This window comes from Oerskovia sp. USHLN155, assembly GCF_037145535.1.
Classification (GTDB): domain Bacteria; phylum Actinomycetota; class Actinomycetes; order Actinomycetales; family Cellulomonadaceae; genus Oerskovia; species Oerskovia rustica.
Genome location: NZ_JBBCXG010000002.1, coordinates 113,196 through 170,083, shown reverse-complemented (window position 1 = coordinate 170,083; position 56,888 = coordinate 113,196). Strand labels below are relative to the sequence as shown.

At 72.0% G+C, this 56,888-nt stretch carries 53 protein-coding genes and 3 tRNA genes (1 of these 56 only partly in view); 29 read left to right on the top strand and 27 right to left on the bottom strand.

From position 1 onward, the window contains the following. The 6 genes from WFH32_RS03705 to WFH32_RS03680 all read left to right on the top strand — a co-directional run. On the top strand, positions 1-408 hold the end of the coding sequence (locus tag WFH32_RS03705; RefSeq protein WP_336706260.1) for an outer membrane protein assembly factor BamB family protein. Its footprint begins 1,233 nt before the window's first position; 408 of the gene's 1,641 nt are visible here — the last part of the coding sequence; its start codon lies off the left edge, out of view; it ends in the stop codon at positions 406-408. 87 nt (positions 409-495) lie between these two features. Beyond that, positions 496-2,625, top strand: coding sequence for a DUF7937 domain-containing protein (locus tag WFH32_RS03700; RefSeq protein WP_336706259.1), 2,130 nt, complete (start codon positions 496-498; stop codon positions 2,623-2,625). Between the two features lie 111 nt (positions 2,626-2,736). Then, complete coding sequence (gene leuA, locus WFH32_RS03695; RefSeq protein WP_191795391.1) at positions 2,737-4,512, top strand: 2-isopropylmalate synthase; 1,776 nt, start codon at positions 2,737-2,739, stop codon at positions 4,510-4,512. A gap of 145 nt (positions 4,513-4,657) precedes the next feature. Further along, complete coding sequence (recO, locus tag WFH32_RS03690; protein ID WP_138824114.1) at positions 4,658-5,422, top strand: DNA repair protein RecO; 765 nt, start codon at positions 4,658-4,660, stop codon at positions 5,420-5,422. Continuing rightward, complete coding sequence (locus tag WFH32_RS03685) at positions 5,422-6,219, top strand: isoprenyl transferase (protein ID WP_138824115.1); 798 nt, start codon at positions 5,422-5,424, stop codon at positions 6,217-6,219. Before recO ends, WFH32_RS03685 begins: the two co-directional genes overlap by 1 nt. A 127-nt stretch (positions 6,220-6,346) precedes the next feature. Continuing rightward, positions 6,347-6,724 (top strand): VOC family protein, encoded by a 378-nt coding sequence (locus tag WFH32_RS03680; protein WP_336706258.1) that lies wholly within the window; start codon positions 6,347-6,349, stop codon positions 6,722-6,724. Between the two features lie 5 nt (positions 6,725-6,729). Here the strand turns inward: WFH32_RS03680 and WFH32_RS03675 are convergent, their stop codons facing one another. From WFH32_RS03675 to WFH32_RS03655, 5 genes are read right to left on the bottom strand one after another with little or no spacing between them, the layout of a single operon-like run. Then, positions 6,730-7,512 (bottom strand): DedA family protein, encoded by a 783-nt coding sequence (locus WFH32_RS03675; protein WP_336706257.1) that lies wholly within the window; start codon positions 7,510-7,512, stop codon positions 6,730-6,732. Beyond that, positions 7,509-7,904, bottom strand: a complete 396-nt coding sequence (locus tag WFH32_RS03670) for a Fur family transcriptional regulator (protein ID WP_191795393.1) — start codon at positions 7,902-7,904, stop codon at positions 7,509-7,511. The genes WFH32_RS03675 and WFH32_RS03670 overlap by 4 nt, the downstream gene beginning before the upstream one ends. Continuing rightward, positions 7,892-8,797 carry a metal ABC transporter permease gene (locus WFH32_RS03665; protein WP_191795464.1) on the bottom strand — a complete coding sequence of 302 codons (906 nt, stop codon included), beginning with the start codon at positions 8,795-8,797 and terminating at the stop codon, positions 7,892-7,894. The genes WFH32_RS03670 and WFH32_RS03665 overlap by 13 nt, the downstream gene beginning before the upstream one ends. A 23-nt stretch (positions 8,798-8,820) precedes the next feature. Continuing rightward, complete coding sequence (locus tag WFH32_RS03660) at positions 8,821-9,702, bottom strand: metal ABC transporter ATP-binding protein (RefSeq protein ID WP_191795394.1); 882 nt, start codon at positions 9,700-9,702, stop codon at positions 8,821-8,823. Continuing rightward, positions 9,699-10,709 (bottom strand): metal ABC transporter substrate-binding protein, encoded by a 1,011-nt coding sequence (locus WFH32_RS03655; protein WP_336706256.1) that lies wholly within the window; start codon positions 10,707-10,709, stop codon positions 9,699-9,701. Before WFH32_RS03655 ends, WFH32_RS03660 begins: the two co-directional genes overlap by 4 nt. A 289-nt stretch (positions 10,710-10,998) precedes the next feature. On the opposite strand from WFH32_RS03655, the gene WFH32_RS03650 reads away from it, so the two are divergent. Both WFH32_RS03650 and dusB read left to right on the top strand, forming a co-directional pair. Then, on the top strand, positions 10,999-12,387 hold the full coding sequence (locus tag WFH32_RS03650; protein WP_191795396.1) for a glycine--tRNA ligase: 1,389 nt from the start codon (positions 10,999-11,001) through the stop codon (positions 12,385-12,387). 93 nt (positions 12,388-12,480) lie between these two features. After that, positions 12,481-13,692, top strand: a complete 1,212-nt coding sequence (gene dusB / locus WFH32_RS03645) for a tRNA dihydrouridine synthase DusB (protein WP_404822001.1) — start codon at positions 12,481-12,483, stop codon at positions 13,690-13,692. 96 nt (positions 13,693-13,788) lie between these two features. On the opposite strand, the gene WFH32_RS03640 is transcribed toward dusB, so the two are convergent. Next, positions 13,789-15,594 carry a glycoside hydrolase family 13 protein gene (locus tag WFH32_RS03640; RefSeq protein WP_191795397.1) on the bottom strand — a complete coding sequence of 602 codons (1,806 nt, stop codon included), beginning with the start codon at positions 15,592-15,594 and terminating at the stop codon, positions 13,789-13,791. Positions 15,595-15,793: 199 nt separating this feature from the next. Continuing rightward, entirely contained in the window at positions 15,794-16,831 is a 1,038-nt protein-coding gene (locus tag WFH32_RS03635; RefSeq protein ID WP_336706255.1) for a LacI family DNA-binding transcriptional regulator, read from the bottom strand. A 238-nt stretch (positions 16,832-17,069) separates the two neighbouring features. On the opposite strand from WFH32_RS03635, the gene WFH32_RS03630 reads away from it, so the two are divergent. The 5 genes from WFH32_RS03630 (at position 17,070) to WFH32_RS03610 (ending at position 24,245) form a co-directional block, all read left to right on the top strand. Then, positions 17,070-18,290 carry a sugar ABC transporter substrate-binding protein gene (locus WFH32_RS03630; RefSeq protein WP_191795399.1) on the top strand — a complete coding sequence of 407 codons (1,221 nt, stop codon included), beginning with the start codon at positions 17,070-17,072 and terminating at the stop codon, positions 18,288-18,290. Between the two features lie 132 nt (positions 18,291-18,422). Continuing rightward, complete coding sequence (locus tag WFH32_RS03625) at positions 18,423-20,075, top strand: ABC transporter permease subunit (RefSeq protein ID WP_191795400.1); 1,653 nt, start codon at positions 18,423-18,425, stop codon at positions 20,073-20,075. Between the two features lies 1 nt (position 20,076). Then, complete coding sequence (locus tag WFH32_RS03620; protein ID WP_191795401.1) at positions 20,077-21,009, top strand: sugar ABC transporter permease; 933 nt, start codon at positions 20,077-20,079, stop codon at positions 21,007-21,009. A gap of 63 nt (positions 21,010-21,072) precedes the next feature. Further along, on the top strand, positions 21,073-22,905 hold the full coding sequence (locus WFH32_RS03615; protein ID WP_336706365.1) for a glycoside hydrolase family 13 protein: 1,833 nt from the start codon (positions 21,073-21,075) through the stop codon (positions 22,903-22,905). Between the two features lie 74 nt (positions 22,906-22,979). Continuing rightward, positions 22,980-24,245, top strand: a complete 1,266-nt coding sequence (locus tag WFH32_RS03610; protein ID WP_336706364.1) for a deoxyguanosinetriphosphate triphosphohydrolase — start codon at positions 22,980-22,982, stop codon at positions 24,243-24,245. Between the two features lie 86 nt (positions 24,246-24,331). On the opposite strand, the gene WFH32_RS03605 is transcribed toward WFH32_RS03610, so the two are convergent. The 3 genes from WFH32_RS03605 to WFH32_RS03595 all read right to left on the bottom strand — a co-directional run bounded on the left by WFH32_RS03605 (position 24,332) and on the right by WFH32_RS03595 (position 26,905). Further along, complete coding sequence (locus tag WFH32_RS03605) at positions 24,332-25,390, bottom strand: iron-siderophore ABC transporter substrate-binding protein (RefSeq protein ID WP_336706254.1); 1,059 nt, start codon at positions 25,388-25,390, stop codon at positions 24,332-24,334. A 143-nt stretch (positions 25,391-25,533) separates the two neighbouring features. After that, entirely contained in the window at positions 25,534-26,382 is an 849-nt protein-coding gene (locus WFH32_RS03600; protein ID WP_191795403.1) for a helix-turn-helix domain-containing protein, read from the bottom strand. Positions 26,383-26,443: 61 nt separating this feature from the next. Further along, on the bottom strand, positions 26,444-26,905 hold the full coding sequence (locus WFH32_RS03595; protein WP_336706253.1) for a VOC family protein: 462 nt from the start codon (positions 26,903-26,905) through the stop codon (positions 26,444-26,446). 82 nt (positions 26,906-26,987) lie between these two features. Between WFH32_RS03595 and WFH32_RS03590 the strand changes: the two genes are divergently transcribed. The 3 genes from WFH32_RS03590 (at position 26,988) to WFH32_RS03580 (ending at position 30,503) form a co-directional block, all read left to right on the top strand. Continuing rightward, entirely contained in the window at positions 26,988-27,869 is an 882-nt protein-coding gene (locus tag WFH32_RS03590) for an AraC family transcriptional regulator (RefSeq protein ID WP_191795405.1), read from the top strand. 79 nt (positions 27,870-27,948) lie between these two features. Next, the gene (dnaG, locus tag WFH32_RS03585; RefSeq protein ID WP_336706252.1) at positions 27,949-29,886 is read left to right on the top strand and encodes a DNA primase; all 1,938 of its coding nucleotides are present in this window, start codon (positions 27,949-27,951) and stop codon (positions 29,884-29,886) included. A gap of 233 nt (positions 29,887-30,119) precedes the next feature. After that, a complete protein-coding gene (locus WFH32_RS03580) occupies positions 30,120-30,503 on the top strand; it encodes a hypothetical protein (protein ID WP_191795406.1) in 384 nt (127 codons plus the stop codon). 102 nt (positions 30,504-30,605) lie between these two features. Here the strand turns inward: WFH32_RS03580 and WFH32_RS03575 are convergent. After that, positions 30,606-30,678, bottom strand: a tRNA-Asn gene (locus tag WFH32_RS03575). A 54-nt stretch (positions 30,679-30,732) separates the two neighbouring features. Further along, positions 30,733-31,239 (bottom strand): hypothetical protein, encoded by a 507-nt coding sequence (locus tag WFH32_RS03570; RefSeq protein ID WP_191795412.1) that lies wholly within the window; start codon positions 31,237-31,239, stop codon positions 30,733-30,735. Between the two features lie 63 nt (positions 31,240-31,302). On the opposite strand from WFH32_RS03570, the gene WFH32_RS03565 reads away from it, so the two are divergent. Further along, a tRNA-Ile gene (locus WFH32_RS03565) sits at positions 31,303-31,376 on the top strand. A 299-nt stretch (positions 31,377-31,675) separates the two neighbouring features. Here the strand turns inward: WFH32_RS03565 and WFH32_RS03560 are convergent. From WFH32_RS03560 to WFH32_RS03535, 7 genes are all read right to left on the bottom strand, one after another. Continuing rightward, a complete protein-coding gene (locus WFH32_RS03560; RefSeq protein WP_336706251.1) occupies positions 31,676-32,029 on the bottom strand; it encodes a hypothetical protein in 354 nt (117 codons plus the stop codon). Further along, positions 32,029-32,817: a peptidoglycan recognition protein family protein gene (locus WFH32_RS03555; RefSeq protein WP_191795414.1), complete on the bottom strand. Its 789-nt coding sequence runs from the start codon at positions 32,815-32,817 to the stop codon at positions 32,029-32,031. The genes WFH32_RS03560 and WFH32_RS03555 overlap by 1 nt, the downstream gene beginning before the upstream one ends. A gap of 86 nt (positions 32,818-32,903) precedes the next feature. Next, positions 32,904-33,218 carry a hypothetical protein gene (locus WFH32_RS03550; protein WP_191795415.1) on the bottom strand — a complete coding sequence of 105 codons (315 nt, stop codon included), beginning with the start codon at positions 33,216-33,218 and terminating at the stop codon, positions 32,904-32,906. 303 nt (positions 33,219-33,521) lie between these two features. Beyond that, entirely contained in the window at positions 33,522-33,824 is a 303-nt protein-coding gene (locus tag WFH32_RS03545) for a hypothetical protein (protein WP_191795416.1), read from the bottom strand. Then, positions 33,724-34,284, bottom strand: a complete 561-nt coding sequence (locus WFH32_RS19265; protein ID WP_442946297.1) for a WhiB family transcriptional regulator — start codon at positions 34,282-34,284, stop codon at positions 33,724-33,726. Before WFH32_RS19265 ends, WFH32_RS03545 begins: the two co-directional genes overlap by 101 nt. Beyond that, on the bottom strand, positions 34,281-34,565 hold the full coding sequence (locus WFH32_RS03540) for a hypothetical protein (protein WP_336706250.1): 285 nt from the start codon (positions 34,563-34,565) through the stop codon (positions 34,281-34,283). Before WFH32_RS03540 ends, WFH32_RS19265 begins: the two co-directional genes overlap by 4 nt. Before the next feature lie 62 nt (positions 34,566-34,627). Beyond that, a complete protein-coding gene (locus WFH32_RS03535) occupies positions 34,628-34,864 on the bottom strand; it encodes a hypothetical protein (RefSeq protein ID WP_191795419.1) in 237 nt (78 codons plus the stop codon). 96 nt (positions 34,865-34,960) lie between these two features. Between WFH32_RS03535 and WFH32_RS03530 the strand changes: the two genes are divergently transcribed. From WFH32_RS03530 to WFH32_RS03505, 6 genes are all read left to right on the top strand, one after another. Beyond that, entirely contained in the window at positions 34,961-35,350 is a 390-nt protein-coding gene (locus tag WFH32_RS03530; protein WP_191795420.1) for a helix-turn-helix domain-containing protein, read from the top strand. A 10-nt stretch (positions 35,351-35,360) separates the two neighbouring features. After that, a complete protein-coding gene (locus tag WFH32_RS03525; RefSeq protein ID WP_191795421.1) occupies positions 35,361-35,768 on the top strand; it encodes an ImmA/IrrE family metallo-endopeptidase in 408 nt (135 codons plus the stop codon). 52 nt (positions 35,769-35,820) lie between these two features. Then, positions 35,821-36,336, top strand: coding sequence for a DUF488 domain-containing protein (locus tag WFH32_RS03520; protein WP_336706249.1), 516 nt, complete (start codon positions 35,821-35,823; stop codon positions 36,334-36,336). 193 nt (positions 36,337-36,529) lie between these two features. Then, a complete protein-coding gene (locus WFH32_RS03515; RefSeq protein ID WP_318244002.1) occupies positions 36,530-37,345 on the top strand; it encodes a DUF1206 domain-containing protein in 816 nt (271 codons plus the stop codon). A 33-nt stretch (positions 37,346-37,378) separates the two neighbouring features. After that, positions 37,379-37,864, top strand: a complete 486-nt coding sequence (gene def, locus WFH32_RS03510; RefSeq protein WP_030151681.1) for a peptide deformylase — start codon at positions 37,379-37,381, stop codon at positions 37,862-37,864. 304 nt (positions 37,865-38,168) lie between these two features. Continuing rightward, positions 38,169-38,669: a DUF3145 domain-containing protein gene (locus WFH32_RS03505; protein ID WP_138824133.1), complete on the top strand. Its 501-nt coding sequence runs from the start codon at positions 38,169-38,171 to the stop codon at positions 38,667-38,669. A 62-nt stretch (positions 38,670-38,731) separates the two neighbouring features. Here the strand turns inward: WFH32_RS03505 and WFH32_RS03500 are convergent, their stop codons facing one another. The 7 genes from WFH32_RS03500 to WFH32_RS03470 form a co-directional block, all read right to left on the bottom strand. Beyond that, positions 38,732-39,922, bottom strand: a complete 1,191-nt coding sequence (locus tag WFH32_RS03500) for an HTTM domain-containing protein (RefSeq protein WP_191795423.1) — start codon at positions 39,920-39,922, stop codon at positions 38,732-38,734. Next, a complete protein-coding gene (locus WFH32_RS03495; protein ID WP_336706248.1) occupies positions 39,919-40,677 on the bottom strand; it encodes a DUF5819 family protein in 759 nt (252 codons plus the stop codon). The genes WFH32_RS03500 and WFH32_RS03495 overlap by 4 nt, the downstream gene beginning before the upstream one ends. Before the next feature lie 218 nt (positions 40,678-40,895). Next, entirely contained in the window at positions 40,896-42,140 is a 1,245-nt protein-coding gene (gene fabF / locus WFH32_RS03490) for a beta-ketoacyl-ACP synthase II (protein ID WP_030151685.1), read from the bottom strand. 110 nt (positions 42,141-42,250) lie between these two features. After that, positions 42,251-42,499, bottom strand: coding sequence for an acyl carrier protein (locus WFH32_RS03485; RefSeq protein WP_030151686.1), 249 nt, complete (start codon positions 42,497-42,499; stop codon positions 42,251-42,253). Positions 42,500-42,637: 138 nt separating this feature from the next. Further along, positions 42,638-43,645: a beta-ketoacyl-ACP synthase III gene (locus tag WFH32_RS03480; protein WP_336706247.1), complete on the bottom strand. Its 1,008-nt coding sequence runs from the start codon at positions 43,643-43,645 to the stop codon at positions 42,638-42,640. After that, entirely contained in the window at positions 43,642-44,676 is a 1,035-nt protein-coding gene (locus WFH32_RS03475; protein ID WP_191795426.1) for an ACP S-malonyltransferase, read from the bottom strand. The genes WFH32_RS03480 and WFH32_RS03475 overlap by 4 nt, the downstream gene beginning before the upstream one ends. Before the next feature lie 218 nt (positions 44,677-44,894). Then, on the bottom strand, positions 44,895-46,007 hold the full coding sequence (locus tag WFH32_RS03470) for a PucR family transcriptional regulator (protein ID WP_336706363.1): 1,113 nt from the start codon (positions 46,005-46,007) through the stop codon (positions 44,895-44,897). Positions 46,008-46,162: 155 nt separating this feature from the next. Between WFH32_RS03470 and WFH32_RS03465 the strand changes: the two genes are divergently transcribed. Further along, positions 46,163-46,849 carry a hypothetical protein gene (locus WFH32_RS03465; protein ID WP_138824139.1) on the top strand — a complete coding sequence of 229 codons (687 nt, stop codon included), beginning with the start codon at positions 46,163-46,165 and terminating at the stop codon, positions 46,847-46,849. 140 nt (positions 46,850-46,989) lie between these two features. Here the strand turns inward: WFH32_RS03465 and aceE are convergent, their stop codons facing one another. Beyond that, positions 46,990-49,752, bottom strand: a complete 2,763-nt coding sequence (gene aceE, locus WFH32_RS03460) for a pyruvate dehydrogenase (acetyl-transferring), homodimeric type (RefSeq protein WP_191795427.1) — start codon at positions 49,750-49,752, stop codon at positions 46,990-46,992. A gap of 519 nt (positions 49,753-50,271) precedes the next feature. Between aceE and WFH32_RS03455 the strand changes: the two genes are divergently transcribed. From WFH32_RS03455 to WFH32_RS03435, 5 genes are all read left to right on the top strand, one after another. Then, the gene (locus WFH32_RS03455) at positions 50,272-50,685 is read left to right on the top strand and encodes a DUF3052 domain-containing protein (protein WP_030151692.1); all 414 of its coding nucleotides are present in this window, start codon (positions 50,272-50,274) and stop codon (positions 50,683-50,685) included. Then, entirely contained in the window at positions 50,675-51,151 is a 477-nt protein-coding gene (locus WFH32_RS03450; protein WP_318244003.1) for a peroxiredoxin, read from the top strand. The genes WFH32_RS03455 and WFH32_RS03450 overlap by 11 nt, the downstream gene beginning before the upstream one ends. 241 nt (positions 51,152-51,392) lie before the next feature. After that, positions 51,393-51,466 (top strand) — tRNA-Val (locus WFH32_RS03445). A 419-nt stretch (positions 51,467-51,885) separates the two neighbouring features. Then, entirely contained in the window at positions 51,886-55,680 is a 3,795-nt protein-coding gene (locus WFH32_RS03440) for a DUF4132 domain-containing protein (RefSeq protein WP_336706246.1), read from the top strand. After that, the gene (locus WFH32_RS03435; protein ID WP_336706245.1) at positions 55,674-56,831 is read left to right on the top strand and encodes an ATP-binding protein; all 1,158 of its coding nucleotides are present in this window, start codon (positions 55,674-55,676) and stop codon (positions 56,829-56,831) included. Before WFH32_RS03440 ends, WFH32_RS03435 begins: the two co-directional genes overlap by 7 nt. Positions 56,832-56,888: the final 57 nt, after the last annotated feature.

The window sequence follows — 56,888 nt, the reverse complement described above, 5'->3', positions numbered from 1 at the left end:
GGGCACCGTCTGTGGCATCGGGAGGAGTGGCCCGAGGTGCTCTGGCTCCAGACGGACGACGTCGTCGTGATGGAGTCGGGGTCGCGGCTGCTGGCGCTCGAGACCAGGACGGGCCGCGAGGTGTGGCAGCGCTGGTTGCCGACGGAGATCGTCCGGGTGTTCACCGACGGGGACTCGGTGCTGCTCGCGACGGTCGGCGACGTGCCCGGCGGGACGGACGGTGCCTCGACGAGCGTCGTGTCCGTGAGTCTCTTCGACGGCCGCACCGAGTGGCGCCGGACCCTCGACGGGGAGTACCACGAGGTCGTCTCCGCACAGGGGATGCTGTTCGCCCTGACGAGGACCGAGGTCGTGCGTCTGGGTCGTGGGACGCGCAGGTACAGAGTGGGAGACTTGAGCCATCGGTGATCTACCGGTAGAAACTGACGGGGCCGTCGTGGCCTGATCCGGCGCTCGACCGACACCGAGCCCGGGGTGATCTGTAGGGAGAACGCGATGACCAACGAGACCGACCCTGGGCCCGGCCCCGATCAGCAGCCACGCACTCCCGCCGGAGGGGCGCAGAAGGCTCCGTCGTCGGACGGGTCCGTGAAGGTGTCCGCCGCCGAGCCCGCAGGTGGTGCCGAGCAGAAGCCGGGACCGGCTGCCGGGAGCAACCCGTTCGTCGGAATCCCCGTGAGCGACTACGTGCGGGACGGCGTGGCGGCGCTGCTCCTGTTCGTCGCGCTCACGATGCCGTGGGACGCCGGGCACAAGGCGTCGGACAAGATCGAGGTCATCCTCGTCACGGTCGTCTCGCTCCTTTCGCTCGCCCTCCCGTACCTGGCACGGACCGGCGCTCTGCCGACGACGTGGACGGTGCACACGACCCGCCTCGCGCGTCTCGTCGCGAACGCCCCGTACGTGCTCCTGGCCGCGGTCTACGTCGTCCTGGACCTGGTGAACCGGTCGGTCGACAACGGGTGGGGTGGCGTCGGGACGGCGCTCTCGCTCGGCCTCGCGGGGGCGCTCCTGGCGGCCCAGCCGCGGCAGGCCGAGCTCGGCCCGGTCGAGCAGGACGCGGCGGTGTCGCGGCTCTGGTCGCTCGTGCTGACGGTGATCGCCGGTGTGGCGGTCGTCGGGGCGCTGGTCGCCTTCCTCCTCACCTTCTCCCTGGGGGTTCCCGTCCTGCTGGTGCTCCGGTTCCTCGTCGCCGGGGCCGTGACCGTGGCGCTCGTCGGGTGGCCCGTGTGGGGGATCCTGCGACGTGACGAGGCCTGGCGCCTGGTGCTCGTCGGGCTGGGTGTCGCCCTGGTGGTGCTGTTCGTGCTCAACACCAGCAACCTGCTGGTCAGCTTCGACTCCTTCGCGCTCGGGCAGTTCGGGCTGCTGCTGGTCCCGGCCGCGGCAGCGGTCGCGGCCTCGCCCGCCCTCGCCCGCACCACCGCATCGTCGTCCTCGCCCGTCTCGACCTGGGTCGCGGTCGCGGTGCACGCGCTCGACCTCGTCGTGGTGGTCGCCGTCGGGACCGCGCTGTCCGGTGTCCTCACCCTCGCAGACGGCGGTCGGGGCTCGATCCTGATCCTGTCGATCGTGTTCGGGCTGCTCGCCGCGGGCGCCGCGTTCGTGGCCCGTCGGTCGCTCGCGCGTGACGCGGTGGCCGGGCGGACGCTCGCCCTGGGCGCGGCGGGCGTCGTCGCGATCCTCGGCATCGTCCTTCTCATCGTCGCGACGAACCAGCCAGGTACGGGCTTCGGGACCTCGCTCCTGCTGCTGGCCTACGGGCTGCCGCTCCTCGTGGTGTTCGCCCTCACGGTCCCGGCCGAGGTCAGGACCCATTTCGCGGAGAACCGGCCCGCGTCGCCCGTCGGGTCGGACGCCGCGCCGAGCGCGTACGTCTGGCAGCCGCCCGCGCCGCGCCCGGCGCGTCCCAAGCCTGTGCCGGAGCCCGTCGCGGGCCCGTACGGCAGCGGCAGCTATGCGACCGGCCCGGACGGCTACGGTCCCGAGGCCGGCGAGCAGGAGCCCGATCCGGTCGCAGCCCCGTCGTCGCGCCCGACGCCCGCCCAGACGCCGGTGCAGGCCCAGCCGCAGCAGGCTCAGCCCGTGCAGCAGGTCCGCTACCAGCCGAGCCAGGAGCCGACGCAGCCCGTCCGGCAGGACCCCCAGCCGCAGCCCGCCCGCCCGGTCGAGCAGTACCAGCCGACGCAGGTCCTGCCGGCTCAGGGCGGCTCGTCGTCGCACCCCGTGCAGCCGGTCGTACCCGAGCGCTCGGGCTACGCGGCCCGGCCCGGCTACGCCGCACAGTCCGTGGGGGACACCGCGGTCCTGCCCCCGTACCAGGACCCGCAGCCGGTGGGGTTCAGCGCTGCTCAGGCGCTGGACCCGTCCACCCCGCTCGAGGTGCTCGCGCAGATCGTCCAGGAAGCACCGCACCTGCGGCCCCAGGTCGCGGCGAACCCGTCGACGTACCCCGCGCTGCTCGAGTGGCTCGGCAACCTGGGCGACCCGGCGGTCGACGCGGCGCGGCGTTCGCGCCGCAGCCCGCCCTGGTGGGCTCGCCGGCGGCCCGCCACACGCGTGTCGGCCACCGGGACGTCCCTGACCATCGCCCCGGACGGGAGTACAGTGGCAGCGTGCACGTGACTCAGCTGCTCCTCCTTCGTTGCCGCGACGAGGCCCTCTAGGCCGCATCCTCGTCGCGGTGGTCTGGTGTGCCGGCTGAACAGCACCGACGAAGAGATCGCGAAGGACAAGATGAGCACCACGGCCCAGACCCCCCAGACCAGCACCCGTTCGGCACAGCAGCCGTCGGGCATGCCCGTGCACAAGTACGAGCCCTTCCACCAGCAGTTCGACGTGTCGCTGCCGGACCGGACGTGGCCGGACAAGCGCATCGAGAAGGCCCCGCGCTGGTGCGCGGTCGACCTGCGTGACGGCAACCAGGCGCTGATCGAGCCCATGAACGCCGAGCGCAAGCTGAAGATGTTCCAGCTGCTCGTCGACATGGGCTACAAGGAGATCGAGGTCGGTTTCCCGTCGGCCTCGCAGACCGACTTCGACTTCGTGCGCCTGCTCATCGAGGACGGGCACATCCCGGACGACGTCGTGATCCAGGTCCTGACGCAGTCCCGCGAGCACCTCATCGCCCGCACGTACGAGTCTCTGCGGGGGGCGAAGCAGGCGATCGTGCACCTGTACAACTCGACGTCGCGGCTCCAGCGCGAGGTCGTCTTCCGCACGGACCGTGAGGGCATCATCGCGATCGCGGTGAACGGTGCGAAGTTGTGCCGCAAGTTCGAGGAGACCATCCCGGAGACCGCGGTCTTCTACGAGTACTCGCCCGAGTCGTACACGGGCACGGAGCTCGAGTTCGCGGTGGAGATCTGCAACGAGGTCATCGAGGTCTTCGAGCCCACGCCCGACCGCAAGGTCATCATCAACCTGCCCGCGACGGTCGAGATGGCGACGCCCAACGTCTACGCCGACTCGATCGAGTGGATGAACCGCCACCTCGCGCACCGCGAGAACGTCGTCCTGTCGCTGCACCCGCACAACGACCGCGGGACGGCGGTGGCTGCCGCGGAGCTGGGCTACCAGGCCGGCGCCGACCGCATCGAGGGCTGCCTGTTCGGCAACGGCGAGCGCACGGGCAACGTCTGCCTGGTGACGCTCGGCATGAACCTGTTCAGCCAGGGCATCGACCCGGAGATCGACTTCTCCGACATGGACCGCATCCGTCGCACGGTCGAGCACTGCAACCAGATCGCCGTGCACGAGCGTCACCCGTACGCGGGCGACCTGGTCTTCACCGCGTTCTCGGGCTCGCACCAGGACGCGATCAAGAAGGGCCTCGACGCCATGGCCGCCGAGGCCGAGGCTGCGGGCAAGGGCGTCGACGACCTGGTGTGGGGCGTGCCGTACCTGCCCATCGACCCCAAGGACGTCGGCCGGTCGTACGAGGCCGTGATCCGCGTCAACTCGCAGTCGGGCAAGGGCGGCATCTCGTACCTGCTGCAGTCCGAGCGTCACCTGGACCTGCCGCGGCGCCTGCAGATCGAGTTCTCGCGCGTCGTCCAGGCGTTCACGGACGCGGGTGGGCAGGAGGTCACGGGCGACGACATCTGGCGGATCTTCTCGGACGAGTACCTGCCGGCGGCCCCCGAGTCGGGTCTGGAGCAGTGGGGCCGGCTGAAGCTTCGCGGGACCCGCGCGGTGTCGTCGGAGGACGGCCCCGACACCCTGGCGGTCGACGTGCTGGACCGCGGCGAGCACCTGACGCTCGAGGGCTCGGGCAACGGGCCGGTCGCGGCGTTCGTCGACGCGATCGCGCACGTCGGCGTCGAGGTCCGGGTCCTGGACTACGCCGAGCACGCGCTCTCGGAGGGTGGAGACGCGACGGCCGCCGCGTACGTCGAGTGCCAGGTCGGCGACGACGTCCTGTGGGGCGTCGGCATCGACCCGTCGATCACCACGGCCTCGCTCAAGGCGATCGTCTCGGCCGTGAACCGTGCGGAGCGCTCCGAGGGCTGATTCCTCGACGGGTCCCGCGCCGGACGGCGCGGGACCCGTCGGCGTCTCGTGACGTCCGCGCCGGGTGGCCGGTCGGCCCGGCGGCCGGGTCGCCGGGACGCGGACCGTGCACCGGGACGTCGGTGGCATGACGGACAATGGGGGAGTGGTCCTCTACCGAGACGAAGCGATCGTCCTGCGCGCCCAGAAGCTGGGCGAGGCGGACCGCATCGTCACCCTGCTCACGCGCGAGAACGGCAAGGTCCGGGCCGTGGGCAAGGGCGTGCGCCGCACGTCCTCGCGCTTCGGGGCGCGGCTCGAGCCGTTCATGTTCGTCGACGTCCAGCTCCACGTGGGCAGGTCGCTCGACGTCGTGACGCAGGCGGAGACCGTGGGCCCCTACGCGCGCGCGATCTGCGAGGACTACGGCCTGTACACGGCGGGGGCCGCGATGCTGGAGACGGCCGAACGGCTCGTCGAGGCCGAGAAGGAGCCCGCCGTCCAGCAGTTCTGGCTGCTCGCCGGAGCCTTGCGGTCGCTCGCGGGGCACGCGCACGCGCCGGGCCTGGTGCTCGACTCCTACCTCCTGCGCGCCTTCGCGGTCGCCGGGTGGGCACCGAGCTTCACCGACTGCTCGCGCTGCGGCGAGCCAGGCCCGCACCGGTCGTTCGCCGTGGCCCTGGGCGGGGCGGTCTGCTCACGGTGCAGGCCGCCGGGGTCGACGTCCCCGGCCCCCGAGACCTTCTCCCTGCTCGCGGCGCTGCTCGCGGGCGAGTGGGACGTGGCGGACGCGTCGGACGTGCGCCACCGCAAGGAAGCCAGCGGCCTCGTGGCCGCCTACAGCCAATATCACCTGGAGAGAACGTTGCGATCACTGCGGATGGTGGAACGAGACGACGCGGGTACCCCGCGGGCCGGGGGAGAGGCCTGATGGGGCGACCGATCCAACCGCCGCCGCCGCACCCGTCGGGCGCGACGGCGCCGAACATCCCGGCCCGTTTCGTGCCGAACCACGTCGCGATCGTCATGGACGGCAACGGCCGGTGGGCCAACGAGCGCGGGCTCCCGCGCACCGAGGGCCACAAGGCGGGCGAGGCCGCGCTGCTCGACGTCGTGGCAGGTGCGATCGAGATCGGCGTCAAGCACGTCTCGGCGTACGCGTTCTCGACCGAGAACTGGAAGCGCTCGCCCGAGGAGGTCCGCTTCCTCATGCAGTTCAACCGGGACGTGATCCGCCGTCGCCGCGACGAGATGAGCAGCTGGGGCGTGCGCATGCGGTGGGCGGGGCGCCGTCCGCGCCTGTGGGGCTCGGTCATCAAGGAGCTCGAGGACGCCGAGCGGCTGACCAAGGACAACGACACGTGCACCCTGACGATGTGCGTGAACTACGGCGGGCGTGCCGAGATCGCGGACGCGGCGCAGGCGATCGCCCAGGAGGTCGCGGCGGGCCGGCTCGACCCGAGGAAGGTCTCGGAGAAGACGGTCGCGAAGTACCTCGACGAGCCGGACCTGCCGGACGTGGACCTGTTCCTGCGGTCCTCGGGTGAGCAGCGCACGTCGAACTTCATGATCTGGCAGGCCGCGTACGCCGAGATGGTCTTCCTGCCCGAGCACTGGCCGGACGTCGACCGGCGCAGCCTGTGGCGCGCGGTCGAGGAGTACGCGAGCCGCGACCGGCGCTACGGCGGGGCGATCGACAAGTCGGCGGAGTCGGCCGACATCCCCTGACGTCCTCGGGCACAGAGGTAGAGGGCAGGTGTCGGGACGGAGCCGTCGTCTCGACGCGAGCCCTCTACCTCGACGTGCAGGCACCGGCGCCCTGCACGTGTCGGTGCCCCTCGCTACCCTGCCGGGTATGACTCTTTCGATCGGTATGGTCACGGTGGACTCGACCGACCCGCGCCCGCTGGCGCAGTGGTGGGCCCGGCAGACGGGCGGGAAGGTGATCGACGAGGCCGACGGCTGGTTCCTCGAGGTCGTCCCGCCGCACGAGGGCAAGGGCCCCGTGCTGGGCTTCCAGAAGGTCGAGGACCCGACGCCCGGCAAGAACAAGATCCACCTCGACGCGTCGTCCGCAGACCGCGTGGCAGAGGTCTCGCGACTGCTGGCCGACGGTGCCTCGCTGGTCGCCGAGCACACGATCCCCGGCTACCGGTGGTCGGTGCTCGCGGACCCGCAGGGCAACCAGTTCTGCCTGGGCGAGCCCGACGAGAGCGCGACCGAGATCTCCTGAGAGCGTCAGTCGCGCTCGGTGGGGGCCGCCGAGGGGCCCGAGGAGCCGCCGCGCGTGCGACGCGCGTTCGTGGGCCCCTCGTCCGGCGCATCGAGCAGCAGGTCGGCCACGTCGCCGAACGGGTTGCTCCCGGTCGTCGGGGACGGCGCGTCCGTCGCCACGGTCGGGGCGTCGTCCCTGCCCGACGGCGCCGCGGGGGTCGCGGCGTCCTCGTCGCCGTGCGCGGCGCGGGCGCGGCGGCGTCGCGAGGCCACGACGATCCAGGCCACGAGTCCGACCACGAGCAGCACGAGCACGGCCAGGCCGACGGGGCTGCCGGCCGCGAGCAGCACGGCGGTGTTGAACGCCGCGATCCCGACGGTCGTCCAGATGGCGGCCCAGATGGCGCACCCCGGGAGCAACGCCGCGAGGTAGCGCGGGAGCCGCATGCGGGTGTAGCCCGCCGTCAGGTTGATGACGGTCTGGACCCCGACGGTGAAGAACGACAGCGTGACCGCGATGGGCCCCCACCTGTTGATCGTGGCGATCGCCCGCTGAGCCCGCTCGCCCTCGAGGCGCTTCGCCCACCGGGTGTTGCCCGTGCCACGGGCCACGCCACGACCGACCCAGTACGTGGCCTGCGCACGGACGAACACGATCGCGAAGGCCGCGGCGTAGATGATCCAGTACGGCACGCCGTCGATCGTGAAGATCCCCGTCGACCCGTCGGCCGCCGCGACGACCTCCCGCGCGAGGTGCGGCGCGGAGGCGAGCGACGCCGTCGGGCCCAGGAGGAGCGACACGCTCACGACGCCTGCTTCGCGCGGCACGCCTCGCAGGTACCGAACAGCTCGATCGTGTGCTGGATGTCCGTGAAGCCGTGGACGGCGCCCACCTGGGAGGCCCAGGTCTCGACGGTCGGACCGTCGATCTCGACCGCCTTGCCGCACGAGCGGCACACCAGGTGGTGGTGGTGCTCGGAGCGCTCGCACTTGCGGTACAGGCTCTCGCCGTCCTCGGTGCGCAGCACGTCGACGTCGCCGCCGTCGGCCATGGTCTGCAGGGTGCGGTAGACCGTCGCCAGACCCACGGCATCGCCGCGAGCGCGCAGCAGCTCGTGGAGCTGTTGCGCGCTGCGGAAGTCGGGCAGGTCCTCCAGAGCCTCGGAGACCGCTGCCCGTTGACGGGTCATGCGCTGCATCGCTCGCCACCTTCCACGTGGACGTCGTCGGGGATGTCGGGGTGCGGGTCGTGCGCCGTGCGCGGCCTGCGCCGCACGAGCACGGGTCGCAGGACCGCCACGACCGCGTAGAGGGCGATCGCCAGGACGACGATCGTGGCCCCCGGGGACAGAGTCTGCCAGTACGTGACGGACAGCCCGACCACGCAGACCACGACGCCGATGACCATGGCCAGCGCCATGGTCCGCCGGAACGAGATCGTCACGAGCTGCGCGATCGCGACGGGCACGATCATGAGCGCGCTCACGAGCAGCAGGCCCACGACGCGCATGGCCACGGTCACGGTCAGGGCGGCGATGACGGCGATCGCGATGTTGAGGGCACGCACGGGCAGCCCCGAGGCCCGCGAGAACTCCTCGTCGTAGCTCACGGCGAACAGCGCGGCACGCAGCCCCATGCCGACCGCGAGGATGAGCACGCCCAGGATCAGGGTCAGCCACAGGTCGGTCGGGGAGACGCTCGAGATCGAGCCGAACAGGTACTGCATGAGGTTGCCCGAGCTGCCCCCGGCGACGCCGATGAGCAGGACGCCGCCCGCGATGCCGCCGTAGAACATCAGGGCCAGGGCCACGTCGCCGCTCGTGCGGCCACGCTCGCGCACGATCTCGATGATCACGGAGCCGATCACGGCCGCGACGACCGCGCCGGGGATGGCGAGCGCGTCGTCGGGCACGACGCCCATGGCGCCGCCGACGAGCCAGCCCAGGGCCACGCCCGTGAGGGCCACGTGCCCGATCCCGTCGCCGAGCAGCGACAGCTTGCGCTGCACGAGGTAGGTCCCCATGACCGGAGCGGTCACGCCGACCAGCACGGCCGCGATCAGGGCGCGCTGCATGAAGGGGTCGGAGAGCATCCCGACCAGCTCGTCGAGGGCGTTCACGAGGCGGCTCCACGGTCGATGCGGGCGGGGGCAGGGTTGTGGTGCGTGAGCGGGGCGTCGATGAGGCCCATGTCGATCCCGGCCGAGGCGCCGTGCTCGGCGTCGTCCCCGTGCGGGTGCAGGTGCTCGTGGTCGGGCCCGGCGTGCGCGGCCGTGGCGTGCGGCGGTTCGCCGTCGTGCACCACGAGGCCGTGGCGCAGGACCACGCACCGTTGGATGAGGGGCGCGAGCGCGCCCAGCTCGTGCAGGACGACCAGGACCGTCATGCCACCGCGCGTGAGCTCGGTGAGCGTCGCGGCGAACGCCTCCTGGCTGGGCTGGTCGACGCCCGCGACGGGCTCGTCGAGGATGAGCAGCTCGGGGCTGCGCGCCAGTGCGCGGGCGATGAGCACCCGCTGCTGCTGGCCGCCCGAGAGCTCGTGCACGGCGCTCTGCGCGCGGTCGGCGAGGCCGACGCGGTCGAGCGCCTCGCGCGCCGTGGCGCGCCAGCCGCGCGGCAGGCGGATGCGGCGGCCGTGCAGCAGTCCCGAGGCGACGACCTCCTCGGCCGTCGACGGGACGCCCGTCTGTGCCGAGACGCGCTGCGGCACGTAGCCCAGGTGCGCCCAGGGGACCCGAGGGCCGAGGTCGGAGCCGAGGAGCCGGACGTGGCCTGCCGCGAGCGGGACGATGCCCACGAGGGACTTCACGAGCGTCGACTTGCCCGAGCCGTTCGCGCCGAGCAGCGCGACGACCTCGCCGCGCTCGACCGTGAGGTCGACGCCGCGCAGGATGTCGCTGCTGCCGAGGCGCACGTGCACGCCGCGGGCCTCGATCGCGGGGGGCTCCACGGAGGAAGCCCTGGGGAGGTCCGGAGACGTCAGGGGTGAGGTGCTCATGCGCAGGTCAGGCCGGTGCGCAGCGCCTCCAGGTTGGTCCGCATGACGCCAAGGTAGTCGGTCCCGTCCTTGCTCAGGCCCTCGAGCGGGTCGAGCACCGCGGCCTGGACGCCGACGTCCTGCGCGAGGGTCTGGGTGACCTTGGGGCTCGTGAGGGTCTCGAAGAAGATCGTGGACACGCCGTGGTCGCGGATGATGTCGGCGACCTCGCGCAACCGGGCGGGAGAGGGCTCGGCCTCGGGGTCGATCCCCGTGATCCCGACCTGCTCGAGCCCGTAGCGCTCGGCGAGGTAGCCGAACGCCTCGTGCGACGTGACGAGGTAGGGGCTCGCGCAGCTCGCGAGGCCGGCCTCGTACTCGGCGTCCAGCGCGGTCAGGTCGGCCGTGAGGGTCTCCAGGTTGGCCGCGTACTCGTCGGCGCCGTCGGGGTCGACCGCGGTCAGCTCGGCCGCGACCTGCTCCGCGACCGGGACCAGGCGGGCGGGGTCGAGCCAGAAGTGCGGGTCGAGGCCACCCTCCGAGGAGTGGTCGTGCCCGTCGTCCGCGTGGTCGTCGTGCGTGGCGTGCTCGTCCTCGGCGGAGTCGCTCTCGGCCGTGGTCGACTCGCCCGGGTGCTCCTCGAGACCTGCGGCCTGGGTCGCGTCGACGAGGTGCGCCGGGTCGCGCGCCTCGACGGCCTCGTCGACCGCTGCCTGGAAGCCGGACTGGTAGACCACGAGGTCGGCCGTGCCGATCGAGCGGGCCTGGGCGGGGGAGAGCTCGAGGTCGTGGGGTTCCGCAGCGGGCGGCGTGAGGTTGGAGACCGAGACCCGGTCGCCGCCCACGCGCTCGGCCACGAACTGCAGGGGGTAGAACGAGGCGAGCACCTGGGTGTCTCCTGTGGCGTCACCGCCCGACCCGCCGCCGCCCGACGTGCCCCCGGAGCCGCAGGCCGTCAGGCTGAGAGCCGCCGCGAGGGCGACGGACGTGGCGAGGGCAGCGCGGGAGCGGGGGAGGTTGCGGGGCATGGCATCCATCGTCACTGATATTGATAACGAATGTCAACAAGGGTCGGTGTGGCCTGGCCGACACCCTGCCCGGGCGTCCACGCCGGCCCGACGGCGCCGCTCGCCGTCGGGCCTGCGTCTCACCCCCTGCCACCCGCAGCGCGCCGCCGCGCCGGGAAAGACCGAGTAACCTGGGACGTTGGTGCCCAGGGCCCGTCCTCCTCGCAGCGACGACCGGGGCACCGGCGTCCCGCAACGTCCCGCACGAAGCCACGTGCGGGGTACGCACGATTCCCTGGAGTGATCAACTGTGGCCACTGCGCCTTCTCGACTCGATGCCGTCGTCTCCCTCGCCAAGCGGCGCGGGTTCGTCTTCCCCTCGGGCGAGATCTACGGCGGTACCCGGTCCGCCTGGGACTACGGGCCGCTCGGTACCGAGCTCAAGGAGAACATCAAGAAGCAGTGGTGGCGCACCATGGTCACGAGCCGTGACGACGTGGTGGGCCTCGACTCCTCGGTGATCCTCCCGCGCGAGGTCTGGGTCGCCTCGGGCCACGTCGGCGTCTTCACCGACCCGCTCACCGAGTGCCTCTCGTGCCACAAGCGGTTCCGCGAGGACCAGATGATCGAGGAGTTCGAGGAGAAGAAGGGCCGCGCCCCCGAGGGCGGCCTCGCCGAGATCGTGTGCCCCAACTGCGGCACGCGCGGCCAGTGGACCGAGCCCCGCGACTTCAACATGATGCTCAAGACGTACCTCGGCCCCGTCGAGGACGAGTCCGGGATGCACTACCTGCGCCCCGAGACCGCGCAGGGCATCTTCGTGAACTTCCAGAACGTCGTCGGCGCGGCCCGCAAGAAGCCGCCGTTCGGCATCGGCCAGATCGGCAAGTCGTTCCGCAACGAGATCACGCCGGGCAACTTCATCTTCCGCACGCGCGAGTTCGAGCAGATGGAGATGGAGTTCTTCGTCGAGCCCGGGACGGACGAGGAGTGGCACCAGTACTGGATCGACCTGCGCACCAACTGGTACGTCGACCTCGGCATCGACCGCGACAACCTGCGTCTCTACGAGCACCCGAAGGAAAAGCTGTCGCACTACTCGACCCGCACGGTCGACATCGAGTACCGCTTCGGCTTCAAGGGTTCCGAGTGGGGCGAGCTCGAGGGGGTCGCGAACCGCACCGACTTCGACCTCAAGACGCACTCCGAGCACTCCGGCAAGGACCTCACCTACCGTGACCCGGTCACGAACGAAAAGTACGTGCCGTACGTCATCGAGCCCGCCGCGGGCCTGACGCGTTCACTCATGGCCTTCCTCGTCGAGTCCTACCACGAGGAGGAGGCGCCCAACGCGAAGGGCGGCACCGACGTCCGCACGGTGCTCAGGCTCGACCCGCGCCTCGCGCCCGTCAAGGCCGCCGTGCTGCCGCTCAGCCGCAACGAGCAGCTCTCGCCCAAGGCGCGCGACCTGGCCGCCGAGCTGCGCAAGTTCTGGAACGTCGACTTCGACGACGCCGGGGCGATCGGCCGCCGCTACCGCCGTCAGGACGAGATCGGCACGCCGTTCTGCATCACGGTCGACTTCGACACGCTCGACGACCAGGCCGTGACGATCCGTCACCGCGACACCATGGCGCAGGAGCGCGTCGCGCTCGACCAGGTCACCGCGTACCTGGGTGCGCGCCTCCTCGGCGCCTAGCACGCCCGCCCTCAGGGGCCGGAGAAGGGCCGTCGTCCACCCGTGGACGGCGGCCCTTTTTCTCCTGCCCGGGGTTGGTGGGAGAATGGCCCGGTGACCCTCCCCACCCTTTCCGACGCCACGCGTGCGCCCGAGACCCCGGCGCCCGCAACCGGACACGTGCTGCCGCCCCTGCGGATCGGGCCCCACGTCGTCGAGACCCCCGTGGTCCTCGCCCCCATGGCGGGCGTGACCAACGCCGCCTTCCGTCGGCTGTGCCGCGAGCACGGCGCAGGCCTGTACGTCGCCGAGATGGTGACCAGCCGCGCGCTCGTCGAGCGCAACGAGGAGTCGCTGCGCATCGTCACCTTCGAGGACGACGAGAAGACCCGCTCGGCCCAGGTCTACGGTGTGGACCCCGCGACGGTCGGCGCCGCGGTGAAGATCATCGCGGGCGAGGACCGGGCGGACCACGTCGACCTCAACTTCGGCTGCCCCGTGCCCAAGGTCACGCGCAAGGGCGGCGGCTCGGCGCTGCCGTGGAAGCGGGACCTGTTCACCTCGATCGTGCGCGCCGCGGTCAAGGCCGCCGAGCCGTACGACGTGCCCGTCACGATCAAGATGCGCAAGGGCATCGACGACGACCACCTCACCTACCTCGAGGCCGGGCTCATCGCCCAGCGCGAGGGCGTCGCGGCCGTGGCCTTGCACGCGCGGACCGCCGCCGACTACTACAGCGGCACCGCGGACTGGTCGGCCATCGCGCGCCTCAAGGAGACCGTGACCGAGATCCCGGTGCTCGGCAACGGCGACATCTGGTCGGCCGAGGACGCCGTGCGCATGGTGCGGGAGACGGGGTGCGACGGCGTCGTCGTCGGCCGCGGGTGCCAGGGGCGCCCCTGGCTCTTCGCGGACCTGGCCGCGGCCTTCTCCGGCTCGGACGCGCGCGTGACGCCCGGCCTGCGGGAGGTCGCCGAGACCGTCTACCGCCACGGCGAGCTCATGATCGAGTACTTCGGCGGGGACGAGGGCAAGGGCATGCGCGACCTGCGCAAGCACATGGCCTGGTACCTCAAGGGGTACGCGGTCGGCGGCGAGGCGCGTCAGGGCCTCGCGATGGTCTCGACGCTCGACGAGCTGCGCGGCAAGCTCGACGCGCTCGACCTCGACCAGCCCTACCCGGGAGAGGCCGCCGAGGGGCAGCGCGGACGCGCCGGCTCGCCCAAGAAGCCCCACCTGCCGTACGGCTGGCTCGACTCGCGCGAGCTCTCCGAGGAGTTCGAGGAGAAGCTGCGCGAGGCCGAGCTGAGCGTCTCCGGCGGCTGAGACCCGCCGGAAGGCATGACGACGGCCCGGTGCCGGAGGACGTCCTCCGGCACCGGGCCGTCGTCGTGCGGGCCTCGAGCCGCCCGGGCTACCGGGTCACGCGCGGAACCACACCGTGGTGTCCACCGGGACGCGGACCTGCGGGTCGGCGCTGCGGTCGGTGACCGTGGGGCCGCTCTCGACCAGGACCTGCGCACCGCGGGGCAGGACGACGGGCTCGGAGCCCAGGTTCGCCAGGACGACCACGTCGCCGTTGCGGAAAGCGATGACGTCCGTGGAGTCCGCGTAGGCGTCGACCCAGGCGAGCGAGCCCGCGCCGAGGTTCTCGGCCTTGCGGATCTCGAGCGCGGCCTTGTACATCTCGAACGTCGAGCCGGCGACGCCGTACTGCGCGTCGGCCGCGAGGGTCTTGTACGACTCGGGCTGGGGGAGCCAGGTCTGGCCCGTGGGGCCGAACCCGAGACCCGGGGCCTCGGCCTCCCAGGGGAGCGGCACGCGGCAGCCGTCGCGGCCGGCCTCGGCGCCCTCGGTGCGGAAGAACGCGGGGTCCTCGCGGACCTCGTTCGGGAGCGAGGTGTGCTCGGGCAGGCCGAGCTCCTCGCCCTGGTACAGGTACGAGCTGCCCGGCAGGCCGAGCATGAGCAGGCTCGCAGCGCGGGCGCGGCGCAGGCCGACCTCCTCGTCCGGCTGGGGCTCGTGCGCGAAGATCCCGTTGGGGCGCAGGCCCGGCTCGGCGAGGCCCAGGCGGGAGGGGTGGCGCACGACGTCGTGGTTCGACAGCACCCAGGTCGTGGGTGCGCCGACCTCGTCGGACGCGTTGAGCGAGGCCGCGACGACCGCACGCAGCGGGGCGGCGTCCCAGGCCGTGGTGAGGAACGAGAAGTTGAACGCCTGGTGCATCTCGTCGGGGCGCACGTAGCGGGCCAGGCGCGAGAGCGGCTCGACCCAGGCCTCGGCGACGAGGGCACGGTCGCCGTCGTACTCGGCGAGGACCTTGTGCCAGGCGCGGTAGATGTCGTGCACGCCGTCCTGGTCGAACATGGGGCCGGAGTTGCCGGCACCGGTCGAGCCGTCCTCGGGGGCGCCCGTGTCGGTGCCCTCGACCATCGAGACGGTGCCGTCCCAGTCGGGCAGGCCGTCCTGCTTGACCATGCCGTGCGCGACGTCGATGCGGAAGCCGTCCACGCCCTTGTCGAGCCAGAAGCGCAGGACGTCCTCGAACTCGGCGCGGACCTCGGGGTTGGTCCAGTCGAGGTCGGGCTGGGTCGAGTCGAACATGTGCAGGTACCACTGGCCGGGCACCTCGCCCTCGGCACCGGTCACGACGTGCGCGTCCGCGCCCGCGGTCACGCGGGTCCAGGCCGGGCCACCGAAGATGGACTGCCAGTTGTTGGGGGGCAGCTCGCCGTTCTCGCCCTTGCCCTCGCGGAAGAGGTAGCGCGCACGGGCGGGGGAGCCCTCGGGGGCGGCGAGCGCCTCGACGAACCAGGCGTGCTGGTCCGAGGTGTGGTTCGGGACGACGTCGACGATGACGCGGATGCCCATGCCGTGGGCCGTCGCGAGCATCTCGTCGAAGTCGGCGAGCGTGCCGAACAGCGGGTCGACGTCGCGGTAGTCGGAGACGTCGTAGCCGGCGTCCTTCTGCGGGGACCGGTAGAAGGGCGAGAGCCAGACGGCGTCGATCCCCAGGGCCTTGAGGTGCGGCAGGCGGGCCGTCACCCCGGGCAGGTCGCCGATACCGTCGCCGTTGCCGTCCGCGAAGGAGCGCGGGTAGACCTGGTAGATCACGGCGTCGCGCCACCACTCGCCGGGGCCCGCGTGGGCCGCGTGGACGAGCTGGGTGGCGGTCAGCGCCGTGGCGGAGTCGACCTCGGTCGCCGTGGTCGAATCGATACGAGACATGGAGTACAGGTCCTCACTGTGCGGGGTGTGGCTGGGTGCTGCGAGTTCTGGGTGGCGACGGGTCGTCGCGCCGGCTGCGGTGCGACGGTCCGAGCGGGGATCCGGGCGCGAGAGCGCCTCGGGGATCACCGGAACGGCGACCGAGGTGCGACAGGAAGGTCGTCGCGTCGGGCCGTCGTCCGAGTGTAAGCGCTTACGGCTAGGGGTTGTCGAGTCGGCCGCTCGGCGCGGCGCCCGTCGACCCGCGCACGATCAGCTCCGGCTGGAACAGCAGCTCCGAGCGCGGGGCCCGCTCCCCGGAGATCTCCGTGAGCAGCGCGCTGATGGCCGCCTGTCCCATCGCGGCGACCGGCTGGCGCACGGTCGTGAGCGGCGGGTCGGTGAACGCGATGAGGGGGGAGTCGTCGTAGCCGACGACCGACACGTCCTCGGGGACGCGCAGCCCGCGCGACCGTGCGGCACGGATGGCGCCGAGCGCCATGAGGTCCGAGCCGCACACGATCGCGGTGTGCCCCGAGTCGATGAGCTCACCCGCCGCGGCCTGCCCGCCCTCGACCGTGAAGAGCGTGACCACGATGTGCTCGGAGGCCTGGTCGGCGTCGTCGACCAGGCCGTGCCGCACGAGGGCGTCCGCGAAGCCGGCGAGCTTGCGCTGGGCCGGGACGAAGCGCCCCGGGCCGATCGCGAGACCGATCTTGCGGTGCCCCAGCGACTGCAGGTGGCGCACCGAGAGCTCGACGCTCGCGACGTCGTCGGGCGAGACGAACGGGGCGTCCACGCCCGGCGCGTAGCCGTTGACCAGCACGATGGGCATGCCGCGGCTGCGCAGGCGCTCGTAGCGCTCGTGGCTGGCCTGGGTGTCGGCGTGCAGGCCGGAGATGAAGACGATGCCGTCGACCGCGTGGTCGAGCAGCATCTCGACGTACTCGTCCTCGGTGGTGCCGCCCGGCGACTGCGTGCACAGCAGGGGCGTGTAGCCGTGCTCCGAGAGCAGCGACTCGACGACCTGGGCGAACGCGGGGAAGACGGGGTTCGTCAGCTCCGGGACGATCAGGCCGACCAGGCCGGCCGACCGGTTGCGGAGCTTCTCCGGGCGTTCGTACCCGAGGAGGTCGAGCGCGGCGAGGACGGCCTGGCGCGTCTCGCTCGCGACGCCGACCTTGCCGTTGAGGACGCGCGAGACCGTCGCAGTACTGACGCCGGCCTGCTCGGCCAGATCTGTGAGACGGGTACGCACGTGGGGGAGTGTAGGGGACACCGGACCTCCTCGTCCTGGTTGCTCGCGGGCTGGATGTCTCAGTCCCGGAGGCGGTGCGCGATGAGCTGTTTCATCGTGATGTGCAATGCGTTGCATGAAAGTTACCGCAAGCGCTTGCATCATGGCTACCCGGCGTCGTACGGTCGTCCCCATCAGGGCCGAGGAGGGCAGGTTCGCCACCCTTGGCTGACATCTCGATTGCTTGGGAGTGACTCAGATGCGACGGAGCATCCTTCTTGCCGCAGCGCTCGGCACCACGCTGGCGCTCACAGCCTGCTCCGGCGGCGGTAGCGGAGACGACCCCACCACGGGGGCCGAAGACACGACCGGTGCGCTGACGGTCTGGGTCGACGAGACCCGCCAGGCCGCGGTCACGGACGCTGCGAAGGCCTTCGAGACCGAGACCGGCACCAAGGTCGAGGTCGTCCTCAAGAACTTCGACGACATCCGCGCGGACTTCCTCGCGCAGGTCCCGACGGGCAAGGGCCCCGACATCACGGTCGGCGCGCACGACTGGCTCGGCGAGTTCACGACCAACGGTGTCGTCGCACCGCTCGAGCTCGGCGACAAGGCCGCCGAGTTCGAGAAGGTCTCGATCGAGGCCTTCACGCAGGACGGCCAGGTCTACGGCCTGCCCTACGCGACCGAGAACATCGCCCTGATCCGCAACACCGCGCTCGCCGCGACCGCCCCCGCCACGTGGGACGAGGCCGTCGCCGCCGGCCAGGCGGCCGGGACCAAGTTCCCGATCCTCGTCCAGTCGGACGGCGCCAAGGGTGACCCCTACACGCACTACCCGTTCCAGACGTCGTTCGGCGCTCCCGTGTTCGCGCAGAACGAGGACGGCTCCTACAGCTCCGAGCTCGCGATGGGCGGCCCCGAGGGCCAGGCCTTCGCGACGTGGCTCGGCGCGCAGGGCGCAGCCGGCACGCTCAGCCAGGACACGACGTACGACATCGCGGTCGAGGCCTTCAAGAACGGCGAGTCGCCCTTCATCGTCGGCGGCCCGTGGATGATCGAGTCCTTCGAGGGCCTGAACCTCGCGATCGACCCGATCCCCAGCGCCGGTGGCCAGACCGCTCAGCCGTTCGTGGGCGTCCAGGGGTTCTACCTGAGCAACCAGAGCAAGAACGCGCTCGTCGCCAACGACTTCCTCGTCAACTTCCTCTCGACCGAGGAGGCCCAGACGGCCCTGTACAAGGCGGGCAACCGTTCGCCGGCACTGACCGTCTCGGCCGACAAGGCCGCCGCGGAGGACCCGATCATCGCCGGCTTCCGTGCCGTCGGTGCCGACGCCCTGCCCATGCCCTCGATCCCCGAGATGGCTTCCGTGTGGAGCTTCTGGGGCGTGACCGAGGCAGCGATCGTCGGCGGCGCCGACCCGATCACCACCTGGGACAAGATGATCGCCGACATCCAGGCAGCGATCGGTTCCTGATCACCTGACACCCTGGCCGTGGCGCCCCACCGGGCGCCGCGGCCGCGGGTCGTCGGCGCAGCCCGCACGAGCGGCGCTGCGCCAGCCCCATGACGCGGGCCGGTACCCGTGTCGCACGACTACGGAGGCTCGATGTCCGCCCCACAGATCACGCCCACCGACACCGCCGTCGGCGCTCCGGAGGACTCCGGGCCGCCCGAGGGGCCGCGCAGGGAACGCCCGCGCCGGGACCGCGACGGGTCGCACGCCCGGAACTACAGCCCCGGGTTCTTCGCCAAGCTCGCCCTCATGGCCGTCATCGACGCGCTGGGCGTGTACGTGGTCTGGTCCGCGTGGACGGCCGAGTCGTACGGCATCCTCGCCGCGTCGGCGGCCATGCTGGTCGCGGCCAACTGGGTCTACTTCTCCAAGCGCGCGCTGCCGCTCAAGTACATCCTGCCGGGCCTGATCTTCCTGCTGGCCTACCAGATCTTCGTGGTGGCCTACACGGGCTACATCGCCTTCACCAACTACGGCACGGGGCACAACTCGACCAAGGAGCAGGCGATCGAGGCCCTGCTCGTCCAGAACGAGCGCCGCGTCGAGGGGTCCGAGTCGGCCCCGCTCACGGTCGTCGAGGACGGCGGCACGCTCGCCTTCGCGATCGTCACGCCCGACGGCGACGTCGAGGTCGGCTCGGCCGAGCAGCCCCTGACCGTGGTCGACGACGCGACGGTCGAGGCCGGTCGCGCGACCGAGGTCCCCGGGTACACGGTCCTCGAGCGCGGCCAGGTGCTCCAGCGCCAGGAGGAGGTCACGAACCTCCGCGTCCCCGTGTCCGACGACCCGGAGGACGGGTCGATCCGCACCCCGGACGCCATGACCGGGTTCGTCTACACCTCGACGCTCGAGTACGACGACGCGGCCGACACCATGACGGACACGACGACCGGGACCGTCTACACCCCCAACGACGACGGCCAGTTCGAGGCCGCGGACGGCACGACGCTCGCCGTCGGGTGGCGGGTGGCGGTCGGGTTCGACAACTTCGTCACGGCCTTCTCCGACGGGCGCTACGCGCAGCCCTTCGTCAAGATCCTGGCGTGGACGTTCGTCTTCGCGATCGGGTCCGTGGCGACCACGTTCCTGCTGGGCCTGTTCCTCGCGATCACGTTCAACGACGTGCGCATGCGCGGTCGCAAGATCTACCGCGTGCTCATGATCCTGCCGTACGCGATCCCGGGCTTCCTCGCGGCGCTGCTGTGGTCAGGTCTGCTCAACACACGGTTCGGCTTCGTCAACGAGGTCCTGCTGGGCGGGGCGGAGATCCCGTGGCTCACGGACCCGGTGCTCGCGAAGCTCTCGGTGCTCTTCGTGAACCTGTGGCTGGGCTTCCCCTACATGTTCCTGATCTGCACGGGCGCCCTGCAGTCGCTGCCGTCGGACGTCATGGAGGCCGCGAAGATCGACGGCGCGGGTCGCTGGCGCACGTGGCGCTCGGTCACGCTGCCGCTGCTGCTCATCTCGACGGCGCCGCTGCTGATCTCGTCGTTCGCGTTCAACTTCAACAACTTCACGCTCATCTACATGCTCACCGGGGGTGGTCCACGGTTCGGGGACGCCTCGGTCCCGCTGGGGCACACCGACATCCTGATCTCGATGGTCTACCAGATCTCCGGGGTCGACGGGTCGGCTCCGAAGAACTTCGGGCTCGCGAGCGCGCTGTCGATCGTCATCTTCGTGATTGTCGGCACCATCTCTGCCCTGGCCTTCCGGAGCACCCGCAAGTTCGAGGAGATCAACTGACATGGCGACCACCTCTGTCTCCGCTCCCGTCGGTTCGGCGGGCTCGTCCTCCGGCGGCGCGTCCGGTCCCGAGGGCCGCACGCGCATGAAGCCCGGCCGCTGGTTCAGCGAGCTCGGCTGGCGTCACCTCGTGGGCGTCGTCGCGGTCGTGTTCTCGGCGTTCCCGCTGGTCTACGTCCTGTCGGCGTCGCTGTCGGAGAACGGCACCCTCACGGGCTCCAACTCGCTCTTCGCCGACGTGAGCTCGGTGAACTACGCGGAGCTCGGCGACTCGCTGTTCTGGACGTGGATGCTCAACACGCTCGTGATCGCGGTCGCGACGTCGGTCGGCACCGTGCTCATGGGCGCCGCTGCGGCGTACGCGTTCTCGCGGTTCCGCTTCACGGGTCGCCGCACGGGCCTGACCTCGCTGCTGATCATCCAGATGTTCCCGCAGATGCTCGCGTTCATCGCGATCTTCCTGCTGCTCCTGAGCCTCGGCGACGTGGTCCCTGCCCTCGGCCTGGACAGCAAGCTGGCGCTGATCTGCGTGTACCTCGGTGGCGCGCTGGGCGTGAACACGTTCCTCATGTACGGGTTCTTCAACACGGTCCCGCGCGAGCTCGACGAGGCCGCGAAGCTCGACGGCGCGACGCACGCCCAGATCTACTGGACGATCATCCTGCGCCTCGTGGCGCCGATCCTGGCCGTCGTGGCGCTGCTGTCCTTCATCAGCACGTACGGCGAGTTCATGATCGCCCGCATCGTCCTGACCTCGGAGGCCAACTGGACGCTCGCGGTCGGCCTGTACGGGTGGGTCTCGTCGCTGCGCGAGGCGAACTGGGGCCTGTTCACCGCAGGCGCGGTCATCTCGACGCTCCCGGTGCTGGCGCTGTTCCTCTACCTGCAGAAGTACATCGTGGGCGGCCTGACGGCCGGCTCGGTCAAGGGCTGACCCGTGAGCACCACCAGGCCCGACGACGCCACGTCTGCCGGGAGGGCCGGCTCGCCTCGCGAGGTGGTCACCCTGGCCGCCCACCACGACGGCTCCGAGGTCCACGTCCCCGGCGGCACGCCCGCCCTGGGGGACGTGGTCCCGGTCCGGGTGCGCGTGCCACGGGTGCCCGGCGGTGCCGACGCGCAGGTCCGGGCCGTGTGGCTGCGGACCGTGCGCGACGGCGAGCCGCGCCTGACGGAGGCGCGGCTCGACCGGCAGGACGAGCACGAGTCCTGGTACGTGGCCGACGTCCTGGTCCACAACCCGGTCACGAGCTACCGGTTCTTCCTGGACGTCCCGGGAGGGTACCGGTGGCTCAACGGGCGCGGGGTCTTCGACCGGGACGTGCCGGATGCCGCGGACTTCCGCCTGACCGTGCACCCGCCCGCACCGTCCTGGATGGGCGACGGCGTCGTCTACCAGGTGTTCCCGGACCGGTTCGCCCGCTCGGCAGAGGCGGACTCACGGCCGGTCCCGGACTGGGCGCAGCCCGCCGGCTGGGACGACGAGCCGCTCGCGGCCGGGCCCGGCGTCGGGACGCAGTACTACGGCGGCGACCTGCGAGGGATCGAGGAGCACCTGGACCACCTCCAGGCGCTCGGCGTCGGGACGGTCTACCTCACCCCGGTCTTCCCGGGACGCTCCAACCACCGCTACGACGCGAGCACGTTCGACCACGTCGACCCGCTGCTGGGCGGCGACGAGGCGTACGCGTCGCTCTCGCGGGCCGTGCACGCGCGCGGCATGCGGCTGCTCGGCGACCTGACGACCAACCACACGGGCGCGGGCCACGAGTGGTTCGAGCGCGCGCACGCCGACGAGGCGAGCGCCGAGCGCGACTGGTTCTACTGGACGCCGGGCGAGCCCGGGTACGTGGGCTGGCTCGAGCACGCGTCGCTGCCCAAGCTCAACTACGGCTCGCCCACGCTCGGGGCGAGGATGATCGACGGGCCGGGCTCCGTCGTCGGGCGCTACCTGGGCGAGCCCTTCGCGCTCGACGGGTGGCGCATCGACGTCGCGAACATGACGGGCCGCTACGCGGACGAGGACCGCACGCTCGAGATCGCGCGGCGGATCCGCGCGACCATGGCCGCGATCAACCCCGACGCGGTCCTGGTGAGCGAGCACTTCCACGACGCCTCGCTCGACCTCGCGGGCGACGGCTGGCACGCCAACATGAACTACTCGGCGTTCACGCGCCCGATCTGGACGTGGCTCGCGCCGCACGACTCGACCGTCCCGTTCCTCGGGCTGCCCGTGACGACACCGCGCCGCGGCGGGCGCAGCATGGTCGAGACGATGCGCGACTTCGACGCCGTGCTGCCGTGGTCGGTCACGTCGCGACAGTGGAACATGCTCGGGTCGCACGACACCCCGCGCCTGCGCTCGATCGTGGGCTCGGCCGAGATGGTCGAGGTCGCCGCGACGCTCCTGCTGACCTACCCCGGCACGCCCGTGATGTTCGCGGGCGACGAGGTGGGGCTCACGGGCACCAACGGCGAGCACGCGCGCGTGCCCATGCCGTGGGACCGCCCCGAGCGCTGGGACGGCGACACGTTCGAGGTCTACCGGCGGCTCGTCGCGCTGCGCCGGGGGAGCCGGGCGCTGCGCGAGGGCGGACTGCGCTGGCTCGTGGTCGACGACGACGCCGTGGCGTACCTGCGCGAGACGCTCGACGAGCGCGTGCTCGTCGTCGTGGCGCGGGACGCGTGGGACGGGGCGCGCCTGCCGCGGCACCTGCTCACGGGCGCCGACGCCGAGCGGCTGTACGGCGACCTGGGCCTGCGCGTGACGCCCGACGGGCTCGACGTGGCGGGCGACGGCCCGGGCGTCGGGGTGTGGCGGCTGGCCTGAGCCGGTTCGCGTGCGGGGGGCGGCGCACCACGGCGACCCGCCGCGTCGATAGGGTGGGACCCGTGCCCCACACGATGCCAGGAAGTGCCCTCGGATACTCGGCCGACGACGTCGAGCGGTGGGTCCCCGAGCCGCCCAAGAGCAAGGCCCGCACTCCCTTCGAACGGGACCGGGCGCGCGTGGTCCACTCCTCGGCCCTGCGGCGCCTCGGCGCCAAGACCCAGGTCCTCGGGCCGGGCTCCGACGACTTCGTGCGCACGCGCCTGACGCACAGCCTCGAGGTCGCGCAGGTGGGCCGGGAGATGGGGCGCGCGCTCGGGTGCGACCCGGACGTCGTCGACACCGCGTGCCTGGCCCACGACCTGGGCCACCCGCCGTTCGGGCACAACGGCGAGCGGGCGCTCGCGGAGATCATGGCGGACCACGGCGGCTTCGAGGGCAACGCCCAGACGCTGCGTCTCCTGACGCGCCTCGAGCCCAAGGTCTTCGCAGCCGACGGCACGCCCGTGGGGCTCAACCTGACCCGTGCGAGCCTCGACGCGAGCGTCAAGTACCCGTGGCGCCGGGGCGAGGGGCCGCTGCGCGCCGACGGGTCCACGACGCACAAGTTCGGCGTCTACCCCGACGACGTTCCCGTCTACGCGTGGCTGCGCGAGGGCGCCCCTGAGCACGTCAAGTGCATGGAGGCCCAGGTCATGGACCTGGCCGACGACATCTCCTACTCGGTGCACGACGTCGAGGACGCGATCGTGGGCGGCAAGCTCGACCTCGCGGTCCTCGCGGACCGCGACGAGCGGGCGCGCGTCGTGGCCGCGGTCCGCGCCTGGTACGGCGACGCGTACAGCGCGGACGAGCTCGACGCAGCGATCTCCCGGCTCGAGGCCACCGGCCACCTGATGCGCGGGTTCGACGGGTCGCGTCGGGCGCTCGCAGCCCTCAAGGACTCGACGAGCCAGCTCATCGGGCGCTTCAGCGGGTCGGCGCAGGCCGCGACGCGCGAGGAGTACGGTGACGGTCCGCTCACGCGCTACTCGGCGCGGCTGGTCGTCCCGGAGACGACGTCCGCGGAGATCCTCGCGCTCAAGGGCATGGCGGTCGCGTACGTCATGGCCCCGCGCGAGCAGGAGCCGCTGCACCACCAGCAGCGGCAGGTCCTGGCGGACCTCGTCGGGGTCTTCATCGACAAGGCTCCTGGTGCGCTCGAGGCGCCGTTCGCGGCGGACTGGGTCGAGGCGCCCGACGACGCCGCTCGCCTCCGGGTCGTCGTCGACCAGGTCGCGTCGCTCACCGATGTGAGCGCCTACCAGCTCCACGAGCGGTGGGTCTCCGGGCCGCGCTGACCTCGACGCGGCGACGGCCCGGCCCCTGGTGGGGGCTGGGCGGTCGCCGCGTTCGTGGGAGTCCGGTGAGGGCAGGCCCGACGTGCTCAGCCGAGGGTGGCCGTGAGCTGGGCGACGAACTCGTCGAGCGCGTAGGGGATGCTCAGGACGGTCGGCGCGGACGTCGCCATGGCGTAGTCCATGCCGACGACGCGGATCACGCGGTCGTCGACGACCGAGGGCAGCGCCGCGAAGAGCGGGTTGCCCATGAGGGTGTCGTAGACCGTCTCGTCGACGTCGATGAGGATGAACGCGTCGGCGTCGAGCGTCGGGATGAGCTCGGAGCTGACCGAGACCGACGACGCGTCCTCGGCGCCGCAGACCGTGAGGGTGCCCGGGGACGGCACGAGCCCGATCTGGGTCAGCAGCTCGATGCGCGGGTCAGAGGGGCAGAAGACGATGAGGCCGCCCTCGCCGTTCATCGCGTACGTGATGGTCTTGCCCTGGAGCCCGGGGTGGGCTGCGGCCGTCTCGGCGACCTTCGTCCCGACGCCTTCGACGAGCTCGTCGGCCTTGGCGGGCTGCCCCAGGGCGGCCCCGATCATCGTGGTCTGGTCCTGCCACGACGTCTCCCACGCGGAGCCCGGGAACGCGACGGTCGGGGCGATCTCGGAGAGGCGCTCATAGGCCGTGTCGGTGATGCCCGAGTAGACGGCGATGATCACGTCGGGGCGCAGGGCCGCGATCTGCTCGAACGGGACGTCGGGGTTGCTCGTGAGCAGCTCGGGCGTGGCTCCCTGGAAGGTCTCGGTCAGCCAGGGGAGGATGTCGTCCTCGATGCCGGGGCCCGTGAACCTCTCGATGCCCACGGGCACCTTGCCGAACGCGACGACCGCGTCCTGGCTGCTCCAGCCGATCGTCACGACGCGCTGGGGCTCGGCGTCGATCGTCGTCGAGCCGTATGTGTGCTCGATCTCGACCGGGAACGCGTCGGCCTCGGCGAGGTTCGTCGTGGCGACGTCGGCTCCGCCCGCGGGGGCCGGCGTCGAGCCGTCGGTCCCTCCCGTCGAGCAGGCCGCGAGCGCGGCCAGGGTCGTGAGCGCGGCGACGGCGCCCAGGAGACGGCGCCGGGGAGCGGTGCGACGGCGGGTGGTGGTCGGGGTCATGAAGGGTCCTCCGTCGGGCGTCTCGCAGTGCGACTCGACGCCCGCTAGTTAGATGAGCCTAGCCTTAGTTGGCGGGACGAAGGTGAGGCTAACCCGGGCGGGATCGAGAAATCCTGCCAGCGATGACCGATTTCCCGCCAAGGTCAGTGGCCGGGCGCTCCGAGCAGGCGCGCGTACGCGGCAGGCGACATGCCCGTGGTGCGGCGGAAGACCGTGACGAACGTGCTCGGGCTCGAGTACCCGACCTCGCGGGCGACCTCGCGGACCGGGCGACCCTCGGCGAGCAGCACGAGAGCCGCGCCCGTGCGCGCGAGGATGCGCCACTGCGCGAACGACAGCCCCGTCTCCTCGACGAACCGGCGCATGAACGTGCGGGGGCTCGTGCCGATCTCCGACGCCCAGGCGTCGAGCGAGCGCCCGTCCCCCGGGGTCGCGAGCAGACGGTCCGCGACATGGCGGAGGTCCACGTCGCGCGGCATGCGCAGCTCGATGCTCGCGGCGGGCAGCGGCACGATCTGCTCGACCGCGAGCGCCTGGAGGTTGTGGCGGCTCGCGTCGGGCATGACGGCCGTGCGGCCGTGCAGGAGCAGCTCACGCAGCAGGGGAGTGACGGGCACGCCGACCACGCTGTCCCACCGGGGGACGGCCTGGTCCGGGTTGAGGTACGTGGCGTAGACCGTCACGTCGGGATCCGCCCGGACCTTGTGCGGGGTGCGGGCGGGCAGCCAGATGCCGAGCGTCGGCGGGACCAGCCACCGGCGCCCCTGGGTCTCGACGTCGAGCGGACCGCCCTCGCACCACACGAGCTCGTGCTCGTGGTGCACCTCGCCCGGCCACTCACGGGCGTGCCCGGGCTCGAACACGATGGTCGCGAGGCTCCAGGGGTCCGCGACGAGACGGCCCTCGGGGGCCCGGTACTCGACCCACGGCTCGTCGGGGGACGACGGAGCACCCCAGAGGCGGATGCTCCCGGGGTGCTCGTCGATCGTCATGGGCAGGACGTTACCGCCCGTGCCCGCCCGGCCGGCTGATCGGCCGGCCCGGGCGACCGGCTCAGCCGGCCGGCTGCTCGCTCATCCAGGCGTCGCTCGCGCGCTGCACGTCCTCGGGCGTGACCGAGTCGGCGACCGTCGTGAAGTACCACCGGTGCCCGAACGGGCACCGCACCGAGGCCTGCCGGAAGCCCTCGAACCAGTCCGCGGGCTCCGACGTGCTCGTCGCGCCCGCGGCGATCGCTCGGGCGTACGCGGCGTCGGTGTCCGGGACGGGCACGGTGAACGACACGGGGGTCGGGCCCTCGGGATCCGGCGCCACCGACCCCGCGCCCGGGAACTCCTGGGCGACCGTGAACGTCGAGAACCCGGACGTCGTGGGCAGGCGCAGGTCGGAGTGGACGATCACGTCGCCGGCCGTGATGACGTCGTCGACCTCGGCGCCGAACGCCGCGGTGTAGAAGTCGATCGCGGCGCGCGCGTCGGCGACGGCCAGGTTCGGGTGCAGGGCTGACATGTCCATGGTTCCTCCAGGGGTCGGTGCTGCCGGGTCGTGGTGCCTCCGTTCCATCGTCGTGTCGGTGCGCGGTGGCAGTCTTGGAGGAATGCGACACGAACCCGCGGGCGCCGCCGGCGCCCCGAGCAGCCCCGGTGGCCCGGGCGCTCCCGGCGTCCCGTCCACCACGTACGGCGTGGTGGACCCGGCGGCCGCGCGCCGGGCGTTCGCGCTCGAGCGACTGCCCGCCCCGGCCGACCTCGCGGACCGCGTCGACTGGTTCTGGCTCGTGCGCTGGGACCTCCCGGTCGGGGAGTCGTTCACCCAGACCGTGATCCCGCACCCGTGCGTCAACCTCGTCGCGGAGCCGAGCGGGTTCGCGGCCCACGGCATCCCCGACGGGCTGTTCGACCGCACGCTGCTCGGGACCGGCGTCGTCGTCGCCGCGAAGCTGCGCCCCGGGGCGCTGGCCGTGCCGCGCGGGACGTCCCTGCCTGCGTCGGACGTCCTGGGGCCGGGGGCGGACGAGGCGGGGGAGCGCGCCCTCGCGCTCGCCGACCGCGGCCAGGACGAGGCCGCGGTCGGCGTCCTCGCGGACCTCCTGCGCGACCGGCTCACGCCCGACCGCGCGCTGGCCCAGGTCTCCCGCGTGCTGGACGCCGTGACGTCGGGCGAGCTCGGCCCGCACGCCCGCGTCGCCGACCTCGCGGGCGTCGCGGGCACCAGCACGCGCAGCCTCCAGCGCCTCCTCGGCGAGCGCGTCGGCGTCGGGCCCAAGTGGGTCCTGCAACGTCACCGCGTCCACCTGGCCGCCGAGCGCCTGGCCACCGACCCCGGGCAGGACCTCGCGGCGCTCGCGGTCGACGTCGGCTACTACGACCAGGCGCACCTCGCTGTGGACTTCGTCTCCGTGACCGGTCACACCCCGGGCGCGTACGCCCGCCGGTGCGCGGAATCGCGGGCCCGGCTGCTGCAGCTCGCGTCCTCCTGAGCGGGTCGAGGGGCGGCCTGTGCCGCCTCGGGCGCGGACCCGGCGTGACACGTGGGCGGCGGCACCTACACTCGGGTACGTGGCAGGTCTGATCCGACGCGAGGACGTCGACGCGGTGCGCGAACGCGCGAGGATCGACGAGATCGTGTCCTCGCACGTGACCCTCAAGCCCGCCGGCGTCGGGTCGCTCAAGGGGCTGTGCCCCTTCCACGACGAGCGCTCCCCGTCCTTCCACGTCCGCCCCCAGGTGGGGCGCTGGCACTGCTTCGGCTGCAACGAGGGCGGCGACGTCATCTCCTTCGTGCAGAAGATCGACGGCATGACCTTCACCGAGGCCGTCGAGTACCTCGCGGACCGCGTGGGCGTCCAGCTGCGGTACGAGGAGGGCGGCGGCCCGCGCAGGACCGAGGAGCCCGGTAAGCGCCAGCGCCTGCTCGAGGCTCACCGCGTGGCTTCGCAGTACTTCTCCGAGCAGCTCTTCGCACCCGGCGCCACGGTCGCGCGCACGTTCCTGGCCGAGCGCAGCTTCGACCGCTCGGACGCCGAGCGCTTCGGCGTCGGGTTCGCGCCGACGGGCTGGGACTCGCTCCTGCGGCACCTGCGCGGGCGTGGCTTCACCGAGGCGGAGCTGATCGCGTCGGGCCTCATGAGCCAGGGCCAGCGCGGCATCTACGACCGCTTCCGCGGCCGCCTCGTGTGGCCCATCCGTGACGTCACCGGCGAGACCATCGGGTTCGGTGCGCGCAAGCTCTTCGACGAGGACCAGGGCCCCAAGTACCTCAACACCCCGGAGACCACGCTCTACAAGAAGTCCCAGGTGCTCTACGGGATCGACCTCGCCAAGCGCGAGATCGCCAAGAACAAGCGCGTCGTGGTCGTCGAGGGGTACACCGACGTCATGGCCGCGCACCTGTCGGGCGTCACGACGGCCGTCGCGACGTGCGGCACGGCGTTCGGCACCGACCACGCGCGCATCGTGCGCCGCCTCCTGGGGGACACGACCGCGGGCGGCGGGCTCCAGCTCGCGTCGGGCGCGTCGCTCGGGGGAGAGGTCGTCTTCACGTTCGACGGCGACGCCGCCGGTCAGAAGGCCGCCGTCCGCGCGTTCGGCGAGGACCAGCGCTTCTACGCCCAGACGTTCGTCGCGGTCGAGCCCGGCGGCATGGACCCGTGCGAGCTGCGCATGGCGCGCGGCCCCGAGGGCGTGCGGGCGCTCGTGGACGGGCGACAGCCCCTGTTCGAGTTCGTCATCCGCACCACGCTCGCCACGTTCGACCTCGACACCGCCGAGGGGCGCGTGGCCGCGCTGCGCGCCGCGGCGCCGGTCGTCGCGGGCATCCGCGACACGGCCCTGCGGCCCGAGTACGCGCGCATGCTCGCGGGCTGGATCGGGATGGACTCGGAGTCGGTGCGGCGTGCGGTCGCGGCGGCGGGCAAGGCCGGGGTCCTGCAGACGCTCCCGGCCCCGGTGCGCCCGGCACCCCCCGGGCCCGACGACGCAGCCTCCGCGGCGCCGTCGGGCCCCGTCTTCGCGCAGCCCGACCCGCGCGACCCCGTGGCGCGCCTCGAGCGGCAGGCGCTCGTCGTCGCGCTCCAGTACCCGCAGTACGTGCCGGCCGAGGAGTTCGACGCGTTCTCCGAGACCGCGTTCGCGACGCCGGCCTGGCGGGCCGTGCACGACGCGATCCGGGCTGCCGGGGGCATGGCGGGCGCCGCCGCGCACCCCGCCGGGCAGTGGGTCGAGCACGTGATCGAGCAGGCCCCCGAGACCGTGCGGGGCATCGTCAACCAGCTCGCGGTCGCGCCGCTGCCCGAGGACCGCGAGAACGTCATCCAGGGGTACGTCCAGGGCGTGATCAAGGCGTTCGTGGACCTGGGCCTCACGCGACGCGTCGCGGACGCCAAGAGCCGCCTGCAGCGCCTCGACCCGGCCGCCGACCCCGACGCCTACGGTGCGGCGTTCGCCGAGCTGCTGTCGGTCGAGAAGGAGCGCCGGGAGCTGCGCGAGCGGGTCTGAGGACCTGAGGGCACGCGAGGTCGCCGACGGTGACGCACCTGGTCGCCGACGGTGACGCCTGTCGTACGGTGCCCGCGCGGCGTCGGCGCACGTCAGCCTCGTCGTGCGACCGGGACGTGAGGTCGGGGCTGTGGACGACCGACGTGGGGCGCCGAACCCGGACCAGGATGGTGTCCGCCGGCCGGCACCACGCGGGAGATCCCGCACCGTCAGCTCATCCGAGGAGATCAACCATGTCCCGTGCCGTCGCTGTGCCTGTCATCGACCGAAGTGCCGCCCTGATCGTCGCGGGGCTCGCAGCGCTTGCCGCCGCCCAGGTCCTGTTCGGCGCGTCCCTCGCCGTCGGGCTGGGCGGAACCGACTACGCCACGTTCTACGCCACGAACCCGGCCGCCGCGGTCGCGGCCGCCGTGCTCGCCGCCGCCAGCGGGCTCGGGGCCCTGTTCGGGGCGGTGGCCTTCCTGCTGGGTGCCTACCGTGCCGTCGCCAACATGGACCGTTACCTCGCGTTCCGCGTCGCGATCATGCCCCGACGGGTCGAGCCGTCCACTCCTGGAGCGGCAGGCCCCGAGGCGCGCCCGACCGGTCTCGAGCACGCGTCCGGCGCCGTGCGATGAGCGTCACATCGCTGTAGGACGACCGGTCTGGGCTCCCCGGTCCAGGTGAGATGCAAAAGGCCCCTGGTCTGCGTCTCCGCAGGCCAGGGGCCTCGTGTCCTGCTCCCGCGGTAGGACTTGAACCTACGACCGTCCGATTAACAGTCGGATGCTCTGCCAGCTGAGCTACGCGGGACCGCTCACCCACCGATCTTCACCGGTTGGGCGACCGGAGAAAACTCTATCAGCATCAGAGGGGTAGTCCGGACATCGATCGGACCCGGTCCTCCGCGGCGTCGATCACAGCCCGCGTCCGGGCGTCGTCCAGGTCCACGCCTGCCTCGGCGACGACCTGGGAGAAGAGCGAGCCGTCGCTGTCACGGCGTACGGCGACCTTGGCCGTGCGCCCGCCACCGAGTGTCACGACCTCCGCGAGGACCACCGACGACTGCACCCGTTCACGGACCGTCTGGGCCAGGGCGGTGCGCTTGGCGTCGGCGAGGTGCAGGACCAGGGGAGCGGCGCCGTCGACCCACTCGACCGTGATCGACGCGGTGGCCGGGTCATAGCCCGCCTTGTCCACGTCGCACCACGGGCGAGACGTCGCGGCGTCCCCCGTCGTGGCCAGGACGGTGCGGGTCGCGACCGCCCACGAGCCGCCGACGAGCTGCGCGGAAGCGAGCACCGCGTCCTTCGGGGCGAGACGCAGGGACCTGCGGGCGTCGTCGGGCAGAGAGCTACGGGCGAACAGAGCCATGCCAGACACGGTACTGCCCGCGCGCCCGTCCGGCGCCCGCCTGCCGGTACGCTTGTCCGCCGAGGGGCAGTAGCTCAGTCGGTCAGAGCATCGGACTCATAATCCGCCGGTCGTGGGTTCAAGCCCCACCTGCCCTACTCGTCCTGGTGCTGGGCAACCCGACAGGGGCCCCGACCGGGGCCACCCGTGCAGCCGGGCTGCGGCGACGAGACGCGAAAGAGCCCCGCCCTCCGAAGAGGGCGGGGCTCGGTCGCGCGAGACGTACGGGTCAGGCGTCCAGGCGGGCCGCGAGGCCGTCGAGGACGGCCGTCCCTGTGCTGGCGGCCCAGATCGGCGCGCCGGACGGCGCCCCGACGTGAGTGCCTTGCTGCATCGTGCACTCGCCGGTGGTCGGATGCTTGCGCATGCCGAACCCGGACGGACCGGTGCCCGAGGGTCAGGCCTGGTGCCGCGCCTCGGCGGTCACCGACGCGTACCCGGTGCTCGCGGCAGCCCGGTGTCGACCGCCGTAGAACGGGGTCTGCGCGGAGCCGAGGACGAGCCGCGTGAGCCAGTCCGGGATGTGGGGCTCGGCCCACCGCCACAGGGCGTACCAGGCGGCGATCGCGGCGGTGGTGACCAGCGCGAGCGTCGCCTCGGACGAGAGCCAGTCCCCGAGAGCGGTCCCGACGTCGCCGGGCAGGTGCGGGAGCAGCCCGCGCAGGACGACGGCCACGACCGCGCCCCACAGGACCGGCACGTAGGTCCGCAGGTAGCCGGGGACGCGTTCGGCGATCGGGGGCGTGCCCATCACGCCGTCGTGAGCGGGAAGGCCGCCACGACCGCGGCGTACTGCGCCGCCGAGACCTGCACGGTGGGCAGCGTCTGGGAGAGCGCGACGTACTGGTCCCAGCCGATGATCGGTGCCGAGCGGGCGCCGGAGACGATGATCGCCGCGTTGGTGGCCTTGTTGAGAATCACAACCATTTTGTCCTCCTGGACGGGAAGCTGGATCGGGACGGGGGGGATCGCGGCGAGGATGCCGGGAATCTGTGCGATGCGTGCGTCGCCGGGGCAGGTCTTGCCGACGCTGGTCGAGTAGTACTGGCCGCCGTCGACCCGGTAGCCGGGGCGGAACGGGGGAGAGGACTCCACACCCAGCCGGTGCCAGGACAGACCACGGGAGCTCTCGCCGACCCGGGAGTCGGTGGCCAGCCGGAGAGGGATCGTCCGATGGGTGTGGGTGATCCAGGTGGACAAGGCCTTGAGGGCGGCGACCTGGGCGGCAGTCCACGCAGGTGGTTGGCCGGTGGTCCAGACGCGTCCGTGCCCGTCCCACGACTCGATCGAGATGGTCGCGTCGTTGCCCTGATAGTCGGCGGCCGAGAAGAAGGCGGTGTCGATGTACTGCTCGACCGTGCCGTTCTCGGCGACGTAGAAGTGCGAGCAGGGGTTTCCGGGCTGGGAGAAGTAGGGATACAGGGACGACGCGTCGCTGACGGCCGTGTGGAAGTTGATGCGGTTGCGGACGGTCGCGCGAACGTTCTCCGTGTTCGCGTGCGGGATCAGGCGCTGGACAGCACCTGGGTAGACGGGCATGTTTCCTCCTTGCATGACGAAGGCCCCGACACGATCGCGTGCGGGGCCGACGGGTGGGACGGACAGGTGCAGGGGAGCCGGGCAGGTCAGGGCGCGCCCGGTAGGGCGCGCACGAGCGTGACCAGGACCGCGAGGAGCGACCCGAGCCCGACGATCGAGGAGACGACGACCGAGGCGACGGTCCAGCCGGACGTTCCGGCCCTGGTCCCGGCCGCCGCGTTCCTCTCGAGGTCGCCGATGCTCACGGAGTGGGCGGCGGTGATCCGGTCGGTGGCGTCCAGGCGGCGCGCGTGCTCCTCGAGTCGCGCCGTCTGCGCGGCGAGCGCAGCGTCGATCTTGCCTTCGAGACGGGCGAGGGTCACCGGGGCGGAATCGGCCGACCGGTGCTCGGGAGCGTTCATGGTCGATCGGTGCCGATCGCCTCGCAGGGCGTACAGCTCCACCGCATGACGTACCTCCTCGGCGGGTCGGGTGCAGGACAGGTGGGGGCGAGCCCCGTCGCCGGTCCTGAGGATCCGGACGACGGTCGCCGTGGCGCCAGGTCGAGGTCTCGTCGCGGCAGGAGCACGCAGGCGTGCTCTTCGGACGGTCGAGACACGGGTGCTCGCGAGCATGCCCGACGACGTCGGCCCGGGGTCGGCGCCCGTCGGGTGGCGGGGCCGACCGGGCCGTCGAGGCCGCGGGCACCGACCGCCACGGAACGATCACGGCCCGGTTCCCTCGGCCTCGGCCTCGACAGGTGCGACGAGTCTCACGACGGCCTCGGCCGTGGTGATCCAGGCGGCGCGGCGCAGGGGGCCGAGGTCGTCCCAGTGCCCGAGGGGGTCCGTGGTGTGACGGGCGTACATCAGGGCCGCGACGCCCTCGACGAGCGTCGCGCCCTCGGGGACGGCGGCACCGTTGCCGTCACGGTCGAGCACGATGCCGAGGTGCCCGGCGATCACCGGGACGGCGTTGGACAGGAAGGAGAGGCGACGAGCGTCGAGGTAGGGGTCTGGTCCGGTCACGGCGGGGCTCCTGTTCGTCGAGCGGGGTGGGCGGGTGGCCGTGGCGACCCGTGCGGGCGGGGACGGGGCGCACCGGCCGGTGCGGTCGGGCATGCTGCCGACGGACCTGTCCGCTCCTCGCCGTGACCGGAGTTGCTGGTCCGGCATCGCCGCCTGGCAGGCTGGGGCTCGCGCGCTCGCTCGGTGTCCTGCCGCCGTACATCCCGAACCGCAGGGCGCCGGGGCTGCGGGACTCCGCCGCGAGGGCTTCGTCGAGACAGGGGGTGGCGACACGGCAGGTGCCACAGATTCGGCGGGCCTCGTCGTAGGCGGTCGGGTGCTCCGAGGCCGGGTGCCACGGGTCGCCCCGCAGGGCGTGGTCCCAGCCTCGGCAGGTCGCGTCCAGGCGCCACTCGGCGGGCTCGCGGGTCGAGAGCCGTCCGGTGGTTCGGGTGAGCGACGTGGCGCGCAGGTCGGTCATCGGTCCTCCTCGGTGTCGTGGCCGCGTGGTGGGTCGAGCTGGTGGAGACCCGCGTCGTGCGCCTGGTCGCGCAGCGCGTTCCGGACGGCCGTCTCGCCCGTCGGGTCGCGGTAGCCGAGGACCGAGCGGAGAAGGTCGTCGGGGTCGACGTGCTGCATCTGCTCGGCGCGTCGCTGGATCCTGAGCGCGAGCCGTTGGGTCTTGCTGCGCCCCAGGTCGATGCCGTGGTCGCCGGCGAACGTCCGGATGCGCCGTTCCCAGCCCGTGAGGGAGATGGGCATGGCGAAGGCTCCTGGTCTCTTCGTCCGTGGCGTACCTCGGAGCGGGGGTGTTGGGGGTCTGTTCAGGCGGAGGTCGTGAGGTCCTGGACGGTGGAGAGTGCGAGCGTGGTGGTGCCGAGCGCGCTGGCGAGCGCCTTGATCTCGCGGACCGTGAAGTCGCCGTGCTGGTGGAGCTTGCGGTCGAGCGAGACGAGGGGGATGCCCGACGACGCGGAGAGCGAGAGCGTCGTCAGTCCGGTCTCCTGTCGAGCCGTTTCGATGTTGGCGGCCACTGCTGAGGTGTAGTGGTTGCTGTCCATAGTGGCAACCATACTGCCCGTCTGGGCAGTGTGCAAGATGGGCGTGACCGTGTTCCTGGCACTGGCGCTGCCTGATCGAACAGGTACGCTGCCCGTATGGACATCAACGAGGCAACTGCCCGTGCCATCGCGGCGGAGCGGGCGATCAGTGGGCTGACCGTTCGCGAGCTCGCCGCCAGGGCGGGGATCCCGGAGCGCTCGCTCATGCGCGTCCTCCAGGCGGAGCGCGAGATCAAGGTCGTTCAGGTGGCGCAGCTCGCCGAAGCCTTCGACATCCACCCTCACGAGATCCTCGAGCGTGCCGAGGTGATCCTCGCGCGAGCCGAGAGGGACCGGCCGGCGCTCGAGGCGACCGTGCACGCGTTCCCCTCGCGGCCTGCGGCAGGTGGTACTACGGTCGCCGAACCGCGAGTCATCGCGGCGATGGAGGACTACGACGGAGAGGACCTGGTGGCCGAGATGGAGAGCCACGAGGAGCAACCGTAGGAGCGTGGACATGTACGACCTGATCGAGCACGCGGAGTCGCTGGGTCTCGAGGTGCTCTTCGACGACCTCGGGGCCAGGCATGCTCACATCCGAGAGGACGGCGTCGTGGTGATCAACGAGAGCCGTTCGCATCTGCTGCAGAGGGTTGCTCTCGCGCACGAGTGCGGTCATCACGTCCACCGCCACGTCCACATGGTCGGGGCTCGTGAGTCGAGGCAGGAGTGGCAGGCCGACGAGTACGCCGCGAACCTGCTCTTCGGCCCCAGGGAGTATGCCCAGGCGGAGCGCATGTACGGGCCTGACGTCACCCTGATCGCGCGTGAGCTGGGCGTCCCTGCCCGGATGATCCACGCCTGGCGGCGTGCCTGGCGTGCGAATGCGCACCGCGTCCCGCGTGGCTTCGTGGCGTTCGGCTGACAGGTCCCCGTCTGATCGTCGCAGCCGACGGCGTGCGGTCGGCCTCGCATCGATGGTGCGCCGACCGCACGGCAGCAGGGATGCCGCCGAGTCCGCAGCCCGGGTGCAGGTGACGGGCGACGGCGCGAAGCACGTGCTCGACGTCCGTGGTCGTCGCGGCGGCTCCCGCCGAGGGCTCGCCGCGCGCCGCCACCTCGCCGGGCGTTCCATGGGAGGCATGGTGCTGCAGATCCGCCGCGTCTACGCGGACCCCACGCCCGACGACGGCTGCCGCGTCCTGGTCGACCGGCTCTGGCCGCGGGGGTTGAGCAAGGAACGTGCTCAGGTGGACGTGTGGCTCAAGGAGGTAGCGCCGTCGACCGCGCTGCGCACCTGGTTCCACCACGACCACGCGCTGTTCGACGAGTTCGTCACGCGCTACCGCGCCGAGCTCGACCAGAACCCGGCGGTCGACGACCTGCGGGCGATCGCCGCCGAGCACCCGGTCGTGACCCTGCTGTACGGCGCCAAGGACGAGCAGGACAACCAGGCGGTCGTGCTGCGCGACTACCTGGTGACGGGGGCCTGACGGGGCACCGGCACCACCAGCACCGGCGACCAGCCCCTGCTGCCTCGCCTGAGCGGCTCCAGGGCCCCACCAGCGGCCGACGGGTCACGAAACGTCCCATACTTCCCGGAGGCCCGGATCGTCCCGTTCGGCGAGCGAGCGGCGCCAGGTCGTGACACGATGCCACGTCCGCTCGACAAGAAGGAGAAGCATCGTGCCCACCGGTACCAACCGCACCACGTCAGGGACCGCCCAGCGGCTCCAGCAGAGCAAGGGCCTGCGGGTCCTGGCCCGCGCCGGCTACGCCGTCAGCGGTCTGCTGCACATCATGATCGGGATCATCGCGGTGAGGATCGCGACCGGATCGGGCGGTGGAGAGGCCGACCAGACGGGCGCGCTCCAGGAGATCGCCGGGACGACCGGGGGAGCGGTCGTGCTCTGGTTCGCGGTCGTCGCCTTCGTCGCGCTCGGACTCTGGCAGGTCCTCGAGGCGATCGCCGGTACGAGCGGCGACGCCAAGGACCGGTCGGCGTTCCGCGCGAAGTCCGCCGGCAAGGCCGTCGTCTACCTGGCGCTGGGGGCGTTGACGTTCCAGGTCGTGAGCGGGGCGGGCGGCGGGGGGCAGCAGGACACGCTCACGGCGTCGCTCCTCTCGAACGGCGCAGGCAGGGTGCTCGTGGGCGCTGTCGGGGTCGGCATCGTCGTGACCGGTGTCTACCACGTGGTCAAGGGCTGGAAGAAGCGCTTCCTCCAGGACCTCGAGGGCAACGCCGGCGGCCAGGTCGGTCATGCCGTCGTCGTCCTCGGGCGTGTCGGGTACATCGCCAAGGGGATCGCGCTCGGCGTGCTCGGGGCGCTCGTGGTGGCCGCCGCGGTGACGGCCGACCCGGCGAAGGCGAGCGGCCTCGACGCGGCGCTGCGGACCATCGGCGACCAGCCTTTCGGTGCCTTCCTGCTGGCCGCCACGGGCGTCGGGTTTGCCGCCTACGGCGTGTACTCGTTCGCCCGTGCCCGGTACGCACGGATGTGAGACGGCCATGGGCGCCATGGAAGAATGGCGCCCATGGCGATGAGAGAGATCCGTGTGATCCCGGACCCCGTGCTCCGCACCCCGTGCGACGAGATCACCACCATCGACGACCGGGTGCGCTCGCTCGTCGCGGACCTGGTCGAGACCGTCGACCACGAGGGCCGGGCCGGCCTGGCCGCCAACCAGATCGGCGTCAACCTGCGCGCCTTCTCGTGGAACATCGAGGACGAGATCGGTTACGTCCTCAACCCGAAGATCGTCGAGCTGTCGGACGAGATCCAGGACGGTGACGAGGGCTGCCTGTCGGTCCCCGGGCTCTGGTATCCCACGCGACGCGCCTGGTACGCCCGGGTCGTCGGTATGGACCTCGACGGCAACGAGATCACGGTCGAGGGGACCGAGCTCATGGCTCGTTGCCTCCAGCACGAGACGGACCACCTGGACGGCATGCTCTATCTCGACCGCCTGGACCGGGCCGTCCGCAAGAAGGCCATGCGGGAGATGCGCGCCCAGCTCTGAGTCGCACGACGGCGTTCCCCTCTCCCGGCCCAGCCCAGCCCTGCGCTGGGCCCCGCGGAGAGGGGGACGCCGCGTCGTCCCGAGCGAGCACGACTGTCGCGTGGCGCGACCGCATAGGGGCAGAAAGGCGCGCCGGGGAGCCTTACCGCAGCGAGGCGAGAACTGCCATGGGGAGTCCTCCCCTCGCGATCCGGTCGACTCTCAGGCAAGATATGGCTCGTATACCGCTGGTTGATCAGGCATGATGATCCACCCCTGGTGAGGACGTTGGGGAAGACGAAACCTCGACCTAGGGAGGAAAGACATGACTGGTGCCATCACACGCGGTGTTCTTTTCGTGCACTCGGCGCCCCGGGCGCTGAGCCCGCACCTGGAGTGGGCTGCCGGGAACGTCCTGGGCGTGCGCGTCACGCTGGACTGGACCGAGCAGCCTGCTGCGCGCGACCTCTACCGGGCGGAGCTCGCCTGGCAGGGCGTGCAGGGAACCGGTGCCCGCCTCGCCTCGGCGTTGCGCGGGTGGTCCCACCTGCGCTACGAGGTCACCGAGGACGCGAGCCACGGGGCCGACGGCGCCCGCTGGTCCCACACCCCAGACCTCGGGATCTTCCACGCAGTGACCGACGTGCACGGCAACGTCATGATCCCTGAGGACCGGGTGCGAGCCGCCCTCGAGGTCGCGCACGACAACCGCGCCATGCGCGACGCACTGCACCTGGCCCTCGGCAAGGCGTGGGACGACGAGCTCGAGCCCTTCCGGCACGCGGGCGAGGACTCGAACGTGCGCTGGCTCCACCGCGTGGGCTGACCCTCTTCTCACCCCCCACGGGGGACCTGGCGACCTCACCGTCGCCCGATGCCTGCCGGCTACTAGGAACCGGCAGGCATCGTCGTTCGCGGGGGAGTCGTCGGCGGGCGGGACGACGACGAGCCCTCCTCGTCGTCCGTGCTGGCCGAGCCATGGCCCGTGACGGCGCCGACCGGCTGGAGGACGCTGTCACCGCCCGGTGGGACAGGGGCGGCCTGCGGCGTGCCGGGCCGCCGCCGCACGCGGTCCCACCCGCGCCGCAGCGCGGGTGCCAGACGGCGTTCGACGGCCTGGTAGGTCACGTCCCGGATGAAGATGGCGTCGATGGCGATCATGGTCATCGAGAAGTACATGAGGCCCATGAGCACGCCGATCCCCAGGTGCATGCCCGTGATGGCGACGAGGGCGAGGATGCGGGTCGAGCGACGAAGCAGCAGGAACGGGAAGAAGAGCTGCACGAACACCGCGCTGTAGCTGAGGATCGCGACGAGCACGCCCGAGCGCCCCATGACCTCGGTCAGGGCGGGCCAGGTCGAGAACTCGTCGAGCTGGAACACGTAGTAGATCGCGGTGCCGTGCTGCCACATCCCGCCCTGGATCTTGTACATGGCCGAGGCCACGTAGACCACGAAGATCTGGAACGCGATGAGCACCACGGCCCCGTTGTGCAGCAGGGTGGCGAGCCACGCCCAGGACGCGGAGGGCGAGGGCTTGCCGGCCGCCTCGGCCGCGCGGCGCCGTCGGGCATCGAGGGACCACCTGCCCGACGTGTCCACGAAGACCATGTACAGCAGCACCATGCGCATGAGCTGGATGCCGCCGTCGCCGATGTACGCGTTGGTACGGAACAGCGCGATGTACAGCACCAGCAGCACCGGGATGACGATGCGCGAGCGCCAGCCCAGCACCAGCAGCACCGAGAGGGCGATGAGCGCGAGGTACTGCAGGTCGAACGCCCAGGGCGGGGCCGAGCCGTTGAAGAACGTGTCGAGCCACGACGGGAACTCGTCCACCTCGACCCGACCCTGCGCGAAGGTGCGCCCCGCACCCCACGCCAGGCTGCGGTCGCCCCAGTTGGCCGCGAGCTGCACCGCGATGATGAGGCCGAAGCCGATGCGCAGCACCGCGACGCCGTAAGACGCCTTGCGGGAGTCGAGCATCCAGGACTCGCCGGCCGCCCAGGTGCTCCGCACCCAACCGGTCGCGCTCGCCCAGAGGCCGGTCGTGCCCGTGGCGCCGGTGTCGCTGCTCATGAGACCCACTCTCCGAAGACGCCGCTGAAGCCCGCGCGGGCCTCGGGGGTGACCGGCGACGGGTCGCGCCAGCCCAGCCGGGTGAACTGCTCCTCCGGGCGCTGGATGCCCGGCGTGAGCCGCTGCTCGAACGGCACGACGCCCTGCGTGGACGTGCTCATCTGGATCGCGACGAGCTCGGAGCCCGGCCACAGGTCCATGGCGGCGAGCGTGCCGAACTCGTAGAGCGAGTCCTCGGACAGCAGGTACGAGTCCATGCCGCTCACGCTCATGCCCGTCCCCAGCAGTGCCCGCGTGAGGTCCTGGCGCCCGCTGGTGCCGTCGGCCGAGACGTGGTCCGAGTGGACGACGGCCTGCTGCTGGCCCTCGAGGGCGCTGTACGACGTCGTGTAGAAGCGGTTCATGCTGACCGGGATGCGCCAGGTGCGCGTCGGCAGGATCTGGTGCCGGACCTGCTCGTTGAAGACGTCCCCCAGGTTGGCCCACTCCGAGACGGTCTCGACGCCTGCCGCGTCCCGGGTGGTCGCGCGCACCCACACGCGCAGGTCGACCGACTGCGGGTCCGGCGCGAAGATCTGCCAGTTCTGCGCGAACAGCGGGTACATGTGCTTGGACGTGACCGGAGAGGCCTTGTCGTTGATCGCCGACGTGGGCGCGGCCCAGAGGAAGGTCGAGAACATGTGGAACGCGACCAGCGCGGCCACGACGACCAGGGCGGTGCGTTGCACGACCGTGCGGGAACCCGCGGAGCTCACCGTGTACCTCCACATCGAGGACGGCCCGGACGACCGCGTTCGGGGAATGATAACCGGTGCTAACGATTCCACGGAATCCCCGACCTACCTCGCGCACGCCACGAGGCGCACGCCATGAGGCGCACGGCGCGAGAACGACGACGCCCGGCGGCGGTGAGGACCAGGTCCATCCCGCCGCCGGGCGTCGTCAGGTCTCCGGGCTCACGCCCAGGCGAGGGTCAGGCGTTCGTCACCACGAGGGCCACGTTGTGCCCACCGAAGCCGAACGAGTTGTTGATCGCGGCGATGTCGCCCGCGGGAAGCTCGGCCGGGACGTCGCGCACCAGGGGGACCTGGAGCTCGGGGTCCGGCTGCGCGACGTTGATCGTCGGGGGAGCCAGGCGCTCGTGCACGGCCTTGACGGTGAAGATGGTCTCGAGCGCACCCGCACCCCCCAGCAGGTGGCCCGTCATGGACTTGGTCGCCGAGAGCAGGACGTGGTCCGCGTCGTCGCCCAGCACGGTCCGGATCGAGCGGGTCTCGGTGAGGTCGCCGACCTTGGTCGAGGTCGCGTGGGCGTTGACGTGCACGACGTCGCGCGCCTCGACCTGCGCCTCGGCGAGCGCGCGGGTCATCGCCGCGACCTGGCCGCGACCCTCGGGGTCCGGGGAGGTGATGTGGTAGGCGTCGGCCGACAGGCCCACGCCGCCGATCCGGGCGTAGACGCGTGCGCCGCGGGCCGCGGCGTGCTCGGCGCTCTCCAGCACGACGACGCCCGCACCCTCGCCGATGACGAAACCGTCACGGTCGACGTCGTAGGGGCGCGAGGCTCCCTGAGGGTCGTCGTTGCGCAGCGAGAGCGTGCGCGAGGCCGCGAACGCGGCGATCGGCATGGGGTGGATCGTGGCCTCGGTACCGCCGGCCACGACGACGTCGGCGCGACCCGCGCGGATCATGTCGATGCCGTAGCCGATGGCCTCGGCGCCTGACGCGCAGGCCGAGACGAGCGCGTGCGCACCGGCACGGGCGCCGAACTCGAGCGAGACGTACGCGGCGGGGGAGTTGGGCATGAGCATGGGGACGGTCATGGGCAGCATGCGCCGTGCGCCGCGCTCCTTGAGGGTGTCCCAGCCGTCGAGGGTGGTCCAGATGCCGCCGATGCCCGACGACACGACCGCGCCCAGGCGGTCGCCGTCGACCTCGGGGCTGCCCGCGTCGGCCCAGGCCTCGCGCGCCGCGATCATCGCGTACTGCGTCGAGGGGTCCATGCGCTTGATCTCGGGGCGCGGGAGGACGTCCTCGGGCTTGACCTTGATCTGGGCGGCGAACGTCACCGGGATCTCGTAGCGCTCGGCCCAGTCGTTCTCGAGCGGGCGTGCGCCGGACTGCCCGGCGAGGGCGGCGGCCCACGTGGAGGCCACGTCCCCACCGAGCGGCGTGGTGGCGCCGAGGCCGGTGACGACGACGTCGCGGAGGGAGGTCATGGCAGCTCCAGGTGTCTGAGGGGGAAGAGAAGGGGGGCGGGCAGGCCGGCGGTTCGTCGACCGCCGGCCCGCACCGGCCAGGTCCGCGGGACCTGGCGCAGATCAGAAGATCAGGCCTGCGCGCCCGTGATGAAGGACACGGCGTCGCCGACGGTCGCGAGGTTCTTGACCTCTTCGTCGGGGATGCGGACGCCGAACTTGTCCTCGGCGTGCGTGACGATCGTCATCATCGACAGCGAGTCGATGTCGAGGTCGTCCGTGAAGGACTTCTCGGCGAGGACGGCGTCCGTGGGGAGGCCGGTCTCTTCGCTGACGATCTCCGCGAGACCAGCGAGGACTTCCTGCTCGGTGTAAGCCATGGGGTTTCTCCTTGTGATGGGTGCCGGGGCCGTCCGGCACCGGGAACTTGCTGTGGAACGGTGGAAAGGTCGTGCGTCGCCCGCACCTGGTCGGACCGCGGGGAGCACGGTCCGGGGGACGGACAGGATGATTCTCCCCTACGGGAGGACGATCACCTGCGCCGCGTAGACGAGCCCGGCGCCGAACCCGATCTGCAGCGCCAGGTCTCCCGACCTCGCGAGCCCCTCGGCGAGCAGGCGCTCGGTCGCGAGCGGGATCGAGGCGGCCGAGGTGTTGCCGGTCTCCGCGATGTCGCGGGCGACCGCGACGGACTCGGGCAGGCCGAGCTGCTTGATCATCTGGTCGATGATGCGCATGTTGGCCTGGTGCGGGATGAACGCCTGGACGTCCTGAGCGGTCACGCCGGCGGCGGCGAGCGCCTTCTCGGCGATCGGTGCCATCTGGAACGCGGCCCACTTGAAGACGGTCTGCCCGTCCTGGCGCAGGGTCGGCCACCCCAGCTCGGGGTGCTCGCGCAGGTCCGACCACGCGTGGGTCTGGCGGATCGCGGGAGCCTTGCCGCCGTCCGAGCCCCAGATCGTCGGGCCGATGCCGGGGGTGTCCGACGGGCCGACGACCGCGGCGCCTGCGCCGTCGCCCAGCAGGAACGAGATGGAGCGGTCCGTCGGGTCGACGAAGTCGCTCATCTTCTCAGCGCCCACCACGAGGACGTGCTGTGCGGCGCCCGAGCGCACCAGGGCGTCGGCCTGCGCGATGCCGTAGGCGTAGCCGGCGCACGCCGCCGAGACGTCGAACGCGGCCGCAGGGGTCGCGCCGATCCGGTCCGCGAGCACCGCCGCCGCGGCGGGCGTCTGGTGGAAGTAGGTCGTGGTCGCGAACAGGACCGCGTCGATGTCGGCGCCCGTCAGGCCCGCGGCCGCGATCGCCTTGAGCGCCGCGCCCTCCGCCAGGTCGATCACGTCGACCCCGGCGCCCGCACGACGGCGCGTGACGATGCCGGTCCGCTGACGGATCCACTCGTCGGACGAGTCGATCGGCCCGGCGAGGTCGTCGTTCGTCACGACGTTCTCGCCGCGGACCCCGCCGATGCCGAGGACGCGCGAGTACTCGGCCCCTGCGGCCTGACGGATGGTCAGCGCGCTCACGCGGTGGTCTCCCCGGCGACCGCGCCGCCGGGAGCGTCGTCGGCACCAGCGGCCGCCGAGGTGCCCGCGGCGTCGCTGTGGCGCGCGACGAGGTCACGGGCCTTGTCGATGTCCGCGGTCGACTTGACCGCGACCGTCTCGACACCGGGAAGCGTGCGGCGCGCGAGGCCCGTGAGGACCCCGCCCGGCGCGAGCTCGAGGATCGCGGTCACGCCGAGCGCCGCGAGCGTCTCCTGGCACAGGTCCCAGCGGACCGGGGCCGCGATCTGGGCCGTGAGGCGCGAGAGCACGTCCTCCTTGACCCCGAACAGGCCACCGGACTCCGCACCCGAGATGCTCGCGTACGAGGCGCCGTCGGCGTTCGAGAGGAACGGCAGACGCGGGTCCGTGGCGTCCCACCCGGCGGCGACCGGGGCGAACGCGTCGAGCGCGGGCTGCATGAACGGCGTGTGGAACGCGCCCGCGACCTGGAGCGGGATCACGCGCGCCTTGGCGGGCGGGTTCGCGCCCAGGGCCGTGATCCCCTCGAGCGAGCCCGCGGCGACGACCTGGCCGCCTCCGTTGACGTTCGCGGGCCACAGGCCTGCGGCCTCGATCGCGGCGAGGACCTCCTCGGCGTCGCCACCCACGACGGCGGCCATGCCGGTCGGGGTCGCGGCGGCGGCCTCGGCCATGAAGCGCGCGCGGGCCGTCACGAGGCCCACCGCAGCGGCGTCCTCGAAGACGCCTGCGACCGCGGCGGCGGCGAACTCGCCGACCGAGTGGCCGGCGGTCACGTCGGCGACCTCGCACGTGTCGCGGCCGTCGAGGATCGCGCGCAGCGCGACCAGCGAGGCCGACACGATGAGCGGCTGGGCCACCGCGGTGTCACGGATGGTGTCGGCGTCCGACTCGGTGCCGTGGGCACGCAGGTCGAGGCCGGACGCGGCGGAGAACGCGTCGAGCTGCGCGGGGACCCCGGGCAGCTCGAGCCAGGGGGCGAGCATTCCGGGGGACTGGGAGCCCTGTCCAGGGCACAAGACGGCTAGCACCCGTCAACTGTGTCAACCAGGTCACCCGCCGTGACGTCACGACGCGCACCAACCTTGTCCAGGCCGTTTGTGCCGAACCTACAAGAGACGCACGACGGCGCCGCTCACTGCGGGGTGCCGCTCACCGCGAGGCGTCGCCACCGCGAGACGCGCTCGCCGCGGGCCGCCGGTCCCGGCGCCCGGCCTTCGCGGCGCCGTACACCGTCCCGAGGCGCCCCTCAGCGCCCCGACGGCCCTGCGGAGAGCTGCCCGAGGGCGAGCGCGACCTGGAGCACGAACGACTCGCGCGCGTCGAGCGGGTCCCAGCCGGTGATCTCGGCGACCTTGCGCAGGCGGTAGCGGACCGTGTTGGGGTGCACGTACAGGCTGCGTGAGGCGGCCTCGAGCGAGCGGCCCGTGCCGAGGTACGCGGACAGGGTCTCGAGGATCGCGCCCGTGCTCTCGAGCAGCGGACGGTACGCCTGGACGACGAGGGTGCGGCGCGCCGTGGTGTCGCCCGTCAGGACACGCTCGGGCAGCAGGTCGTCCGCGAGGACCGGTCGCGGGGCCTGGGGCCAGGCGGGGGCCGCAGCCAGGCCGGCGAGCGCGGCCTGGGCCGAGCGGGCGGCGTCGTCGAGCGAGGGGACCGTGGGACCGATGACGACGGGTCCGGGACCGAACCGGGGGAGCAGCGAGGCGGCCGCGGCCTGCAGGTCGCCCGCCCCGCCCAGGACGAGGACGAGCCGGTCGCCGTGGATCCCGACGAGCGCGTCCCCGGCGGCGCGCCGGGTCGCGCGGCGCAGCTCGGCCGCGCGCAGGTCGTCGAGGGCCGACGTCGCGGTCCCCACCATGACCAGCGTGGATCCCTGCCCGCCCCAGCCGAGGGCCGAGACGCGCGAGCGCAGCGAGTCGTCGCCGTCACCGCGGATGAGCGCGTCCACGATCAGGGCCTCCAGGCGGGCATCCCACGCGCCGCGGACCTCGGCCGCGCGCGCGTAGACCTCGGCGGCCGAGAACGCGACCTCGCGCGAGTAGCGCAGCACCGCCTCGCGCAGGTCCCGCTCGCCGCCGGGGATCGCGAGGCGGTCGGAGTACGCCTCGACGACCTCGACGACGATCCGCACGAGCTGGAGGGTGTGCTGCAGGGAGATCGACCGCGTCAGCTCCGAGGGTGCCGCGGCGAAGATCTCGCTGACGCCGTGCGGCGGGGAGGCCGGGTTGGCGTACCAGGTCACGAACGCGGTGATGCCCGACTGGGCGACGAGCCCCACGTACGAGCGGTCATCGGCGGGCAGCGCCCGGTACCACGGAAGATCCTCGTCGAGACGCCGCAGGGCGGCGGCGGCGAGCATCCCGCTGCCGTCCCGAAGTCGCTGCAGGTTGTCGGTGTTCCCCGTGATCGGCACGCCCCGAGCATACGGCGTCGTTGTGGGGAGTCCACAAAACCTGGACCTGCGCTGTGTGATCTTCCGGGGGCGAGCCGCACCGGAGCCGCTAGTGTCGATCCATGGCCTTGATGCCCCGACTCCGACAGCTCATGCGACGCCCGTCCTCGGCGTCGACCGTGGGCGCGCGCCGTCCCACCAGCGCCGAGCGCCGCGGCGACACCGTGCACGAGGACGCCCTGCGCGCGATGCTCGTCGACGACCCCAACGACGAGCGGGCCTTCCAGGCGCTCGCGGAGATCGTCCGACGGCGCGCGGCCGAGTCGCACGTGTCGGCCGACCCGCTCGCGGCCCCGGCCGACGAGAGCGAGAAGCAGCGCGCCGCCGACCTCGCCGTCTGGGCGCTCGCGGAGGAGCTCGCGGGCCACCCCCGCGGGTGGTACCCGCTCGTCGAGCTGGGCAGGCTCTCGCTCGAGGACGACCAGGAGGCGGCGCTGCGCCGGTTCGCGACGGCCGCCGAGCGCGACCCGTCGGGCCTGGCGCTCGCCGAGAGCATGGAGATCCTGCGCGAGGCCGGGCTGCCGGTCGAGGCGCTGGGGCTCGGGGTGGGCCACTGGCGGGCCAAGGAGCACACGCCCGCCGCAGGCCGCCAGCTCGTCCTGGCCGCGATCGAGGCCGACCGCATCTTCGAGGCCAAGCACCACCTGGCGTCGCTCGCGATGCACCCGGACGCGGCGCTCGTCGCGCCGCTGCAGTCCGAGCTCACGCTCGCGATCGCGCAGGCCGAGCAGCACCGCTCGGGCACGTAGCCCGCGCACGCCCGACGGCGCCGCTCACCCGAGCGCCCGGCGGCCCCTGGGGCCGCCGCGTCGAGAGACCCACGAACGCCGACGGCGCCGCTCGCCTCGTGAGGTGAGCGGCGCCGTCGGGCACTACGGGCGGGGGACGATCAGGAGTCGCCGCCCGCGTTGCCGGACGTGCCGGCCGTGACGTCCATCAGACGGTACTTCTCGATCGCCTGGGCCGAGGCCTCCGCGGGGACCTTGCCCTGCTTCGCGAGCTGCTGGAGCACGCGGACCACGACCGAGGGGCCGTCGATCTTGAAGTGACGACGGGCCGCGGCACGCGTGTCGGAGAAGCCGAAGCCGTCCGCACCGAGCACCGCGTAGTCGCCCGGGATCCACTGGCGGACCTGGTCGGGGACGAGGTGGTCGTAGTCGCTCGTCGCGACGAACGGACCCTCGACGCCCTGGAGCTTGGCCGTCAGGTACGGCACGCGCGGTGTCGCGGCCGGGTTGAGGAACGCGTCCTGCTCGGCGGCCAGGCCGTCACGGCGCAGCTCGTTCCAGCTCGTGACGCTCCAGACGTCCGCGGAGACGCCCCAGTCCTTCTCGAGGAGCTCCTGCGCCTCCAGCGCCCACGGCACGCCCACGCCCGAGGCGAGGATCTGCGCCTTGGGGCCCGAGGCCTCGGACACCTTGATGCGGTGGATGCCGCGCAGGATGCCCTCGACGTCCACGTCCTCCGGCTCGACCGGCTGCTGCATGGGCTCGTTGTAGACCGTCAGGTAGTACATGACGTTCTGGTCGCGCCCGTCCTCGCCGTGACCGTCCTTGCCCGGCCCGTACATGCGCTCGATGCCGTCGCGCACGATGTGGCGGATCTCGTAGCCGTAGACCGGGTCGTACTGGACGATCGCCGAGTTGGTGCCTGCGAGCAGCGGCGAGTGACCGTCCGCGTGCTGAAGGCCCTCACCGGTGAGCGTCGTGCGCCCGGCCGTCGCGCCGATGATGAAACCGCGCGTGAGCTGGTCGCCCGCGGCCCAGAACTGGTCGCCCGTGCGCTGGAACCCGAACATCGAGTAGAAGATGTAGAACGGGATCATCACCTCGCCCTGCGTGGCGTACGAGGTGCCGACCGACTGGAACGCGGCCGCGGAACCGGCCTCGTTGATGCCGGTGTGCATGATCTGACCGGCCTCGGACTCCTTGTAGCTCAGCATGAGCTCGCGGTCCACGGCGAGGTAGTTCTGGCCCTGCGTGTTGAAGATCTTCGCGGACGGGAAGATCGAGTCCAGACCGAAGGTCCGGGCCTCGTCCGGGATGATCGGCACGATGCGCTTGCCGATCTCCTTGTCCTTGATGAGGTCCTTGAGCAGACGGACGAACGCCATGGTGGAGGCGATCTCCTGGTTGCCCGAGCCCTTCTTGAGGATCTCGTACGTCTTGTCGCCCGGCAGCGTGACCGGGGCCGGCTCCGCACGACGCTCGGGCACGTACCCGCCGAGCTGGCGGCGGCGCTCCTGCATGTACTGGATCTCCGGCGCGTCGGCGCCCGGGTGGTAGTACGGGGGCTCGTACGGGTTGGCGTCGAGCTCCTCGTCCGTGATCGGGATGCGCAGCGAGTCGCGCAGCGTCTTGAGGTCCGCCAGGCCGACCTTCTTCATCTGGTGGGTCGAGTTGCGCCCGGCGAAGCCCGAGCCCAGGCCGTAGCCCTTGACCGTGTGCGCCAGGATGACCGTCGGCTGGCCCGTGTGGGCCGTGGCCGCCGCGTACGCCGCGTAGAGCTTGCGGTAGTCGTGGCCGCCACGCTTGAGGGCCCAGATGTCGTCGTCCGACATGTTCTCGACGAGCTGCTTGGTGCGCGGGTCGCGCCCGAAGAAGTGCTCGCGGATGAACGCGCCGCTCTCGGCACGGTACGTCTGGTAGTCGCCGTCGGGCGTGACGTTCATCAGGTTGACGAGCGCACGGTCCTTGTCGGCGTTGAGCAGGGTGTCCCACTCACGCCCCCAGATGACCTTGATGACGTTCCAGCCGGCGCCGCGGAACTGCGCCTCGAGCTCCTGGATGATCTTGCCGTTGCCGCGGACCGGGCCGTCGAGGCGCTGCAGGTTGCAGTTGACCACGAAGTTCAGGTTGTCCAGGCCCTGCTGCGCGGCGAGCTGCAGCATGCCGCGGCTCTCCGGCTCGTCCATCTCGCCGTCGCCGAGGAAGGCCCAGACGTTCTGCTGGCTCGTGTCCTTGATGCCGCGGTTGTGCAGGTAGCGGTTGGTCCACGCCTGGTAGATCGCCGAGGCCGGGCCGAGGCCCATGGAGACCGTGGGGAACTCCCAGAAGTCCGGCATGAGGCGCGGGTGCGGGTAGGACGGCAGACCGCCGCCCGCGTGCGACTTCTCCTGGCGGAACCCGTCGAGCTGGTCCGCCGAGAGGCGGCCCTCGAGGAACGCACGGGCGTAGACGCCGGGGCTCGCGTGACCCTGGAAGTAGACCTGGTCACCGCCGCCCGGGTGGTCCTTGCCGCGGAAGAAGTGGTTCAGGCCCACCTCGTACAGCGTCGCGACGGACGCGTAGGACGAGATGTGCCCGCCGACCCCGATCCCGGGGCGCTGCGCGCGCGTGACCATGACGGCCGCGTTCCACCGGTTCCAGCTGCGGTAACGACGCTCCATGGCCTCGTCACCGGGGAAGTACGGCTCTTCGTGCACACCGATGGTGTTGACGTAGGGGGTGTTCACCGACGTCGGGATCGCCACGTTGCGCTCGCGTGCTCGCTTGAGCATGTTGAGCAGGACGTAGCGGGCGCGGGGGCCACCACGGTCGTCGATCAGTCCGTCCAGGGACTCGACCCACTCGCTCGTCTCAGCGGGGTCGATGTCCGGTACTTGGCTGAGCAGACCGTTGATCAGCGGTCCGGTCTCGTCAAACGAAGCCACCAGCAACCTCATATCTTGTTCGGAGCGGTATTCGGATTGAATCACGGCGCGGTACACCGTGCCCGCTCACCTCCAGCCACTCCTGCGCGGCGGTAGCAGCCGCTGGTGGCGACTGTGCCTCCACACTCTCGGGTGGTCGAACCATTCTGTTACCCCGCGGCCTGGAAGTCACACCACAAGGGGGTCAAGAGAGCGTGATCTCCACGACACAGGAGTGTGTGCGTCCGGTGCGCAGAGGGTGGAGGAGAGGTTGTGGCGGGCGTCCGCGGTGTCCGTCGAGCGTGCGCGGTCGGGCGTCGTCGTGCTCGACGGCGGAGCGCCCGCCCCGTGCTCGAGGCACCTTCCGTGGCGCGCCGACGTTGTGCCGAGTGCAGAACACCGCAACACTGGTGCAACTGCACGGTGAAGAGGCCCGAGCGACGCACCCGCCCCTGCTGAGGCACGCGGGAGTGGTGTGGGCTACCTTTGCCAAGCAGGTCACAGATCATCGAGCAGTACGAAGAAGGGAAAGAGACACAAGTGGGAGCGACGCCGGACCCCCAGGGTGCAGGACGCCTGGGGTTCCTCTCTGGCCATGTGGTGCAGGAGTTCGGTTGGGGTGAGGACGTCGACGACGACCTCCGCGCCGAGATCGAGGAGCTCGTCGGCTCCGAGCTGGTGGACGAGGACTACGGAGACGTCACCGACGGTGTCGTGGTCTGGTGGCGCGAGGACGACGGCGACCTGACCGACATGCTCGTCGACGTCCAGACGGTCCTCGACGACGGCGGTCTCATCTGGATCTTCACGCCCAAGGCAGGCCGCGACGGCCACGTGGGCCACAACGACCTCCAGGAGGCCGCGACCACGGCCGGCCTGCACGCCACGAGCACGTTCGCGATCGCGCCGGACTGGTCCGCGACCAAGCTCGGCACGCGCGGCCGTGGCCGCTGAGGCCCCCGAGCTGACGGTCCGGCCGGGCGACCTCGCCCCCGACTTCACGCTCACCGACACGCACGGCACCCCGGTCCGCCTCGCGGACCTGCGCGGTCGACCCGTCCTGCTCGTGTTCGTGCCGTTCGCGTTCTCGGGCACGTGCACGAGCGAGCTGTGCGAGCTCCGCGACAACATCGCCGACTTCGAGACCGCGGGCGTCTCGCTCTACGCGATCTCGTGCGACCCCGTCTTCTCGCTCAAGGCCTGGGCCGCGCAGGAGGGGTACACGTTCGACCTCCTCTCGGACTTCTGGCCGCACGGCGAGGTCGCCCGCCAGTACGGGGTGTTCGACGACGAGCGCGGCCTCGCGATCCGCGGCAGCTTCCTGATCGACGCAGAAGGCGTCGTGCGGTGGTCCGTCGTGAACCCGCGCGGGCAGCGCCGGGACCTCGCCGGGTACCGGGCGGCGCTCGCGGATCTCTGACCCCGCAGCTCTCGACGGGCGTGCCGTGGCCTCGTGCCGTGGTGCGCCCGTTCGTGCGTCGCGTGGCCGGTGGGTCGAACGACCGGGCGCGACGGGCGTCCTTTCCCACGGACCGGGCTCGACGTGTGCCCCGGCGTTGTCGGCCTGCGGTGGCCGTGCGTTGTCGGGCGGGCGATGCCCGATCTGCGGCTGATGTGCGAGGCAGGGCCGGTGACCCGGTAGGCTGTGCACCGCTGTTCTGGGGCCTGTAGCTCAGTTGGTTAGAGCGCCACGCTTACACCGTGGATGTCGGGGGTTCGAGTCCCTCCGGGCCCACCCCAACCCTCGCTCGACGAGGGCGCGCGAGGTCGAGCGGTCGCCCGACTCCCTCGCTCCCCGCCGAAGCTCTCTCGTCCTGCCTCTGGGCAGGTCGCGACGTCTTCGGCGCGTGCGCCGAGTGTGCAGTTCGGGTCGTTCACACACGTCGTGGACCGCCCGAACTGCACACTCGGCGAAGAGCCTCCTCGCGAGCCGACCATCAACATGCCCGACCCGGCCACCGGGGCCGTGCGGCGCCGTCGGGCGGGGAGGGGGCCGGCCGCGGCTGGCGTCCCCCGACGAATCACCCGCTCGATCTCCACTGACAGCATCGACGCGTGTCGGTGGCTTCTCCTACTGTGACCGACGACGCCGCGCCGACGGAGCGCGGCGGCCTCCGGACGCGGTCCGGCGGCCCGGAGGAGACGGTGGGACGCGTGTTCGACAAGATCAAGGGTTGGCTCCAGGGAGACCACGACGGCGCGGCCGAGGGCGGCGGCATGGCGCCCGGCCGGGCGGAGGGGCGGCGGCGCACCGCGCCCTCGGGTCGGCTGGTCGACGGACTGAAGATCCTGGACGCGGACACCGAAGGTCTCGCGGCCCGCGCGATCGCCTACGTCCACACTGGTGACGGACCGGAGCTCGTGACCGAGCTGTCGCAGCGCACCGACGACGCGGTGGACCGGCTGCTCAACCGGCCCGCGACGCTCGGCGTCTGGACCTACACGACCCAGGCCGAGGACAAGACCATCAAGGAGCGCGTGCCGGGCTGGAACGTCAGCAAGGGTGCCACCGCCCGCAGCAACCTGTACACGCTGACCGAGCCCGTCGGCATCGACGCGCTCGTGCGCCTGGGTCGCCTGCTCGCGGCCGTCTCGCCCGACGTCTCACGCGCCTCCGACCGGCTCCCGGCCTGGTTCGCGGCCCTCCTGACCGACACCGCCAAGACGTGCGGCGACCGTCGCACCACCGGCAAGAACGGCAAGCCGGGCGTGCGCAGCCAGTGGACCCCCGAGCTGCTGACCGCGATCCTGCGCGACGGCGGCGTGGCCGAGGAGAGCATCCCGACCGCCGTCGTGGCCGGGATCTTCGACCGCCCCGTCACCGCGGACTACTACGGCGACCCGCTCGCGGTGTTCGCGGCGCAGCCCGGCGTCGAGGAGTACCTGGTCGCGCACCCGGCCGACGTCGCCGCGGTCGCACCGCTGCTGCGCGCGACCGGCAAGGTCGAGCTCCTGCAGTTCCTGCGGACCCGGCCCGCTGCGCTCGACGCGTTCGTCGGGCTCGTCGCCCAGCTCGCGACCGACAACGCCAAGTCCGTGCGCGAGGAGGCCGCCGGGAACCTCGCGGCCCTGCCCGCCACGCGTCAGGTCGAGCTCCTCGAACCCCTGCTCACCACGATGCCCGCGAGCCGGCTCGCGGGGCTCGTGACCCACCTCGTCGGGGTCGAGGGCGGCATCGACGCCCTGCGGCGCGCGCACGCCGCCGACGGCCGGGGAGCTCGCGGCACGCTGCTGTCGAACGCGATCGAGCGGGCCACGGCCCTCGACGTCGCGACGGTCGTCGTCGACGAGCCCCTCGACGTCCCGCCCTTCACGCCCCTGCCCGAGGTCGTCCTCGGCGAGCCGTTCGTACGCTCGGCCCGCGACGCGGTCGACCGCCGGCTCGCCGCGGCCCGCGACGAGCTCGCCGTGCTCGAGGCGCTGCCCAAGGCCGAGGCCCAGAGCTGGCGCCTGTCCCACGCCCGGGGAGCCGTCAAGGACCTCGCGGCCATCACCGACGACCACCTCACGCAGGTCGCGCAGTACCTCTCGGGTGCCCTGACCAAGGTGCCGCCGCACAAGGTGCTCATCGAGCTCCAGGCGCCTGCGATCCGGAGCCGGCTCGACGGCCTGACCATGCTGCACGACATCCGCTTCGCGCGCTCGCACGGCGGCGGCCGGCAGCGCTACCCCTGGTACCAGCTCAACGCGACGACCGACATCGCGCTCGACCTCCGGATCCTCGCCGACGGCGTCGAGCGTGCCGGCGTCCAGGACTCCGAGGCGGCCGTCGCCGAGCTCGTGTTCGACTCCTGGTTCGCCCGCGGCACGTTCGCCCCCGAGCACCTGTGGCCCTACTTCGCCGAGCACCCGCGCGCGCTCGACACGATCCTGGGGCTGCGTCCGCCGAGCACGGTCGGAACCTCCAGCCGCTCGGAGCGGCTCGAGGTCGCCCTCACGATCCTCGGCGGGTTCCCGACGATCCCGAACCGCTACCTCCCACGGCTGGCCGAGCTCGCTCTGGGTGAGGGCAAGACGCACCGCGTCGCGGCGCAGAAGGTCCTCGAGTCGCACGTCGGCGCGCGCGACCTGGCCGAGCAGGGCCTGCGCGACGGGAAGGCCGAGATCCGCGCCACGGCCGCCGTCTGGCTCCAGCGCCTCGGCGACCCCGCAGCGATCCCGGCACTGCGAGCCGCGCTCGCCAAGGAACGTCGCGAGGTGGCCCGCGCGGCGCTCCTCGGCGCCCTCGAGGCGCTCGGCGACGACATCGCCCCCGAGCTCGCGCCCGCGACGCTGCTCGCCGAGGCGACCAAGGGCCTCAAGGCCAAGGCACCCGCGAGCATGGCCTGGTTCCCGCTCGACGGCCTGCCCACGCTCCGCTGGGCCGCCGACGGCGAGCCCGTGCCGGTCGAGGTCGTGCGGTGGTGGGTCGTGCTCGCGGTCAAGCTCAAGGACCCGAGCGGGCTGGGCCTGATCGCGCGCTACGAGTCCCTGCTCGACGACGAGAGCCGTGCGGCGCTCGGCCGGTTCGTGCTCGACGCGTGGATTGGCAAGGACACCCAGGGCCCCACGGCCGAGGAGAGCCGGGCCTACGCGGACGGCGAGGCCCAGCAGCGGTACGACCGCTACCAGCACTGGTACAAGCAGCACCCCCAGTACTACGAGGCCGAGGCCTCGCGGACCGTCGACCAGCACCACCAGGATGCGTTCCGTGAGCACCAGGCGAACTACCTCGGGTCGGCCATCGCCGACAAGGGGCTGCTCGCGCTGACCGTCGGCATGCCGGGCGCCGAGCTGACGCGCACCGTGCAGCAGTACCTCAAGACGCACATCACGCGCCGCGCCCAGATCGAGGCCCTCGTCCGGGCGCTCGCGGCCAACGGCGACCCCGCGTCGATCCAGCTCCTGCTGTCCGTGGCGCGGCGTCACCGCCAGGCCACGGTGCAGGCGGCCGCGCAGCAGCTCGCCGAGGACCTGGCAGAACGACGCGGCTGGTCCGCCGAAGAGCTCGCGGACCGCACCGTGCAGACTGCGGGCTTCGAGGACGACGGGATCCTGCACCTCGACCTCGGGTCGCGCGAGTACACCGGACGCATCACGCCCACGTTCACGCTCGAGCTCACCAACGACGCGGGGAAGGTCGTCAAGGCGCTGCCTGCGCCCCGCGCGGACGACGACCCCGACCAGGTCAAGGCCGCCAAGTCGCAGCTCTCGACGAGCCGCAAGGAGCTCAAGGCCGTCGTCGCGCTCCAGACCCAGCGCCTCTACGAGGCCATGTGCACTGGGCGCGAGTGGCCCGTCGCGGACTGGCTCGAGTTCGTGGCCGGGCACCCCGTCATGTCCCGGCTCGCGGCCGGGCTCGTGTGGCTCGAGAACCCCGGTCCGGACCAGCGGGCGTTCCGCCCGGGCGATGCCGGAGCGCTCATCGACGTCGACGACGAGGACGTGACCCTCGCGCAGGGCTCGACGGTCTCGGTCGCGCACGGCGTGCTGCTCGGCGCGGACGATGCCGGCCGATGGCGCGAGCACCTCGCGGACTACGAGATCAGGCCGCTGTTCGACCAGCTCACGGTCGACGTCCCCGCCCTGGACAGCCAGGCGACCGCGATCAGCGACCGCAAGGGCTGGCTCACGGACAGCTTCACGGTCCGCGGGCGGGCGACCAAGCTCGGCTACGCGCGCAGCCAGGCCGAGGACGGCGGCTGGTTCTCGGGCTACGAGAAGGCGTACCCGAGCGTCGGGATCACCGCGGTCATCGAGTTCACGGGCGCGTTCCTGCCCGAGGAGAACATCCCCGCGGCGATCACCGAGCTCGTGTTCCGTCGTTCGACCCGGGCCTACGGGCAGAGCGCCGAGGCACGTCTCGCCGACCTGCCGCCCGTCCTCGTCGCGGAGTCGTACCGCGACTACCTGACCGTCGCTGCCGGTGGCAGCTTCGACGCCGCCTGGGAGAAGAAGAGCGCATGGTGACCACTCCGCCCGCCTCGGCGAGCACCCACGACGAGGCATCGGCCCTCGACCGCGGCCCCGCCCAGGAGATCCGCCCGCCCGCCGAGGTGCGCTTCGCGGACGAGCTCGCGGTGCTCGAGGCCGCCGACCGGGCCAAGGGCTCCGAGCTGCCGCCCGGGTGGCGGCTCAGCCCCCGTGCCGTGCGGGCCTTCGTCGTGGGCGACGCCGAGCTCGGGGTGCGACGGAAGTTCTACGGTGACGACCCGCTCGTGGACCGAGCCGTCGTGTCCTTGCTCGGTCGCCAGGGACTCATGCTCGTGGGGGAGCCCGGTACCGCGAAGTCGATGCTGTCCGAGCTGCTCGCGGCCGCGGTGAGCGGGACGTCGAACCTCACCGTCCAGGGCACCGCGGGCACGACCGAGGACCACGTCCGTTACTCGTGGAACTACGCGCTGCTCATCGCCGAGGGACCCAGCGAGCGATCGCTCGTCCCGTCGGCCGTCCAGCAGGCCATGAGCGCGGGCAAGGTCGTCCGGTTCGAGGAGATCACACGCTGCGCGCCCGAGATCCAGGACACCCTCGTCTCGATCCTCTCCGAGAAGCAGCTCATGATCCCCGAGCTCGGCAGCGAGGCACGGGTATCGGCCCGTCCGGGGTTCAACGTGCTCGCGACCGCGAACCTCAAGGACCGGGGAGTCCACGAGATGTCGGCGGCGCTCAAGCGACGGTTCAACTTCGAGACCATCAAGCCCCTCACGGACCGCCAGTTCGAGATAGACCTCATCGAGGCCCAGCTCACGGCAGAGCTCGGCCCGGCGAGCGAGCGCCCACCGCTCGCGCGGGACGTCCTGGACGTGCTCGTCACGGCGTTCCAGGACCTGCGGACCGGGGCGACGAGCAACGGCGCCCCCGTCAAGCGTCCCGAGACCGTCATGTCGACGGCCGAGGCCGTGAACGTCGCGGTCGCCGCGTCGCTCGAGGCCCGCTACCTGGGCGACGGCACCGTGACCCCCGCCGAGGTCGCGCGCCAGCTCGCGGGGGTGGCCTCCAAGGGCGACGAGGAGGACGCGCGACGCCTGCGGCACTACGTCGACAACGTCGTGCGCGAGCGGGCGCGACGCGACCCGCGCTGGAAGTCCTTCCTCTCCGCGGCGGAGTCCTTGTGGCAGTAGTTCAGGTCTCGGCACCGGCGGCACCGGCGGCACGGGCGGCATGGGGGCGTGCACCCG

Bases quoted from the DNA above. Each gene is read 5' to 3' on its own strand.
- WFH32_RS03700 (WP_336706259.1), top strand. From the start codon at position 496: ATGACCAACGAGACCGACCCTGGGCCCGGCCCCGATCAGCAGCCACGC.
- leuA (WP_191795391.1), top strand. From the start codon at position 2,737: ATGAGCACCACGGCCCAGACCCCCCAGACCAGCACCCGTTCGGCACAG.
- WFH32_RS03685 (WP_138824115.1), top strand. From the start codon at position 5,422: ATGGGGCGACCGATCCAACCGCCGCCGCCGCACCCGTCGGGCGCGACG.
- WFH32_RS03680 (WP_336706258.1), top strand. From the start codon at position 6,347: ATGACTCTTTCGATCGGTATGGTCACGGTGGACTCGACCGACCCGCGC.
- WFH32_RS03670 (WP_191795393.1), bottom strand. From the start codon at position 7,904: ATGCAGCGCATGACCCGTCAACGGGCAGCGGTCTCCGAGGCTCTGGAG.
- WFH32_RS03665 (WP_191795464.1), bottom strand. From the start codon at position 8,797: ATGCTCTCCGACCCCTTCATGCAGCGCGCCCTGATCGCGGCCGTGCTG.
- WFH32_RS03660 (WP_191795394.1), bottom strand. From the start codon at position 9,702: ATGAGCACCTCACCCCTGACGTCTCCGGACCTCCCCAGGGCTTCCTCC.
- WFH32_RS03655 (WP_336706256.1), bottom strand. From the start codon at position 10,709: ATGCCCCGCAACCTCCCCCGCTCCCGCGCTGCCCTCGCCACGTCCGTC.
- WFH32_RS03640 (WP_191795397.1), bottom strand. From the start codon at position 15,594: ATGTCTCGTATCGATTCGACCACGGCGACCGAGGTCGACTCCGCCACG.
- WFH32_RS03630 (WP_191795399.1), top strand. From the start codon at position 17,070: ATGCGACGGAGCATCCTTCTTGCCGCAGCGCTCGGCACCACGCTGGCG.
- WFH32_RS03625 (WP_191795400.1), top strand. From the start codon at position 18,423: ATGTCCGCCCCACAGATCACGCCCACCGACACCGCCGTCGGCGCTCCG.
- WFH32_RS03620 (WP_191795401.1), top strand. From the start codon at position 20,077: ATGGCGACCACCTCTGTCTCCGCTCCCGTCGGTTCGGCGGGCTCGTCC.
- WFH32_RS03610 (WP_336706364.1), top strand. From the start codon at position 22,980: ATGCCAGGAAGTGCCCTCGGATACTCGGCCGACGACGTCGAGCGGTGG.
- WFH32_RS03605 (WP_336706254.1), bottom strand. From the start codon at position 25,390: ATGACCCCGACCACCACCCGCCGTCGCACCGCTCCCCGGCGCCGTCTC.
- WFH32_RS03600 (WP_191795403.1), bottom strand. From the start codon at position 26,382: ATGACGATCGACGAGCACCCCGGGAGCATCCGCCTCTGGGGTGCTCCG.
- WFH32_RS03595 (WP_336706253.1), bottom strand. From the start codon at position 26,905: ATGGACATGTCAGCCCTGCACCCGAACCTGGCCGTCGCCGACGCGCGC.
- WFH32_RS03590 (WP_191795405.1), top strand. From the start codon at position 26,988: ATGCGACACGAACCCGCGGGCGCCGCCGGCGCCCCGAGCAGCCCCGGT.
- WFH32_RS03580 (WP_191795406.1), top strand. From the start codon at position 30,120: ATGTCCCGTGCCGTCGCTGTGCCTGTCATCGACCGAAGTGCCGCCCTG.
- WFH32_RS03570 (WP_191795412.1), bottom strand. From the start codon at position 31,239: ATGGCTCTGTTCGCCCGTAGCTCTCTGCCCGACGACGCCCGCAGGTCC.
- WFH32_RS03560 (WP_336706251.1), bottom strand. From the start codon at position 32,029: ATGGGCACGCCCCCGATCGCCGAACGCGTCCCCGGCTACCTGCGGACC.
- WFH32_RS03555 (WP_191795414.1), bottom strand. From the start codon at position 32,817: ATGCCCGTCTACCCAGGTGCTGTCCAGCGCCTGATCCCGCACGCGAAC.
- WFH32_RS03550 (WP_191795415.1), bottom strand. From the start codon at position 33,218: ATGAACGCTCCCGAGCACCGGTCGGCCGATTCCGCCCCGGTGACCCTC.
- WFH32_RS19265 (WP_442946297.1), bottom strand. From the start codon at position 34,284: ATGACCGACCTGCGCGCCACGTCGCTCACCCGAACCACCGGACGGCTC.
- WFH32_RS03540 (WP_336706250.1), bottom strand. From the start codon at position 34,565: ATGCCCATCTCCCTCACGGGCTGGGAACGGCGCATCCGGACGTTCGCC.
- WFH32_RS03535 (WP_191795419.1), bottom strand. From the start codon at position 34,864: ATGGACAGCAACCACTACACCTCAGCAGTGGCCGCCAACATCGAAACG.
- WFH32_RS03530 (WP_191795420.1), top strand. From the start codon at position 34,961: ATGGACATCAACGAGGCAACTGCCCGTGCCATCGCGGCGGAGCGGGCG.
- WFH32_RS03525 (WP_191795421.1), top strand. From the start codon at position 35,361: ATGTACGACCTGATCGAGCACGCGGAGTCGCTGGGTCTCGAGGTGCTC.
- WFH32_RS03520 (WP_336706249.1), top strand. From the start codon at position 35,821: ATGGTGCGCCGACCGCACGGCAGCAGGGATGCCGCCGAGTCCGCAGCC.
- def (WP_030151681.1), top strand. From the start codon at position 37,379: ATGGCGATGAGAGAGATCCGTGTGATCCCGGACCCCGTGCTCCGCACC.
- WFH32_RS03505 (WP_138824133.1), top strand. From the start codon at position 38,169: ATGACTGGTGCCATCACACGCGGTGTTCTTTTCGTGCACTCGGCGCCC.
- WFH32_RS03500 (WP_191795423.1), bottom strand. From the start codon at position 39,922: ATGAGCAGCGACACCGGCGCCACGGGCACGACCGGCCTCTGGGCGAGC.
- fabF (WP_030151685.1), bottom strand. From the start codon at position 42,140: ATGACCTCCCTCCGCGACGTCGTCGTCACCGGCCTCGGCGCCACCACG.
- WFH32_RS03485 (WP_030151686.1), bottom strand. From the start codon at position 42,499: ATGGCTTACACCGAGCAGGAAGTCCTCGCTGGTCTCGCGGAGATCGTC.
- WFH32_RS03470 (WP_336706363.1), bottom strand. From the start codon at position 46,007: ATGCTCGCCGCCGCCGCCCTGCGGCGTCTCGACGAGGATCTTCCGTGG.
- WFH32_RS03465 (WP_138824139.1), top strand. From the start codon at position 46,163: ATGGCCTTGATGCCCCGACTCCGACAGCTCATGCGACGCCCGTCCTCG.
- WFH32_RS03435 (WP_336706245.1), top strand. From the start codon at position 55,674: ATGGTGACCACTCCGCCCGCCTCGGCGAGCACCCACGACGAGGCATCG.